This window comes from Pseudomonas sp. EU05-FHT14B02 (assembly GCF_058791055.1).
In genome coordinates this window covers 263,393-318,911 of the sequence record NZ_JBYTDD010000003.1, presented here as the reverse complement: position 1 = coordinate 318,911, position 55,519 = coordinate 263,393, and the positions used below count along the sequence as shown (strand labels likewise).

The 55,519-nt window shown below is 59.1% G+C and carries 55 protein-coding genes and 1 tRNA gene (1 of these 56 only partly in view); 24 read left to right on the top strand and 32 right to left on the bottom strand.

Translation table 11 applies throughout. The annotated features are described in order from the left end of the window. On the top strand, positions 1 to 925 hold the 3' portion of the coding sequence (fabB, locus tag AC3WTM_RS05230) for a beta-ketoacyl-ACP synthase I (RefSeq protein ID WP_102669938.1). Its footprint begins 296 nt before the window's first position; the window shows 925 of its 1,221 coding nt (coding positions 297-1,221); its start codon lies off the left edge, out of view; its stop codon occupies positions 923 to 925. Between the two features lie 385 nt (positions 926 to 1,310). After that, the gene (locus AC3WTM_RS05225; protein ID WP_057713661.1) at positions 1,311 to 1,499 is read left to right on the top strand and encodes a hypothetical protein; all 189 of its coding nucleotides are present in this window, start codon (positions 1,311 to 1,313) and stop codon (positions 1,497 to 1,499) included. A gap of 68 nt (positions 1,500 to 1,567) precedes the next feature. Here the strand turns inward: AC3WTM_RS05225 and AC3WTM_RS05220 are convergent, their stop codons facing one another. The 8 genes from AC3WTM_RS05220 to AC3WTM_RS05185 form a co-directional block, all read right to left on the bottom strand. Then, positions 1,568 to 2,515 carry a hypothetical protein gene (locus AC3WTM_RS05220; RefSeq protein WP_102669939.1) on the bottom strand — a complete coding sequence of 316 codons (948 nt, stop codon included), beginning with the start codon at positions 2,513 to 2,515 and terminating at the stop codon, positions 1,568 to 1,570. A gap of 158 nt (positions 2,516 to 2,673) precedes the next feature. After that, positions 2,674 to 3,216 carry a DUF2058 domain-containing protein gene (locus tag AC3WTM_RS05215; RefSeq protein WP_007988773.1) on the bottom strand — a complete coding sequence of 181 codons (543 nt, stop codon included), beginning with the start codon at positions 3,214 to 3,216 and terminating at the stop codon, positions 2,674 to 2,676. Positions 3,217 to 3,244: 28 nt separating this feature from the next. Next, the gene (gene mazG, locus AC3WTM_RS05210) at positions 3,245 to 4,078 is read right to left on the bottom strand and encodes a nucleoside triphosphate pyrophosphohydrolase (protein WP_102669940.1); all 834 of its coding nucleotides are present in this window, start codon (positions 4,076 to 4,078) and stop codon (positions 3,245 to 3,247) included. Positions 4,079 to 4,215: 137 nt separating this feature from the next. Next, positions 4,216 to 6,459 (bottom strand): GTP diphosphokinase, encoded by a 2,244-nt coding sequence (relA, locus tag AC3WTM_RS05205; protein ID WP_102669941.1) that lies wholly within the window; start codon positions 6,457 to 6,459, stop codon positions 4,216 to 4,218. Positions 6,460 to 6,580: 121 nt separating this feature from the next. Continuing rightward, on the bottom strand, positions 6,581 to 7,933 hold the full coding sequence (gene rlmD, locus AC3WTM_RS05200) for a 23S rRNA (uracil(1939)-C(5))-methyltransferase RlmD (protein WP_102669942.1): 1,353 nt from the start codon (positions 7,931 to 7,933) through the stop codon (positions 6,581 to 6,583). Next, positions 7,933 to 8,835 carry a cysteine synthase CysM gene (cysM, locus tag AC3WTM_RS05195; protein ID WP_102669943.1) on the bottom strand — a complete coding sequence of 301 codons (903 nt, stop codon included), beginning with the start codon at positions 8,833 to 8,835 and terminating at the stop codon, positions 7,933 to 7,935. Before cysM ends, rlmD begins: the two co-directional genes overlap by 1 nt. Before the next feature lie 168 nt (positions 8,836 to 9,003). After that, positions 9,004 to 10,425 carry a sensor histidine kinase gene (locus AC3WTM_RS05190; protein WP_102669944.1) on the bottom strand — a complete coding sequence of 474 codons (1,422 nt, stop codon included), beginning with the start codon at positions 10,423 to 10,425 and terminating at the stop codon, positions 9,004 to 9,006. Further along, positions 10,415 to 11,134, bottom strand: a complete 720-nt coding sequence (locus AC3WTM_RS05185) for a response regulator transcription factor (protein ID WP_102669945.1) — start codon at positions 11,132 to 11,134, stop codon at positions 10,415 to 10,417. Before AC3WTM_RS05185 ends, AC3WTM_RS05190 begins: the two co-directional genes overlap by 11 nt. A 215-nt stretch (positions 11,135 to 11,349) precedes the next feature. Here AC3WTM_RS05185 and AC3WTM_RS05180 point away from each other — a divergent pair, with 215 nt between their 5' ends. From AC3WTM_RS05180 to AC3WTM_RS05165, 4 genes are all read left to right on the top strand, one after another. Next, positions 11,350 to 14,103, top strand: coding sequence for a response regulator (locus AC3WTM_RS05180; RefSeq protein ID WP_102669946.1), 2,754 nt, complete (start codon positions 11,350 to 11,352; stop codon positions 14,101 to 14,103). Between the two features lie 95 nt (positions 14,104 to 14,198). Continuing rightward, positions 14,199 to 15,191 carry a 2-hydroxyacid dehydrogenase gene (locus AC3WTM_RS05175; RefSeq protein WP_102669947.1) on the top strand — a complete coding sequence of 331 codons (993 nt, stop codon included), beginning with the start codon at positions 14,199 to 14,201 and terminating at the stop codon, positions 15,189 to 15,191. A gap of 77 nt (positions 15,192 to 15,268) precedes the next feature. After that, entirely contained in the window at positions 15,269 to 15,703 is a 435-nt protein-coding gene (locus AC3WTM_RS05170; RefSeq protein ID WP_056728017.1) for a hypothetical protein, read from the top strand. Further along, entirely contained in the window at positions 15,703 to 16,107 is a 405-nt protein-coding gene (locus AC3WTM_RS05165) for an META domain-containing protein (RefSeq protein ID WP_102669948.1), read from the top strand. Before AC3WTM_RS05170 ends, AC3WTM_RS05165 begins: the two co-directional genes overlap by 1 nt. A gap of 89 nt (positions 16,108 to 16,196) precedes the next feature. On the opposite strand, the gene AC3WTM_RS05160 is transcribed toward AC3WTM_RS05165, so the two are convergent. After that, positions 16,197 to 16,664 carry a TlpA disulfide reductase family protein gene (locus tag AC3WTM_RS05160; protein WP_102669949.1) on the bottom strand — a complete coding sequence of 156 codons (468 nt, stop codon included), beginning with the start codon at positions 16,662 to 16,664 and terminating at the stop codon, positions 16,197 to 16,199. 114 nt (positions 16,665 to 16,778) lie between these two features. On the opposite strand from AC3WTM_RS05160, the gene arsC reads away from it, so the two are divergent. The 3 genes from arsC to AC3WTM_RS05145 are packed head-to-tail and all read left to right on the top strand — an operon-like array spanning position 16,779 to position 18,152. Beyond that, complete coding sequence (arsC, locus tag AC3WTM_RS05155; protein ID WP_102669950.1) at positions 16,779 to 17,132, top strand: arsenate reductase (glutaredoxin); 354 nt, start codon at positions 16,779 to 16,781, stop codon at positions 17,130 to 17,132. Further along, positions 17,129 to 17,725, top strand: a complete 597-nt coding sequence (gene wrbA / locus AC3WTM_RS05150; RefSeq protein WP_057713647.1) for an NAD(P)H:quinone oxidoreductase — start codon at positions 17,129 to 17,131, stop codon at positions 17,723 to 17,725. Before arsC ends, wrbA begins: the two co-directional genes overlap by 4 nt. A 1-nt stretch (position 17,726) precedes the next feature. Continuing rightward, positions 17,727 to 18,152, top strand: coding sequence for a DUF2069 domain-containing protein (locus AC3WTM_RS05145; protein ID WP_102669951.1), 426 nt, complete (start codon positions 17,727 to 17,729; stop codon positions 18,150 to 18,152). Positions 18,153 to 18,241: 89 nt separating this feature from the next. On the opposite strand, the gene AC3WTM_RS05140 is transcribed toward AC3WTM_RS05145, so the two are convergent. Further along, positions 18,242 to 18,916, bottom strand: coding sequence for a DNA-3-methyladenine glycosylase I (locus tag AC3WTM_RS05140; RefSeq protein WP_102669952.1), 675 nt, complete (start codon positions 18,914 to 18,916; stop codon positions 18,242 to 18,244). 123 nt (positions 18,917 to 19,039) lie between these two features. Then, a complete protein-coding gene (gene ttcA / locus AC3WTM_RS05135; RefSeq protein WP_008051493.1) occupies positions 19,040 to 19,864 on the bottom strand; it encodes a tRNA 2-thiocytidine(32) synthetase TtcA in 825 nt (274 codons plus the stop codon). Between the two features lie 282 nt (positions 19,865 to 20,146). Here ttcA and AC3WTM_RS05130 point away from each other — a divergent pair, with 282 nt between their 5' ends. Then, positions 20,147 to 20,749, top strand: coding sequence for a Yip1 family protein (locus tag AC3WTM_RS05130; RefSeq protein ID WP_007988750.1), 603 nt, complete (start codon positions 20,147 to 20,149; stop codon positions 20,747 to 20,749). A gap of 157 nt (positions 20,750 to 20,906) precedes the next feature. Then, positions 20,907 to 21,401 carry a SprT family zinc-dependent metalloprotease gene (locus AC3WTM_RS05125; RefSeq protein ID WP_057713644.1) on the top strand — a complete coding sequence of 165 codons (495 nt, stop codon included), beginning with the start codon at positions 20,907 to 20,909 and terminating at the stop codon, positions 21,399 to 21,401. Between the two features lie 116 nt (positions 21,402 to 21,517). On the opposite strand, the gene AC3WTM_RS05120 is transcribed toward AC3WTM_RS05125, so the two are convergent. Then, positions 21,518 to 22,699, bottom strand: coding sequence for a CaiB/BaiF CoA transferase family protein (locus AC3WTM_RS05120; RefSeq protein ID WP_102669953.1), 1,182 nt, complete (start codon positions 22,697 to 22,699; stop codon positions 21,518 to 21,520). Positions 22,700 to 22,843: 144 nt separating this feature from the next. Continuing rightward, positions 22,844 to 24,178: a dicarboxylate/amino acid:cation symporter gene (locus tag AC3WTM_RS05115; protein WP_102669954.1), complete on the bottom strand. Its 1,335-nt coding sequence runs from the start codon at positions 24,176 to 24,178 to the stop codon at positions 22,844 to 22,846. A 338-nt stretch (positions 24,179 to 24,516) separates the two neighbouring features. On the opposite strand from AC3WTM_RS05115, the gene AC3WTM_RS05110 reads away from it, so the two are divergent. Next, a complete protein-coding gene (locus AC3WTM_RS05110; RefSeq protein ID WP_102669955.1) occupies positions 24,517 to 25,515 on the top strand; it encodes an AraC family transcriptional regulator in 999 nt (332 codons plus the stop codon). Between the two features lie 83 nt (positions 25,516 to 25,598). Here AC3WTM_RS05110 and AC3WTM_RS05105 read toward each other — a convergent pair whose 3' ends face one another. From AC3WTM_RS05105 to AC3WTM_RS05090, 4 genes are all read right to left on the bottom strand, one after another. Next, on the bottom strand, positions 25,599 to 26,354 hold the full coding sequence (locus AC3WTM_RS05105) for a polysaccharide deacetylase family protein (protein WP_102669956.1): 756 nt from the start codon (positions 26,352 to 26,354) through the stop codon (positions 25,599 to 25,601). A 196-nt stretch (positions 26,355 to 26,550) separates the two neighbouring features. Further along, positions 26,551 to 27,897 carry an ATP-binding protein gene (locus tag AC3WTM_RS05100; RefSeq protein ID WP_102669957.1) on the bottom strand — a complete coding sequence of 449 codons (1,347 nt, stop codon included), beginning with the start codon at positions 27,895 to 27,897 and terminating at the stop codon, positions 26,551 to 26,553. Beyond that, entirely contained in the window at positions 27,894 to 28,571 is a 678-nt protein-coding gene (locus AC3WTM_RS05095; RefSeq protein WP_102669958.1) for a response regulator transcription factor, read from the bottom strand. Before AC3WTM_RS05095 ends, AC3WTM_RS05100 begins: the two co-directional genes overlap by 4 nt. Positions 28,572 to 28,691: 120 nt before the next feature. Continuing rightward, the gene (locus AC3WTM_RS05090) at positions 28,692 to 29,294 is read right to left on the bottom strand and encodes a hypothetical protein (protein WP_102669959.1); all 603 of its coding nucleotides are present in this window, start codon (positions 29,292 to 29,294) and stop codon (positions 28,692 to 28,694) included. Between the two features lie 233 nt (positions 29,295 to 29,527). Between AC3WTM_RS05090 and AC3WTM_RS05085 the strand changes: the two genes are divergently transcribed. Beyond that, positions 29,528 to 30,253 (top strand): 4'-phosphopantetheinyl transferase family protein, encoded by a 726-nt coding sequence (locus AC3WTM_RS05085; protein ID WP_207238418.1) that lies wholly within the window; start codon positions 29,528 to 29,530, stop codon positions 30,251 to 30,253. A 108-nt stretch (positions 30,254 to 30,361) separates the two neighbouring features. Here the strand turns inward: AC3WTM_RS05085 and AC3WTM_RS05080 are convergent, their stop codons facing one another. Beyond that, a complete protein-coding gene (locus AC3WTM_RS05080) occupies positions 30,362 to 31,972 on the bottom strand; it encodes an ATP-binding protein (RefSeq protein WP_102669961.1) in 1,611 nt (536 codons plus the stop codon). Beyond that, positions 31,969 to 32,691 carry a response regulator gene (locus AC3WTM_RS05075; RefSeq protein WP_102669962.1) on the bottom strand — a complete coding sequence of 241 codons (723 nt, stop codon included), beginning with the start codon at positions 32,689 to 32,691 and terminating at the stop codon, positions 31,969 to 31,971. The genes AC3WTM_RS05080 and AC3WTM_RS05075 overlap by 4 nt, the downstream gene beginning before the upstream one ends. A gap of 738 nt (positions 32,692 to 33,429) precedes the next feature. Between AC3WTM_RS05075 and AC3WTM_RS05070 the strand changes: the two genes are divergently transcribed. Beyond that, the gene (locus tag AC3WTM_RS05070) at positions 33,430 to 36,324 is read left to right on the top strand and encodes a ribonucleoside-diphosphate reductase subunit alpha (protein ID WP_102669963.1); all 2,895 of its coding nucleotides are present in this window, start codon (positions 33,430 to 33,432) and stop codon (positions 36,322 to 36,324) included. A 265-nt stretch (positions 36,325 to 36,589) separates the two neighbouring features. Here AC3WTM_RS05070 and flgE read toward each other — a convergent pair whose 3' ends face one another. The 6 genes from flgE to AC3WTM_RS05040 form a co-directional block, all read right to left on the bottom strand. Beyond that, a complete protein-coding gene (gene flgE / locus AC3WTM_RS05065) occupies positions 36,590 to 37,921 on the bottom strand; it encodes a flagellar hook protein FlgE (RefSeq protein WP_102669964.1) in 1,332 nt (443 codons plus the stop codon). Positions 37,922 to 37,952: 31 nt separating this feature from the next. Further along, a complete protein-coding gene (gene flgD / locus AC3WTM_RS05060) occupies positions 37,953 to 38,675 on the bottom strand; it encodes a flagellar hook assembly protein FlgD (protein WP_102669965.1) in 723 nt (240 codons plus the stop codon). 15 nt (positions 38,676 to 38,690) lie between these two features. After that, complete coding sequence (flgC, locus tag AC3WTM_RS05055; protein ID WP_102669966.1) at positions 38,691 to 39,134, bottom strand: flagellar basal body rod protein FlgC; 444 nt, start codon at positions 39,132 to 39,134, stop codon at positions 38,691 to 38,693. A gap of 3 nt (positions 39,135 to 39,137) precedes the next feature. Beyond that, a complete protein-coding gene (gene flgB, locus AC3WTM_RS05050) occupies positions 39,138 to 39,545 on the bottom strand; it encodes a flagellar basal body rod protein FlgB (RefSeq protein ID WP_102669967.1) in 408 nt (135 codons plus the stop codon). Positions 39,546 to 39,909: 364 nt separating this feature from the next. Next, on the bottom strand, positions 39,910 to 40,737 hold the full coding sequence (gene cheR / locus AC3WTM_RS05045) for a protein-glutamate O-methyltransferase CheR (protein WP_007994597.1): 828 nt from the start codon (positions 40,735 to 40,737) through the stop codon (positions 39,910 to 39,912). Between the two features lie 45 nt (positions 40,738 to 40,782). Further along, complete coding sequence (locus AC3WTM_RS05040) at positions 40,783 to 41,715, bottom strand: chemotaxis protein CheV (protein ID WP_007980130.1); 933 nt, start codon at positions 41,713 to 41,715, stop codon at positions 40,783 to 40,785. Between the two features lie 82 nt (positions 41,716 to 41,797). On the opposite strand from AC3WTM_RS05040, the gene flgA reads away from it, so the two are divergent. From flgA to AC3WTM_RS05020, 4 genes are all read left to right on the top strand, one after another. After that, complete coding sequence (flgA, locus tag AC3WTM_RS05035) at positions 41,798 to 42,556, top strand: flagellar basal body P-ring formation chaperone FlgA (RefSeq protein ID WP_102669969.1); 759 nt, start codon at positions 41,798 to 41,800, stop codon at positions 42,554 to 42,556. Between the two features lie 167 nt (positions 42,557 to 42,723). After that, positions 42,724 to 43,050: a flagellar biosynthesis anti-sigma factor FlgM gene (flgM, locus tag AC3WTM_RS05030; RefSeq protein WP_057713629.1), complete on the top strand. Its 327-nt coding sequence runs from the start codon at positions 42,724 to 42,726 to the stop codon at positions 43,048 to 43,050. Between the two features lie 48 nt (positions 43,051 to 43,098). After that, on the top strand, positions 43,099 to 43,566 hold the full coding sequence (locus tag AC3WTM_RS05025; RefSeq protein ID WP_102669970.1) for a flagella synthesis protein FlgN: 468 nt from the start codon (positions 43,099 to 43,101) through the stop codon (positions 43,564 to 43,566). Between the two features lie 92 nt (positions 43,567 to 43,658). Then, on the top strand, positions 43,659 to 44,405 hold the full coding sequence (locus AC3WTM_RS05020) for a flagellar brake protein (protein WP_102669971.1): 747 nt from the start codon (positions 43,659 to 43,661) through the stop codon (positions 44,403 to 44,405). Positions 44,406 to 44,471: 66 nt separating this feature from the next. Here the strand turns inward: AC3WTM_RS05020 and AC3WTM_RS05015 are convergent, their stop codons facing one another. The 4 genes from AC3WTM_RS05015 to AC3WTM_RS05000 all read right to left on the bottom strand — a co-directional run bounded on the left by AC3WTM_RS05015 (position 44,472) and on the right by AC3WTM_RS05000 (position 49,658). Then, positions 44,472 to 45,848 carry an MFS transporter gene (locus tag AC3WTM_RS05015; RefSeq protein WP_102669972.1) on the bottom strand — a complete coding sequence of 459 codons (1,377 nt, stop codon included), beginning with the start codon at positions 45,846 to 45,848 and terminating at the stop codon, positions 44,472 to 44,474. 70 nt (positions 45,849 to 45,918) lie between these two features. Then, positions 45,919 to 47,163 (bottom strand): glutamine synthetase family protein, encoded by a 1,245-nt coding sequence (locus tag AC3WTM_RS05010; protein ID WP_173677938.1) that lies wholly within the window; start codon positions 47,161 to 47,163, stop codon positions 45,919 to 45,921. A gap of 201 nt (positions 47,164 to 47,364) precedes the next feature. After that, complete coding sequence (locus AC3WTM_RS05005; RefSeq protein WP_102669974.1) at positions 47,365 to 48,057, bottom strand: sensor histidine kinase; 693 nt, start codon at positions 48,055 to 48,057, stop codon at positions 47,365 to 47,367. After that, entirely contained in the window at positions 48,054 to 49,658 is a 1,605-nt protein-coding gene (locus tag AC3WTM_RS05000; RefSeq protein ID WP_102669975.1) for a tetratricopeptide repeat-containing response regulator, read from the bottom strand. The genes AC3WTM_RS05005 and AC3WTM_RS05000 overlap by 4 nt, the downstream gene beginning before the upstream one ends. Positions 49,659 to 50,271: 613 nt before the next feature. On the opposite strand from AC3WTM_RS05000, the gene AC3WTM_RS04995 reads away from it, so the two are divergent. Together AC3WTM_RS04995 and AC3WTM_RS04990 are read left to right on the top strand one after the other, a co-directional pair. Next, positions 50,272 to 50,538, top strand: coding sequence for a hypothetical protein (locus AC3WTM_RS04995; protein ID WP_102669976.1), 267 nt, complete (start codon positions 50,272 to 50,274; stop codon positions 50,536 to 50,538). After that, positions 50,535 to 51,248 carry a response regulator transcription factor gene (locus tag AC3WTM_RS04990; protein ID WP_102669977.1) on the top strand — a complete coding sequence of 238 codons (714 nt, stop codon included), beginning with the start codon at positions 50,535 to 50,537 and terminating at the stop codon, positions 51,246 to 51,248. Before AC3WTM_RS04995 ends, AC3WTM_RS04990 begins: the two co-directional genes overlap by 4 nt. A 320-nt stretch (positions 51,249 to 51,568) precedes the next feature. On the opposite strand, the gene AC3WTM_RS04985 is transcribed toward AC3WTM_RS04990, so the two are convergent. Then, positions 51,569 to 51,645 (bottom strand) — tRNA-Arg (locus AC3WTM_RS04985). A gap of 290 nt (positions 51,646 to 51,935) precedes the next feature. Here AC3WTM_RS04985 and AC3WTM_RS04980 point away from each other — a divergent pair. Both AC3WTM_RS04980 and AC3WTM_RS04975 read left to right on the top strand, forming a co-directional pair. Further along, on the top strand, positions 51,936 to 52,169 hold the full coding sequence (locus AC3WTM_RS04980) for a hypothetical protein (RefSeq protein WP_102669979.1): 234 nt from the start codon (positions 51,936 to 51,938) through the stop codon (positions 52,167 to 52,169). Between the two features lie 23 nt (positions 52,170 to 52,192). Continuing rightward, positions 52,193 to 52,372, top strand: a complete 180-nt coding sequence (locus AC3WTM_RS04975; RefSeq protein WP_102669980.1) for a PA3371 family protein — start codon at positions 52,193 to 52,195, stop codon at positions 52,370 to 52,372. A 136-nt stretch (positions 52,373 to 52,508) separates the two neighbouring features. Here the strand turns inward: AC3WTM_RS04975 and AC3WTM_RS04970 are convergent, their stop codons facing one another. After that, positions 52,509 to 52,676 carry a hypothetical protein gene (locus AC3WTM_RS04970; protein ID WP_173677936.1) on the bottom strand — a complete coding sequence of 56 codons (168 nt, stop codon included), beginning with the start codon at positions 52,674 to 52,676 and terminating at the stop codon, positions 52,509 to 52,511. A gap of 110 nt (positions 52,677 to 52,786) precedes the next feature. On the opposite strand from AC3WTM_RS04970, the gene AC3WTM_RS04965 reads away from it, so the two are divergent. Further along, a complete protein-coding gene (locus AC3WTM_RS04965) occupies positions 52,787 to 53,113 on the top strand; it encodes an Arc family DNA-binding protein (RefSeq protein WP_008066583.1) in 327 nt (108 codons plus the stop codon). A 101-nt stretch (positions 53,114 to 53,214) separates the two neighbouring features. On the opposite strand, the gene mgtE is transcribed toward AC3WTM_RS04965, so the two are convergent. After that, positions 53,215 to 54,657 carry a magnesium transporter gene (gene mgtE, locus AC3WTM_RS04960; protein WP_007971042.1) on the bottom strand — a complete coding sequence of 481 codons (1,443 nt, stop codon included), beginning with the start codon at positions 54,655 to 54,657 and terminating at the stop codon, positions 53,215 to 53,217. Positions 54,658 to 54,978: 321 nt separating this feature from the next. Between mgtE and AC3WTM_RS04955 the strand changes: the two genes are divergently transcribed. Further along, entirely contained in the window at positions 54,979 to 55,497 is a 519-nt protein-coding gene (locus AC3WTM_RS04955; RefSeq protein WP_102669981.1) for a cell envelope protein SmpA, read from the top strand. Positions 55,498 to 55,519 lie beyond the last annotated feature (22 nt).

Sequence of the window (55,519 nt, the reverse complement as noted above, 5' to 3'; positions counted from 1 at the left end):
CCTGATCGCCGGTTCCGGTGGCGCATCGACCTTGAACCAGATGGAAGCGCTGGACATCCTGCGCGAGAAAGGCGTCAAGCGCGTCGGCCCATACCGCGTAACGCGGACCATGAGCAGCACCGTTTCCGCTTGCCTGGCCACTCCGTTCAAGATCAAGGGCCTGAACTACTCCATCGCTTCTGCCTGCGCCACCAGTGCTCACTGCATCGGTACCGCCATGGAACAGATCCAGATGGGCAAGCAGGACATCGTCTTCGCCGGCGGCGGTGAAGAAGAGCACTGGAGCCAGTCGTTCCTGTTCGACGCCATGGGCGCTCTGTCCAGCAAGCGCAACGACACCCCGGAAAAAGCTTCCCGCGCCTATGACGCTGACCGTGATGGTTTCGTTATCGCTGGCGGTGGCGGCATGGTCGTGGTTGAAGAGCTGGAACACGCTCTGGCCCGCGGCGCGAAGATCTACGCGGAAATCGTTGGCTACGGCGCGACCTCCGACGGTTACGACATGGTTGCCCCGAGCGGCGAAGGCGCGATCCGCTGCATGCAGCAGGCGCTGTCCACCGTCAACACCCCGATCGACTACCTGAACACCCACGGCACTTCGACCCCGGTCGGCGACGTCGCGGAAATGAAAGGCGTGCGTGAAGTGTTCGGCGACAAGGCTCCGGCCATCAGCTCCACCAAGAGCCTGTCGGGTCACTCCCTGGGCGCTGCCGGCGTTCACGAAGCGATCTACTGCATGCTGATGATGGAAGGCAACTTCATTGCCGGCTCCGCCAACATCGACGAGCTGGATCCTGAAGTGGCCGACCTGCCGGTACTGACCAAGACCCGCGAAAACGCCACCATCAACACCGTGATGAGCAACAGCTTCGGCTTCGGTGGCACCAACGCCACTTTGGTACTGAAGCGCTGGGAAGGTAAGTAATTTCCCGCTGCTGAGTCGCACATGAAAACGCCCCGACTGGTTCGGGGCGTTTTTTTTGCCTCAAAGAATTCGACACCACAACCATTGTGGGAGCGAGCTTGCTCGCGATGAGGGAGTCTGCTGTCTGACCCACCGCCATCGCGAGCAAGTTCGCTCCCACAGTTTCAGTGCTCGACACTGGATTTGTGGTGCCTTCAACATGAAACGTTTGTCATGAAACTTAACGCCCTGCGACTGAATGCCGCGGATTCCGAGGGCTGCAGGACTGTTTCCATTTTTGCAAAAAACCGTTACCAAACTCAGTCATTTACCTAGCAAGCTAACAAAACATATAACAGAGACCTGCACACGCCTTGCTGCAGATAACAGAGATTGGAGCTAGCAGATGACTGTAAAAGTAACTGAACGCGACGATTCACATAAATCCCACGAGGGTGTAGCCGCCGGTATCCGAATCTGGGACGTGCATCAGCAAGACCTGCTGGTCGGGATGTTCCACTCCGAGATCGACGCGCAAAACTACAGGGCCGAACTGGAAATGCTCGAGCGCAACCGCGAGCTCGCAACCGGTTGAAGACAGACTCCACCACCGTGGTGGCCTGCCCCTATCCGCACGGGCAGGCTGCAACCGAAGCACGCGGCTCAGGCAATCTGAATGGCCGCTAAATGAAGGGAGTCGTCGATCACCACCGAAGGAACAACACCGACGATCCAGCCCGCCTCAAGCTTCACCACCTCGCACTCACCATCGCCCATGCCGTCATTGCGGACGGCAAACTGAAGCGAAGATAGATGACGTTTGCCGTAATCGAAGTCCATGCCACAGGCAATCAGAAAATCGATTTTTGCCCCCGCCAGTTCAACCTCCTTGTCCCGTTCACCGTCTTTCAACACCGCATAATCGAGGCACAAGTTGATGCCGAATGGGCAACCCACTACAAGACTATTAATAAATATTCCTTCGTAGCCACCAAAGTAACTGTGCTCGGCCTGTACACTACTGACCTTCTTTACCCGTACCACAACCTCATCGAACAACTTGAAAAACCAGTACCCGTCTTCCGAGCCTACATGTCTTCCAAAATCGATTCCTGACACATAACGCTTCGGCCACATCGACATCAGCGGCATGTCGACCTCATATTCCTTATTGGAAATTGTGAGCACATAATTAATGACATCGTAATAGCTCGATTCCCCCTCTCCCACCTTGATCAGCGTCGCACAACTTCCCGCCAATAAAACGATCTTGCCGTAGCGCGCCACTGGCAGATCACTCATCAACAGCGTCACACACTCGGTCACCTTCGTCAGATAAGCAGAGTTCAGTTCGTGAAGCTCCTGCTCATTACGGACTTCGTGCCAGGGAATGTTCCAGAAAAACTCAGGCAGGGTTACAAAAACGCACGCGGGCCTGCCGTGATCGTCGCGAGCAGCTTTCGCAGAGATCTTGATCTTTCGGCGCACCAGCTCCGCTCGTGCGACAAGCTCGTCGTCCAGATAATCGTGAATGGATTGATCGGGTCGTCGCGGCTGTGAAAGCTGCGATTTAAAAGTGGGTTGGCGTAACGAGGCGATACTTACCAGCATTGACAATATCCTTATTCATTTAATTTCATTCCATTAGTTCTCTCCCCTGAGAATACTTCGGGCAAAAGAAAACCCGAGAGATCGTATCGACGCGATCTTTCGGGTTCAATTCATTAATCCAGCAATGTACTAACAAACATGTAATGGAAGAGGAGCGATTACCACATCAGATCATCAGGGATCTTGTAGGCCGCATACGGATCGTCCTCGACGCTGACTTCTTCGGTCTGCACATTCAGCTGCACGATGCGTTGCGGGTCGCGCTCCTGAATCTTTAATGCCGCCTCGCGCGGAATCACTTCGTAGCCGCCAGCGTGATGCACGATGGCCAGCGAACCGCTGCTGAGCTTGTTGCGCATGAGGGTGTTGACGCTGATGCGCTTGACCTTTTTGTCGTCGACAAAGTTGTAGTAGTCCTCGGTCGTCAATTTCGGCAGGCGCGAGACTTCGATCAATTGCTTGACCTGCGCGGCACGCGCCTTGGCCTCAGCCTTTTCCTGCTGCTGGCGGTTGAGCTCCTGGTCGCGCTTGACCTTCTCGGCCATGGCTTCCTGTGCCGCGCGCTGCTGGGAGTCATCCAGCTCGATCTGGCCTTTGTGGGCCAGGCGTTGCTGCTTCTGCTTGTCTTTGCTGACCTGCTTGGCCTGCTTCTGGTTGACCAGCCCTGCTTTGAGCAACTGGTCGCGAAGGGAAATGCTCATGGTGCTTATTACTCACTTAGGCCACTGCTCAACCGCAGCTGGGCAAATTCTTTTCCTGACGTTTGGCTTCGCCCCACAAGGCGTCCAACTCTTCGAGGGTGCAATCTTCCATGGGACGGCGGGTATCGCGCAATGCCTGTTCGATAAAACGAAAGCGTCTTTCAAACTTGCCGTTGGCACCCCGCAGTGCCGTTTCTGGATCGACCTTGAGATGCCGCGCCAGATTCACCACGGAAAACAGCAGGTCACCAATCTCTTCGGCCACGGCCTCGGGATCATTTTCCGACATGGCTTCGAGGACTTCATCGAGCTCTTCACGCACTTTGTCGAGCACCGGCAAGGCGTCCGGCCAATCAAACCCGACCTGCCCCGCGCGCTTTTGCAGTTTCGCCGAACGTGACAACGCCGGCAGTGCAGCGGGGACGTCATCAAGCAATGACAGCTGTTCGGGCGCGCAGGACTTCTCTGCGCGCTCCTCGGCCTTGATCTCCTCCCAGCGCTGCTTGACCTGCTCTTCACTGAGGCGCGGGACATCCAGCGGCGCATAGAGGTCGCCCGTAGGGAACACATGGGGGTGACGACGGATCAGCTTGCGGGTGATGCTGTCGACCACACCTTCAAACTCGAAGCGCCCTTCTTCCCGGGCCAACTGGCTGTAATACACCACCTGGAACAACAAGTCGCCGAGCTCCCCCTGCAGGTGATCGAAGTCACCGCGCTCAATGGCGTCGGCGACTTCGTAGGCTTCTTCCAGAGTGTGGGGGACGATGGTGGCGTAAGTTTGCTTGATGTCCCACGGGCAACCGTACTGCGGGTCGCGCAGGCGGTTCATGAGGTGCAGCAGGTCTTCAAGTGAATACATCAATCTCTCTCACTGCAAAGTCCCTTGTGGGAGCGAGCTTGCTCGCGATAGCGGACAGTCAGACAACACCTGTGTTGAATGTTGAACCGTCATCGCGAGCAAGCTCGCTCCCACAGTGGATCGGCGCTGAACATGCATCAAGGTGTCCGGTTACGCCGGGTTTCGATGATATTCGGCAACTGGGAAATCCGCCCCAGCAACCGCCCCAATGCGTCCAGCCCTGGAATCTCGATCGTCAGGGACATCAACGCTGTGTTGTCCTCCTTGTTCGAGCGGGTGTTGACCGCCAGCACGTTGATCCGCTCGTTGAGCAGCACCTGGGAAACGTCACGCAGCAGTCCCGAACGGTCGTAGGCGCGGATGATGATGTCCACCGGATAGGTGAGCACCGGCACCGGCCCCCAACTGACCTGGATGATTCGCTCAGGCTCGCGCCCGGCCAGCTGCAGCACCGAGGCGCAGTCCTGGCGGTGAATGCTCACGCCGCGGCCCTGGGTGATGTAGCCGACGATCGCATCGCCCGGCAATGGCTGGCAGCAGCCGGCCATCTGGGTCATCAGATTGCCAACGCCCTGGATCTGGATATCGCCGCGCTTGCCCGGCTTGTAACCGGTGGCCTTGCGCGGAATCAGTTCCAGCTGTTCGTTGCCACGCTCCGGCTCGACCAGTTGCTGCGCCAGGTTGACCAGTTGCGCCAGGCGCAAATCCCCGGCGCCGAGGGCGGCGAACAGGTCTTCGGCGGTTTTCATGTTGGCCTTGTCGGCCAGCTTGTCGAAATCCACCGCCGGCAGGCCGAGGCGATTGAGTTCGCGCTCGAGCAAGGTTTTACCGGCCGCGACGTTCTGGTCGCGAGCCTGCAACTTGAACCAGTGAACGATCTTCGCCCGTGCCCGCGACGTAGTGACATAACCCAGGTTCGGGTTCAGCCAGTCACGGCTCGGGGTGCCGTGCTTGCTGGTGATGATCTCGACCTGTTCACCGGTTTGCAGGCTGTAGTTGAGCGGTACGATGCGTCCGTTGATCTTGGCGCCACGGCAGTTGTGACCGATTTCGGTGTGTACGCGGTAGGCAAAGTCCAGCGGGGTCGCGCCCTTGGGCAAGTCGATGGCGTGACCGTCCGGGGTGAAGATGTAGACCCGATCCGGCTCGATATCGACCCGCAGCTGTTCCGCCAGGCCACCGATGTCGCCCAGTTCTTCGTGCCATTCGAGCACCTGGCGTAGCCAGGAGATCTTCTCCTCGTAGTGATTGGAGCCGGACTTGACGTCGGTGCCCTTGTAGCGCCAGTGCGCGCACACGCCGAGTTCGGCTTCTTCGTGCATCGCGTGGGTGCGGATCTGCACTTCCAGCACCTTGCCCTCGGGCCCGATCACCGCGGTGTGCAGCGAGCGATAGCCGTTTTCCTTGGGGTTGGCAATGTAATCGTCGAACTCTTTCGGGATGTGTCGCCACAGGGTGTGGACGATACCGAGCGCGGTGTAGCAGTCGCGCATTTCCGGCACCAGCACGCGAACGGCACGCACGTCGTAGATCTGGCTGAACTCCAGACCCTTGCGCTGCATTTTGCGCCAGATCGAATAGATGTGTTTGGCGCGGCCGCTGATGTCGGCATCGACGCCGGTGGCCTGCAGTTCGTTTTTCAGCTGGCTCATCACTTCGCTGATAAAGCGCTCGCGATCCAGTCGCCGCTCGTGGAGTAACTTGGCAATCTGCTTGTACTGGTCCGGTTCAAGGTAACGGAAGGACAAGTCTTCCAGTTCCCACTTGATATGACCGATACCCAGGCGATGGGCCAAGGGCGCGTAGATGTCGAAGACTTCACGGGCCACGCGGTTGCGCTTTTCGTCGTCGGCGGTTTTCACCGCACGGATCGCGCACGTGCGTTCGGCCAGCTTGATCAGGGCGACGCGAACGTCGTCAACCATGGCCACCAGCATCTTGCGCAGGTTTTCCACCTGGCCCTGGGTGCCCAGCACCAGGGATTTACGCGGACTCAGGCTGTCGCTGATCGCGGCCATGCGCTGCACGCCGTCGATGAGCTTGGATACCACCGGACCGAAGCGCTGGCTGACGGCCGGCAACTTGATCTGGCCTTCGCGCACGCCTCGATACAGGATCGCGGCGACCAAAGAGTCCTGGTCGAGTTTGAGATCGGCGAGGATCTCGGCGATCTCAAGCCCTGTACGGAAAGTCGAGTTACCTTCCGACCACAGATTCTGTGCCGCATTGGCTTGTTGTTCGGCCTCGCGAGCGTACTCGCAGGCCTCTTTCAAGGCTTCGCGATCCAGTGCCAGATCGACACTGACCGCATGATCGAGCCAAGCCTCGAGATTGATACTGCCGTCGGTGTTGATCGGCTGGTGTGCTCTCACCTGTACCATCTTGCTTACCTTCCCTACGACGCAGATTCAATGCGTCAAATCGCTGACCTTCGTTGCCGGTGCGCCCACGTCGGGCTGGGGCGCGGCTGCACGGGCGGACCAGTCGGACCAGACGAGCATCCTAGCTCGCTTCAAATAACGCCATGGCCTCGACATGTGCCGTTTGAGGAAACATATCGAGAATCCCGGCACGTTTTAACCGGTAGCCCTGCTTGATCAATTCGACCGTGTCGCGCGCCAGAGTTGCAGGGTTGCACGACACATACACCAAACGTTCGGCGCCCAGGCTCCTGAGCTTGCGCACAACCTCGAAAGCACCGTCACGCGGTGGGTCCAAGAGTACCGCACAAAAGCCTTCGGCGGCCCATTCGGCGTCCGTCAAAGGCTGGGATAAATCGGCCTGAAAAAACTTCGCGTTATGCAGATTATTGCTGGCCGCATTCGCCGCGGCGCGATCGACCATCACCTGCACGCCTTCGACCGCCACCACTTCACGAGCAGCCTTGGCCAGCGGCAAGGCAAAGTTGCCCAGACCACAGAACAGGTCGAGTACGCGCTCATCCGCTGTCGGCTTCAGCCAGTCCAGCGCCTGGGCGACCATTGCTTCGTTGACGGCGGCGTTTACCTGAATGAAATCCCCGGGACGATACGCCAGCTCCAGGTCCCACTGTTCAAGACGATAGCCCAACGACTGATCAGCCTCGACCGGTTGCGGTTCCCCATCTCCATGCAGCCACAACTGGGCTTCATGGAACGCGCAGAATTCCTTGAGGATCGTCAGGTCGGCATCGGACAACGGCGCCATGTGCCGCAGCAACACCGCCAGCGTCGAGCCGCTGAACAACTCCACATGCCCGAGTGCCTGGGGTTTGCTCAAGCGCCGCAGCATCTCCGGCAAGCGGGCCATGATCGGTTGCAAGGGCTGTACCAGCACCGGGCAGTTATCGATGCCCACGATGTCCTGGCTGCCAGCGGCACGGAAACCGACTTCGAGTTTTTTTGCCTTCATGTCCCAGCGCACCGCAACGCGGGCGCGACGGCGGTAAGCGAACTCCGCACCACTCAATGGTGCTGCCCACTCATCGGGTTCGACGTCCGCGACTCTCGACAACTGCTCGGCGAGCATGCGCTGTTTCAGGGCAAGCTGTTCGTTGTGGGGCAGATGCTGCACGCTGCAACCACCACAGCGGCCGGCATGGGCGCACGGTGCAGGGCGGCGTAATTCGCTGGCCGTGAATACCCGTTCGGTGCGCGCCTCAACCACTTTGCCGTGGGCACCGAGGACGCGTGCCTCGATCTCTTCACCGGCCAATGCGCCGATGACGAACCAGGTACGACCTTCGAAAAACGCGATACCGCGACCGTCATTGGCCAGGCGCTCGATGGTCAGGCGCTGCTTTTTGCCGGTCGGGATTTGCGGGGCCTTGCTGCCGCCGGTGGGCTGGAAACGCAGGCCTCTTTCATGTTTGGCCATCAGTTGGGCGCGTCGAAAATGCCGGTCGACAAGTAACGGTCGCCACGGTCGCATATGATCGCAACGATCACCGCGTTTTCAACTTCTTTGGACAGACGCAGCATTGCCGCCACGGCACCGCCCGAGGACACGCCACAGAAAATGCCTTCTTCGCGGGCCAGACGACGGGTCACGTCTTCGGCTTCGCTTTGCGCCATGTCGACGATCCGGTCCACGCGGTCAGCCTGGTAGATCTTCGGCAGGTATTCCTGAGGCCAGCGGCGGATCCCCGGGATCGCCGAGCCTTCCATCGGTTGCAGGCCGATGATCTGCACGTGGTCGTTTTGCTCCTTAAGGTAGCGCGACACCCCCATGATGGTGCCGGTGGTGCCCATGGAACTGACGAAATGGGTGATGGTGCCCTGGGTCTGACGCCAGATTTCCGGGCCGGTGGTGGTGTAGTGCGCCTCGGGGTTGTCACCGTTGGCGAACTGATCCAGTACCTTGCCGCGGCCTTCGGCTTCCATCTTTTGCGCGAGGTCACGGGCGCCTTCCATACCCTGCTCCTGGCTGACCAGAATCAGCTCGGCGCCATAAGCTGTCATGGCTGCCTTGCGCTCGGCGCTGGAGTTGTCGGGCATGATCAGGATCATCTTGTAACCCTTGATCGCAGCGGCCATGGCCAGGGCGATCCCGGTGTTGCCCGAGGTCGCCTCGATCAGCGTATCGCCGGCGTGGATCTGCCCGCGCAGCTCGGCGCGGGTGATCATCGACAGCGCCGGACGGTCCTTGACCGAACCCGCCGGGTTGTTCCCTTCGAGCTTGAGCAAAAGGGTATTGCTGGTGGCGCCGGGCAGGCGCTGCAAACGGACCAGCGGAGTGTTGCCGACGCAATCGGCGATGGTTGGGTACTGCAAGGTCATGGCGTATTCGCAATCCAGACTGCGGGGGCGACTATCATACCGGCAAACGTTCCCAGCCCATATCACGCAAAGTGTGGTGCTTATGGCTTATGGGAATAAGCAGATATGTTGCGGTGAACATGAGGGCCTCATCGCGAGCAAGTTCGCTCCCACAGGGTGCCTGGGTGATCACAGGTTTCGCGGTTCAAACACGGTCAGTGTGGAAGCGGGCTTGCCCGCGATGGCGTCGGCACTGGCACTATCAACATCCGCTAACAACCGCATGTTCAGGCGCAACCCGGTTCCGGTGTTCTGTGCCCACAACTGTCCGCCCTGACGCCGCACCGCGTTTCGGGCGATGCTCAAGCCCAACCCAAATCCACCATCCCCCGGCCGCGAACCGTCGAGTCGGGTGAACGGCAGGAAGATCCGCTCCAGATCAGCTTCCGCCACGCCGCCGCCCTGATCCTCCAGCCATAGATGCCAGTAATCTCCGTCACGCCGACCGCCGAGCAGGACAACCCCACCATCAGGTGAATGCCGAATCGCGTTGCGCAGAATGTTTTCCAATGCCTGGGCCAGGGTGTTGAGATGGCCGCGAACCCAGCAGGATGAATCCACCGTGCATTGCAACTGAGTATCGGGCCAACCACTTTCATAGCAGGCGTTCTCCGTGAGCATTTCCCACAGGGCCTGGATCTGGATCGCTTCGTCAGGCAATCGGGTGCGCTCGGTATCGAGCCACGCCAGTTGCAACGTGTCTTCCACCAGGCGCTGCATACCATCGACTTCACGGCCGATGCGTTCGCGCAATGGCTCCAGCCCCTGCTCGCTTTCACTGGCCACCCGCAGGCGGCTCAAGGGCGTGCGCAATTCGTGGGACAAGTCACGCAGCAGTTGCTGCTGCAAGGCCACAGTGCTTTGCAGACGCTCGGACATGTGATCGAACGCCCTGCCCAACTCACCCAATTCATCGGAACGATTGGTGGTGCGGCTCGACAGGCGCACATTCAGTTGGTCGGCACGCCAGGCATTGGCCTGTTCACGCAGGCTGTTGAGCGGCACCACCAACAAACGATACAGCCCGACGCACAACAGCAAAGTGAACAATCCCGGAATCACGCCGTTGGTGATCACCCGCCAGAACACCCGGTAACGCCCGGGTACGAAGCGCTTGGGCAACTCGATCACCAGACTGCCGACGGAGGGGTCACCAGGAAACGGTATGCGCATCCACGGCCGGCCTTTCTTGTGGATGGGCCAATCAAGGCCGCGCAAAAAAGTAAGGCGTTCGACTTCCTTGTCCGTCAGCGATTGGTTGCTCAAGGACTGCAAATCACCGCCGATGACACCGACCCAGCTTTTTTCCCGCTGATGCATGCCTTGCAGCCAGTCATCGATACCGGCGCTCTGACGCTGCTGCCATGCCTGCTCGGCTTCGGCGGCATAACCGGACAGGGTGCCGCGGGCCTCATCGGAGAGGAACTGGTTACGCTGCTCCATATAACGGCCCCAGGACCAACTCAGCCAGATCATCAGCAGACAGAAAGCAACCAATAGACAGGCCAGCTTCCAGAACAACGAATGCCTGCCCGGCAAGTTACATGTCATCGGCGGCGCTCAGGATGTAGCCCTTGCCCCAAACCGTACGCACTTCGCGCTCGGTATATCCAATGGCCTTGAGCTTGCGGCGGATCTGGCTGATGTGCATGTCCAGGCTGCGGTCATGGGCCGCGTAACCGCGCTGCAGCACCTGCTGATAAAGGAAGGCTTTGCTCAGTACTTCGTCGGCGCTGCGGTGCAGCGTCTCCAGCAACCGATACTCGCTGCGGGTAAGGCCGCCGGCCTGTTCGCCATAAAAGACCTCGAAGCTTTCATCGTCGAAACGCAGGCTGTCCATCGACGGGGCCGGCACGGCGGGTGCCGGTCGACGGTCGAGTGCCACCCGCCGCAGAATGGCTTCGATGCGCACCCGCAACTCCACCATGCTGAAGGGCTTTGGCAGGTAATCATCAGCCCCCAGGCGAAAGCCGCTGACGCGATCGGCCTCGGCACCGAGGGCCGACATCAGCAACACCGGGGTGGAATGGCTCTGGCGCAATTGGGTCAGTACCGCCAGGCCGTCCATGCCCGGCAGCAGAATATCCATCAACACCACGTCGAATGGTTGCCGGCGGGCAATGTCCAGGCCTTCCTGACCGTTCTGGCACCAGGTCACCTGGAAGCCGCTGCGGTCCAGATGCTCATGAACGTAGGCTCCGAGCACAAGGTCGTCTTCGATGGACAGGATTCGGGGAAGGCCGGCAGTGATGGGAGTCATGACTATCTGCAAATAATTCTCAGTTGAAAGATTATTCAAGATTGCCTCGCCAGGAGCAACCCACCGTTTGTCCGTATTGCCAATGAGTCGTCCGGGCCGACGAATGACGGCACCATTTTTACGAAGATTGCCCGCGAGCAAATCGCTACACTGCGCAAGTGGTGCATGGCAGATGCATGTGCAGGCCTATAAATAGCGGGATGCAGGAGAGATGCGTGCTCAAGAAACTGGGAATCAAAGGCCGCGTGCTGTTGCTGACCCTGTTGCCAACCAGCCTGATGGCGTTGGTGCTGGGGGGATATTTTACCTGGATGCAACAGGCTGACCTGCAAACCCAACTCATGCAGCGCGGCGAAATGATCGCCGAACAGTTGGCTCCACTGACGGCACCAGCCATGGGCCATCAGGACAACGAACTGCTCGAACGCATCGCCACCCAGGCCCTGGAACAAACCGACGTGCGGGCCGTGACCTTCCTGAGTCCAGACCGCACGCTGTTGGCCCACGCCGGCCCGACCATGCTCAACCAATCACCCTCCGGCAGTGGCACGCAGATGCTGCGCCGCAGTGGCAACGATGCGACCCGCTATCTGCTGCCGGTATTCGGCAAACACCGCAACCTGGCCGGGGACGTGATTCCCGAAGAAGCCGACCGCCTGCTGGGCTGGGTCGAACTTGAACTGTCCCATAACAGCATGCTGTTGCGCGGTTACCGCAGCCTGTTCGCCAGTCTGATGTTGATCGCGGCGGGGCTGATAGGTGCGGCTCTGTTGGCCCTGCGCATGGGTCGCACGATCAATCGGCCATTGAGCCAGATCAAGCAAGCCGTGGCTCAACTCAAGGACGGTCATCTGGAAACCCGCCTGCCGCCACTCGGCAGCCAGGAACTGGACGAGTTGGCCTCAGGCATCAACCGCATGGCTGGCACCCTGCAAAATGCGCAGGAAGAATTGCAGCACAGCATCGACCAGGCCACCGAAGACGTGCGCCAGAATCTGGAAACCATCGAGATCCAGAACATCGAACTGGACCTGGCGCGCAAGGAAGCCCTGGAAGCGAGCCGGATCAAGTCCGAATTCCTGGCCAACATGAGCCATGAAATCCGCACGCCGCTCAATGGCATTCTCGGCTTCACCCACCTGCTGCAAAAAAGCGAGCTCACCCCGCGCCAGCTCGACTACCTGGACACCATCGAAAAATCCGCCGACAGCCTGCTGGGCATCATCAACGAGATTCTCGACTTTTCGAAAATCGAGGCCGGCAAGCTGGTGCTCGACCATATTCCATTCAACCTGCGCGACCTGCTACAGGACACCCTGACCATCCTCGCCCCGGCTGCCCACGCCAAGCAGCTGGAACTGGTGAGCCTGGTGTACCGGGACACGCCGCTGTCGCTGGTGGGCGACCCACTGCGACTCAAGCAGATCCTGACGAACCTGGTGAGCAACGCGATCAAGTTCACCCGCGAAGGCACCATCGTCGCCCGCGCCATGCTCGAAGAGGAACACGAAGACACCGTGCAGTTGCGCATCAGCATTCAGGACACCGGCATCGGTCTGTCGAATCAGGACGTACGCGCCCTGTTCCAGGCGTTCAGCCAGGCCGACAACTCGCTGTCGCGGCAACCGGGCGGTACTGGCCTGGGCCTGGTGATTTCCAAGCGCCTGATCGAACAGATGGGCGGTGAGATCGGCGTCGACAGCACGCCGGGGGAAGGGTCTGAATTCTGGATCAGCCTGAGCCTGCCAAAAACCCGCGACGATGCCGAAGACCTGCCCTCGGCACCCTTGCTCGGGCGACGGGTGGCGGTATTGGAAAACCACGAGCTGGCACGGCAGGCGTTGCAGCATCAACTGGAAGACTGCGGCCTCAGCACCACACCGTTCAATACCCTGGAAAGCCTGACCAATGGCGTCACCGCCGCCCACCAGACCGATCAGGCGATCGACCTCGCCGTGCTCGGCATCACCAGTAACGACATGCCGCCGGAACGCCTCAACCAGCACATCTGGGACCTCGAGCATCTTGGCTGCAAAGTGCTGGTGCTGTGCCCGACCACGGAACTGACGCTGTTCCATCTTTCCGTGCCCAACCCCCACAGCCAGCTCCAGGCTAAACCGGCCTGCACCCGCAAGCTGCGACGCTCCCTGTCTGACCTGGTCAACCCGCGGTCTATGCGCAGCGAGCCGGGCGAACCGGTATCCAGCCGTGCCCCGAAGGTGCTTTGCGTCGACGACAATCCGGCCAACCTGATGCTGGTGCAAACCCTGCTCGAAGACATGGGCGCCAAGGTACTTGCGGTGGAAAGCGGTTATGCCGCCGTCAAGGCGGTGCAGAACGAGACATTCGATCTGGTGTTGATGGACGTGCAGATGCCCGGCATGGACGGTCGCCAGAGCACCGAGGCGATCCGCCAGTGGGAAAGCGAACGCCATTGCACGCCCCTGCCGATCGTGGCCCTCACTGCCCACGCCATGGCCAACGAAAAACGCGCGCTGCTGCAAAGTGGCATGGACGACTACCTGACCAAACCGATCAGCGAACGACAATTGGCGCAAGTGGTGCTGAAGTGGAGCGGCCTGGCGCTGCGCAATCACAGCCCGGAGCGCTCCGGCGATGGGCATGCTGGCACCCATGACCTGTTGGTGCTCGACCACGAGGAAGGATTGCGCCTGGCTGCCGGCAAGGCCGATCTGGCCGCGGACATGCTGGCGATGCTGCTGGCGTCACTGGAGGCTGACCGCGAAGCCATCCGACTGGCTCGGCAAAGCAATGAACACAACGCCCTGGTCGAACGGGTCCATCGCCTGCATGGCGCAACGCGTTACTGCGGCGTACCGCAATTGCGTGCGGCCTGCCAACGCAGCGAAACCCTGCTCAAGCAACAGGACCCGAAAGCCAGCGTGGCGCTGGACGAGCTCGACCGGGCGATCAATCGCCTGGCAGCCCAGGCGCGCATGAATGCTTGATGCAGCGCAATCGCGCGGGTCTGCCGGCGAGCTAATCTGACGACTGCCGAATGCCGGCTTGCTCAACCGTGCAGGCCACCTTCAAGGAGCACCGCATGCGTACGATTCTTTTCAGCAGCCAGAACTACGACCGCGACAGTTTTCTTGCGGCCGGGCAACCGGCCGGCATCGAGCTGCAATTTCAGACTGCGCGCCTGAGCCTCGACACGGTAGCGCTCGCCCAAGGGTATGAAGCGGTCTGCGCGTTCATCAATGATGACCTTGGCGCTGCGGTACTCGAACGCCTGGCCGCTGGAGGCACACGCCTGATCGCCCTGCGCTCGGCCGGTTACAACCATGTCGACTTGCCGACAGCAAAACGTCTGGGACTGGCCATCGTTCGTGTCCCGGCCTATTCGCCTCACGCTGTTGCCGAACATGCTGTAGCGCTGATCCTCGCACTCAACCGCCGCTTGCCCCGCGCCTACAACCGCACTCGCGAAGGGGATTTCAGACTACAAGGGCTGACCGGTTTCGATCTGGTGGGCAAGACCGTCGGCGTGGTCGGAACCGGTCAGATTGGCGCCACCTTCGCCAAAATCATGAGCGGATTTGGCTGCCAGTTGCTGGCCTATGACCCCTACCCCAACCCGCAGGTCGAAGCCCTCGGTGCGCGGTACCTGAGCCTGCCGCAATTGCTGGCCGAATCGCAGATCATCAGCCTGCACTGCCCGCTCAACGAGCAGAGCAAGCACTTGATCAACCGCGAGTCCCTGGCGCACATGCAACCGGGCGCGATGTTGATCAATACCGGGCGCGGCGCTCTGGTGGACACCCCGGCACTGATCGATGCCCTGAAAGACGGTCGCTTGGGTTACCTGGGACTGGATGTGTATGAGGAGGAAGCGCAGTTGTTCTTCGAGGACCGCTCCGACCTGCCGCTGCAAGACGATGTGCTGGCACGGCTGCTGACCTTCCCCAACGTGATCGTCACCGCACACCAGGCCTTCCTGACCCGCGAAGCGCTGGACGCGATTGCCGCCACAACATTACACAACATTGCAGCCTGGACGGCGGACACCCCGGAAAACCTGGTGACGGGAGACTGAAACGGATCGAAGGTCATCTACCTGCGCGATGCGGCGTACAAGCCCGTGCTAGCATATCGCGCATATTTGGAGGACCCATGGTCGAACACGATTTCCGCTACAGCCTGATGAACCCGCAACACACCCTCACTGAATGCCGCGCCCTGGTGCCGGGACGCTATCAAGTCACCGGCAACGGTGGTTCGATTCGCAACAATGACGTGCTGGTTGTGACCCTCAAGGGTGCCAAGGACTTGTCCATGCGCCTGACCGTCGAAACGGTTCGCCACCTGATCAACCCGCCCGGCCAATGGGTCGCGGTAGCCAGTGGTCCGGTGTTCGGCGAACTGGCCATCCACACCTGGCAAGTGAACTGTGACAGCTGTGCCAAAGAGCTGAGCTTCGAGTTTGCCGTCGATGCCAAGCTGGGCAACAAGGCCGAAAAGCCTGCCGCCACTGCGCGGATTGCCGAGTTGGGCTGGACCAGCGTTGGCGAGAAACACCTGTGCCCGAAATGCCAGGAGCCTGCGTGATGAAAGGCCTCGCCCTGACCGCCATGGTCGGTGCCGGCCTGCTGGGCTGCGCCGCCGAGCCGGTGCAACTGCAACAGAACCGCAGCTACATTCTGGAGTGGATCGGCGAGCGGCCGTTGATGGACTACAGCCACCTGACCGTCACCCTCGGCGAAGACGGCCGTGCCTACGGCAATGGCGGCTGCAACCACTGGTTCGCGCCGTACGCCCTCGATGGCGACAAACTGACCTTCGGCAAAATCGGCAGCACCCGAAAATTGTGCGCGCCGGCACTGATGGAACAGGAAAAACGCTTCCTTCAGGCGCTGGAAAACGTCCAGCGCTGGGACGTATCCCCAATCGAGCAGATACGCTTCTGGCCAGCCGAAGGCAAGCCGTTGCGTTGGTGGCTCGAGGAGGGTTGATCACCCTTTCAGCATGGTTAAACCTGTGGCGAGGGGGCTTGCCCCTTCGCCACAAAAAGCCCCTGACCACAATGAAAGCGATCATCCGATCAATTCTTCGCCTGCAACGCCTCAAGCTTCGCCATTACCCCCGCCGCCGTCTGTTCACCCATCAACTGCTCACGCACCTTGCCCTTGTTATCGATGATGTAGGTCACCGGCAATACTTCGCTGAGCGGTAGCTCGAACAGTTCGGAAGGGTCCTGGGCCAGCACGGTGAACTTGATCCCAAGTTTCTCGCTCGCGCCCTTCAGCTCTTGCCCCTGGACATTGTCGAAGTTGACCCCGAACACACCGATTTTCTTGTCCTTGAGCTGCTCGGCCAAGGCATTCAACTCCGGTATCTCGGTACGGCAAGGCCCGCACCATTCTGCCCAGTAGTTGAGGACCAGCCATTTGCCGTCCAGTCGGTCGGCGGCGATCTTGTGGCCGTCCTGGTCGATGCCATAGTCATTACCGCAGCCCCCCAGCATCAACGCCCCGATGATCGCCAATGCTGCTGCCAGTCGCCTTGTCATGTCGTGTTCCTTGTCAAAAATTGAATGCACCTGCGACCCATCGCCTCTTACGGTTCTGGATTGCGCGCTGCACAGTTAGAATAGCCGCCACCTTACGCAAGATGCGACCCGCTCATGACCGATCTGACGCTTTATCACAATCCGCGCTGCTCGAAATCCCGCGGTGCGCTCGAACTGCTTGAAGCCCGTGGCCTGACCCCGACCGTGGTCCGCTACCTGGAAACCCCGCTGGACGCCGCGCAGATCCAGAGCCTGCTGGGCAAACTCGGGATCAGCGCCCGGCAACTGCTGCGCACCGGCGAGGACGAGTACAAGACCCTTGACCTGGCCGACAGCAGCCTGAGCGAAGCGCAATTGATCTCTGCCATCGCCGCCCACCCGAAACTGATGGAACGACCGATTCTCGAAGTCGGCAACAAGGCCATCATCGGCCGCCCACCGGAGCAGATCCTGGAACTGTTGCCATGAGTGCACCGTACATTCTGGTTCTGTACTACAGCCGCAGCGGCTCGACCAACGAAATGGCCCGGCAGATCGCCCGTGGTGTCGAACAGGCCGGGCTTGAGGCCCGCCTGCGCACGGTGCCGGCGATTTCCAGCGAGTGCGAAGCCGTTTCGCCGGAGATTCCCGACGAAGGCGCGCTGTATGCCAGCCTCGACGACCTGAAGAACTGTGCCGGCCTGGCACTCGGCAGTCCGACCCGCTTCGGCAACATGGCGGCACCACTGAAGTATTTCCTCGACGGCACCAGCAACCTGTGGCTGACCGGCGCCCTGGTGGGAAAACCGGCGGGTGTGTTCACCTCCACCGCGAGCCTGCACGGCGGCCAGGAGACCACGCTGCTGTCGATGATGCTGCCGTTGCTGCACCACGGCATGCTGATCACCGGCCTGCCCTACAGCGAGTCGGCACTGCTGGAAACCCAGGGCGGCGGTACGCCATACGGCGCCAGCCACCACGCCGGCGCCGACGGCAAAAGCGGTCTGGACGCCCATGAAGTGGCGTTGTGCCGCGCGCTGGGTCTGCGCCTGGCCAAGACCGCACAGAAACTGGAGAGCTGAGGTGGCCAAGAAGCCGAAGATCCTGCCCGCCCTCGAATGGCTCGAACCACGCGTCAAGGCGATGCGCGCCATCAGCCTGCTGTGCTTTTTCGGCCTGGTGGGACTGCTGTGTGTTTACTACCTGGCGATTGCCGATCTGCATGGGGCACGCCCCTGGGTGATCCTGTTGATCGAACTGGTGCCACTGCTGATTCTGGCACCGGGGATGATCGTCGGCAGCCCTCGCGGGCATTCGTGGATGTGCTTTGTGGTGAACCTGTACTTCATCAAGGGCGCATTGGCTGCCTATGACCCGAACCGGCAAGTCTTCGGATTGCTGGAGATGGGCGCGAGTCTGGCGGTGTTTTGCTCGGCGCTGTTGTATGTGCGGTGGCGGTATCAGTTGAATCGCAAGCTGGCTGGCGAGGGCGAGATTTCTATCGCCTGACCTGACGCCTTCGCGAGCAAGCCCGCTCCCACATTTGAAATGCGATCAAATGTGGGAGCGGGCTTGCTCGCGAATGGAGCGACGCGGTCTTAATGGTTGACGGTATAAGCCAGCATCATCGAAATCTGGCTCATCGGCCGCCCGCCACTTTCCTCATGCCACTGATTGAACACGTCCTGCACCAACGCCAGGTCGCGCAGACTGCTCGGCACCTTGTCGATGATGTCCTGCGCATTCAGCGCCGCCACCACGTCATAACTCGGTACAAAGGTGTCCTTGCCGATCATCCGCAGGAAGCGCGGGGCTGACAGCCCGCCCAATTGATGTCCACGTTTTTTCAGGAAGGTCCAGAGCCCGACGATATCGGTCACCGGCCAGTCGGCGATGAGCGCGCCGAAGCTACCCTTTTCATGGGCCACGTCCAGTATGAACTGCGCATTGCGCGGCACACTCTTGAGCTTGCCCAGATGACGGATGATCCGTGTGTCCTGCATCAGACGCTCAAGGTGCTCGGCGCTCATCAGCACGACTTTTTCCGGGTCGAACTTGAAGAACACTTCTTCGAAGGCCGGCCACTTGGCATCCACCAGGCTGTGCTTGAGCCCGGCGCGAAACACCCGTAGCGCCATCGTCGAGAGGTAGCGATCGTCGCTGATCTTGCGCAGTTGCGCGGAGGTCTTGGGAACGGGCAGATGGGCTTCCAGTTCGGCCGCCGAACCGAAGCGGTTCAAGCAGTACTCATTCAGCCACTTGTAGTCGCGCATGCCCTCTCCTGAGGTAAACGAAAAACCTGTGGGAGCGGGCTTGCTCGCGAAGACGTAGTGTCAGCCAACATCAATGCTGAAGACACACCGCTTTCGCGAGCAAGCCCGCTCCCACAGTTTGAGTTAGAGGTTGACCACGTTGACGAACCGCGATGCGGCGCTTTCGTCGATCTTGAGGCTGGTGAAGTCGAACAGATTGCGGTCCGCCAGTTGGGACGGGATCACGTTCTGCAGGCTACGGAAAATGCTCTCGGTACGGCCCGGGGTCTTGCGTTCCCAGTCCAGCAGCATTTCCTTGACCACCTGACGCTGCAGGTTCTCCTGGGAACCGCAGAGGTTGCACGGAATGATCGGGAATTGCTTGAAGTCCGAGTAGGCCTGGATGTCTTTTTCGTTGCAATAGGCCAGCGGACGGATCACCACATTACGACCATCGTCGGCACGCAGTTTCGGCGGCATCGCCTTGAGCGAACCGTTGAAGAACATGTTCAGGAAGAACGTTTCGACGATGTCGTCGCGATGGTGACCGAGGGCCATCTTGGTCGCGCCGATTTCATCGGCGAAGGTGTAGAGCGTGCCGCGACGCAGGCGCGAGCACAGCGAGCAGGTGGTCTTGCCTTCCGGGATCAGTTCCTTGACCACCGAGTAAGTGTCTTTCTCGACGATGTGGTACTCGATCCCCAGTTCCTTGAGGTAGGCCGGCAGCACGTGCTCCGGGAAACCCGGCTGCTTCTGGTCCATGTTCACGGCCACGATCTCGAACTTGATCGGCGCGACCTTCTGCAAGTGCATCAGCACATCGAGCATGGTGTAGCTGTCCTTGCCACCGGACAGGCAGACCATGACCTTGTCACCGTCTTCAATCATGTTGAAATCGGCAACTGCCTCACCGGCCAGTCGGCGAAGGCGCTTTTGCAGTTTGTTCTGGTTGACCGTGAGAGTGCCCATGACGCGAAATCCGTGAGGTGTGACGAAAGGCCGGCATTTTACGCAAAAACGCCTCAGGGGCGAAGTGCCTCGCCAAAAGGGCTGTTCGCCACAGACCCTGCGGCGATTAACAACTGCGTTTACAGCGCGATTTGCTCTAAAGCCCTTACTCCCTCTGGGGAAACTCCTCCCTATACTGCGACATAAGGTCACATACAAATTCAGACCTATGACTTGCTTGGCCGCATTGGCCCGTAGGCGCTCCACTGGGGGGCGACGGTAAAAACAAGAGGAGTGACTGGCATGATCCATCACGTAGTGGGGCTCTTCACCCACCCTGACCAAGAATGGAAAGAAATCCGTGGCGACCAGGAGGAAAGCATCAGCCACATGTACCTGACCCATACGCTGATCCTGGCGGCGATCCCCGCCGTGTCTGCCTTTATTGGCACCACACAGGTCGGCTGGGTCATCGGCAATCGACCTCCCGTAATGCTGACCGTAGAAAGCGCGATATGGATGACGGTCATGTCGTACCTTGCAATGCTCGGTGGTGTAGCCGTAATGGGCGCCTTCATCCACTGGATGGCCCGCACCTATGACGCCAACCCAAGCCTGGCCCGCTGTATTGCGTTTGCCACCTACACCGCTACACCGCTGTTCATCGGCGGTCTCGCCGCCTTGTACCCGCACCTGTGGCTGGGGATGATCGTCGGTACCGCAGCGATCTGCTACACGGTGTACTTGCTGTATGTGGGCTTGCCGACATTCATGAACATTCCATCTGACGAGGGCTTCCTGTTTTCAAGTTCGGTGCTCGCCGTAGGCCTGGTGGTGCTGGTCGCCATCATGGCGTTCACAGTAATTGTCTGGGGACTCGGCGTGGGCCCGGTCTACACCAGTTAGCCGCTCATCACTGAAAATCAGAACTGCCGACAAAGGCCGCCGCAAGGCGGTCTTTTCGTTCTTCAGCAACGAGAACGCACACGACCATTCGGCAACCTGGTGATTCGCAAGGTCCGAGGGTTGCGGCATACTCGACCGCTCTGGAGACCCATCAAGCATGCCCGAGCAACTCAATACCCGCGTCGAAGACTGCTTCCAACTAGCCGAATCCTTTTTCAAACGACCTTTCAAGCGCCCCGTGGTGAGCCTCAAACTGCGCGGGCAAAAAGCCGGTGTCGCGCATTTGCACGAGAACCTGCTGCGCTTCAACCCGCAGCTGTACCGGGAAAACACCGAAGACTTCCTCAAGCAGACCGTGGCCCATGAAGTCGCGCACCTGATCGCCCACCAACTTTTCGGCGACCGCATCCAGCCCCATGGTGAAGAGTGGCAACTGATCATGCGCGGCGTGTACGAACTGCCGCCCAACCGCTGCCACACCTATGACGTCAAACGCCGCAGCGTGACCCGCTACATCTACAAGTGCCCGTGCGTCGACAGCGACTTCCCGTTTTCGGCACAGCGCCACAGCCTGGTTCGGCAGGGACGGCGGTATTTGTGTCGGCGGTGCCGCAATACGTTGGTGTTCAGTGGCGAGATGCGGGTCGAGTAGTTGGATTTTCGGTGTTTGTGCTGCCGCCATCGCGAGCAAGCTCCCACAGGGAATCTGTGGCGTGACACAAACCCAGTGTGGGAGCAAGCTTGCTCGCGATGGCGGCCTGACAGGCACTAAAGAATCACCTTGGCCCGCCGCAACTGCTCGATCCGCTCAGCACTGAACCCCAACTCTCCCAACACCTGATCCGTATGCTGCCCCAGCGCCGCGCCAATATGCCTGGGCTCAGGCAAACCTTGCGAAAACTTCAGCGGACAAGCCATCTGCGCCTGGGTCGAGCCATCGCCACGAGGTACGTCGGTCACCAACTCCCGCGCCTGCAACTGCGGATGACACAGCGCTTCTCCCAGGCTCAACACTGGCTCGACACACGCATCCAGCTCTGCGAACAGCGCGCGCAACTCGGCAAAGTCATGCTTTTCGAATTCGACCTTCAGCGCGTCCTTAAGCTGTTGCTGATGCGCCAGTTGCGGTGACAGGCCGAGGCCGGCCAGCTCCTCCAGCCCCAACGCCGCGCACAACTGCTTCATGAATGCCGGTTCCAGACTGCCCACCGATAGCCAGCGCCCATCCCTGGAGCGGTAGTAATCGTAGAAGCTGCCGCCATTGAGCACCTGGTTTTCCGGTCCCGGCTCGACGCCGCAGGCCAGATACCCGGCACCGGCCATCGCATTCAGGCTGAACGCGCAGTCGGTCATGCTGACATCCAGATGCTGGCCCTGCCCGGTTTGCTGTCGGGCGATGACTGCCGCCAGCAAGCCAATCACCCCGTGCAGCGAACCACCGGCGACATCCGCCACCTGCATGCCCAACGGCAACGGCCCAGTGTCGGCTCGGCCGGTGTAACTCGCCAGCCCGGACAGGGCCAGGTAGTTGATGTCATGACCAGCGCGGTCCTTGTAGGGGCCCGTCTGGCCATAGCCGGTGATCGACACATAAATCAGTCTCGGATTGATCGCCTTCAGGGCTTCGTAACCCAGGCCCAGACGCTCCATGACACCGGGGCGGAACTGCTCGAGCACAATGTCGTAGTCCTGCAGCAACGACCGGATCACCTCCAGCGCCTCAGGTTGTTTGAGGTCCAGGGCGAGGCTGCGCTTGTTGCGATTGAGATAGGCATGACTGGCTGACACGCCTTGATCGTGGGGCGGCAACACCCGCAGCAAATCCATGCGGGTCGGCGATTCGATGCGCAGCACTTCGGCGCCCATGTCCGCCAGCAGCAACGAGGCGAACGGCCCCGGTAGCAGTGTCGAGAAATCCAGAACCTTGAGTGATGCCAGTGGACCGAGCATGAGCGTTCTCCCTTGACGATGTCCACAGCCTAGGCAGCCGATCGCTTTGCAGCAATCACCTTATACGCCACGTGCAGTGACCGTTACGCTCAAATACCGGGCATGAAAAAACCCGCCGAAGCGGGTTTTTCATCAGGACCAGGCTTACTTGGCGGTAGCCGGGGCTACCTCTTCGACGTGGCCCAAAACATCGTCTTTAGGCTCGTCGGCAATGCCACGACCGCCAGAAGCCAGTTCGGCTTGCAGCACGTCGGTGTCCAGTTCCTTGACCCACTTGGCCACAACGATGGTGGCAACGGCGTTACCAACCAGGTTGGTCAGGGCACGGGCTTCGGACATGAAGCGGTCGATACCGAGGATCAGCGCCAAGCCGGCAACCGGCAGGTGGCCCACGGCGGACAGGGTGGCAGCCAGTACGATGAAACCGCTACCGGTCACGCCCGCAGCGCCCTTGGACGACAGCAGCAACACCACCAGCAGGGTGATCTGGTGCGTGATGTCCATGGGAGTATCGGTTGCCTGGGCAATGAACACTGCAGCCATGGTCAGGTAGATGGCGGTACCGTCGAGGTTGAACGAGTAACCGGTCGGGATCACCAGACCCACGACAGATTTCTGCGCGCCCAGACGCTCCATCTTGATCAGCATGCGTGGCAACACCGATTCCGAAGAAGAAGTACCGAGCACGATCAGCAGTTCTTCACGGATGTAGCGGATCACTTTCAAAACGCTGAAGCCGTGCATGCGGGCGATGGAGCCCAGCACGATCAGGATGAACAGCAGGCAAGTGATGTAGAAGCAAACCATCAACTGACCCAATTGCACCAGCGAGCCGACACCGTAGGCACCGATGGTGAAAGCCATGGCACCGAAGGCACCGATTGGCGCGAGCTTCATGATCATGTTGATGATGTTGAACATCACATGAGCGAAGCGATCGATGAAGTCCAGCAGCGGCTTGCCGTAGGCACCCAGGCGATGCAAGGCGAAACCGAAGATCACCGAGAACATCAGCACTTGCAGGATGTCGCCGGTGGCGAAGGCGCCGACGATGGTGCTCGGGATCACGTTCAGCAGGAAGCCGACGACGCTTTGGTCAGCACCGGCCGCCACATAAGCGGCAACCTTTGAGGCATCGAGGGTGGCAACGTCGATATGCATGCCATTGCCCGGCTGCACGATGTTGACCACGACCAGACCGACCAGCAGGGCGATGGTCGAAACGATCTCGAAGTACAGCAGCGCGTAGCCGCCTGTCTTGCCGACCGATTTCATGTTCTGCATGCCGGCGATACCGCTGACAACGGTACAGAAGATGATCGGGGCGATGATCATTTTGATCAGTTTGATGAACCCGTCACCCAGTGGTTTAACAGCCACACCGAGCTGTGGATAGTAGTGACCAAGCGCGATACCGATGACAATTGCAACGATCACCTGGAAATACAGGGATTTGTACAGTGGCTGACGAGTCGTCATTGCAAAGTTCCTCAAGGGTGCCCGGTGACAACATCCAGCTGTTGCCCGCAACACCGCGATTGCGAACCCTCCTGCACTGGAGGGATTTGTTTTTTCGAGCTGCGCAACGGCAGGCATCTGCTCGTTGTATCGCAAGGCCCGTGCCACCTTCCGTAAAATCCCTGCAAGCCTTTTTATATATGGGGTTGCAGCGAATTCCCTGTCACCGAATGGGTACAAAAATGTGGCGGATTTCCGCCCATGCAATGAAAGTCGTCCTGCAATTTGGCGGATATCCGCCCTGTTCACGCCCGCGGTGCGCAGCTAACATCCGTCGATCAACGGTCAGATCTGCTGCCATGCGCGAACGTACCATCGCCAGTCACTTCGCCCGCGCCGCCCTGGGTGGTGCGCGTCGGCACGGCTACGACTATTCGGGCTTGCTACAGCAACTGGGAATCAGCCCCGAGTTGCTGGACGAACCCCGGGCACGCATCGCTCCGGAGCAATTCACCCAACTGATCCAGGCGTTATGGCTGGCACTGGACGACGAATACCTCGGGTTCGGGCAAGCCCCAAGCAGGCCGGGCAGCTTCGCTATGATGTGCCATGCCGTGATTCACTGCCGCAGCCTGGATAAGGCACTCCATCGCGGCTTGTTGTTTTATAGCCTGTTCCCCGGGGCGCCGCGTTTGACCCTGAGCCGTGAAGATGAATGGGTGCGCCTGAGTCTGGACGACTCGCAGCTCTGGGACCCGGATCATTTCCTCAGCGAAAGCCTGCTGGTGATCTGGCACCGTTTCGGCAGCTGGTTGATCGGCCAGCGCATTCGCCTGGAACAGGCCACATTCAGCTACCCCCGGCCGGAACACGGCGCCGAGTACGATCTGCTGTTTTCCTGTCCGCTTGAGTTTTCAAGGCCCCAGAGCAGCCTGTTGTTTCACAGTCGCTACCTGGCCATGCCGTTGTTGCAGGATGAACGCACCCTCAAGCACTTCCTCGAACGCTCCCCCGCCGACCTGCTCTCGCGTCCGGACGATGGCGACAGCTTGAGCAGCCGCCTGCGTCGCTTGCTCAGTCGCGACAGTTCACACTGGCCCGACCTGGAAGCCGTGGCCGCCCACCTGCACATCAGCCCGCAGACCTTGCGCCGGCATTTGCGGGAAGAGGGTTCGAGCTTTCAGGAATTAAAGGACCAGTTGCGCCGGGACATCGCGATTTATCACTTGAGCCGCGCAGACCTGTCGTTGCAACAGATCGCCGAGCAGTTGGGGTTTTCCGAGCCGTCGGCGTTTCACCGGGCGTTCAAGAAGTGGACGGGGCTGACGCCAGGGGCTTATCGGGCGCAGGAGAGCTGAATTTTCAGCACCCGCGTTACGCAGTGATCACTGGTGTCCTCCCGAACGTACCGGAAAATACCCCGCCCAGACTTGGCGAACGCTTACCCTAGAGGCGGGATGATCAGTGACAGGCCTGGGTAAATTTTATCTGGATGATCCAGCACCGACCTGTTCGCATTAAAGATCAGTAGGTATTTGGCAGCATCACCATAAAACTCTCTGGCAATTGTGGACAATGTATCGCCCCTTACCACCACATACATATTCGACTGACTGACCGGCGCAATCGCCAGTGTGGCCGGTGACTCGAAGTCCACATCGCCCAGCAGGTTTACTTGTCCGATGAACCGGCCAAGATTATTGGCCGTGGTCGCATGAATGTCGTGCATCAGCACAATGGAATTCTTTCTTTTCCTTATTTGCTCAACACCATGGGATACCCAGCCCCCCGGTTGGTAGTTGCTGCTCCAGTCCAGGGTATCCACGTTCCAGAGAACCTGCCGATACCCCAACTCGGCGACAGTGCGATCGACCATCGCGTCGTGAGCGCCATAAGGCGGTCTCATGATCAGATCCGGCTGCTGGTAGGGAGTCAGCGCCTGCTCCGTCATTTTGACTTGATCGATGATGGTGTCTTTGTCCTGGCCGACCAGCCTTAGATGATCGTAAGTGTGATTGCCGATCCGGTGCCCTTCGCCCAGGATGCGCTTGATACGCTCGCCATGTCTGGCAACAAGATTGCCAACAATAAAAAACGTTGCCTTGATATCAAACAGCGCCAGTGTTTCCAGCACGGTTTCGGTCTGTGCTTGCCGAGGACCGTCGTCAAACGTCAGCCAAACTTTCTTCCTTTCCATCTTTATCTCCTTTGGTGGCTTGTAACGCTTCAGCCCCTATCCCCTCATGCAATCAACACAGACTCTGCGTGTGCATGTCGTTAATAAGGCGAGGCTTATTACTTGCCACCAAACGGCTGAACGCCAACAAAATATTGTTGCCGGTCGTTTAACGCTTGATACCTGTAGCCCGAAAAGACTGCTATCAAATACCCGTTCACACCGCCGGAAAATAAATCCGGAACGCCGCTCCGCCCATCGGTGAATCCCCCAGGGTCAACTTGGCGCTGTAGCTTTCGATGATGTCCTTGACCACCGCCAGGCCGATACCCTGCCCCGGGTGCTGGCGATCCAGCCGTTCTCCACGCTCGAGAATCCGTGCGCGCTGATCCTGTGGTACGCCAGGGCCGTCGTCCTCGACACACAACTGCGTGCCGCTGTGGGTTTCACGCACACTGATGCGTATTTCGCCCAGGCACAGGCGATAGGCGTTTTCCAGCAGATTGCCCATCATTTCCAGCAGAGCCCCCTGCTCGATCGGTACGTAACATGGGTCGGGCAAATCGAACGCGACGTGTACGCGCTTGTCGCGGTAAACCTTGTCCAGCGTGTCGCACAAGCTTTTCAGTACCGGCCGCAAATGCACCTGATGACGTACCAGGCCGCTTTTGCGCAGGCTGGCGCGTTGCAACTGGTAGCTGATCTGCTGGCTCATGCGTTCGATCTGGGCTTGCAGCACCCAGGCCTGATCGCGATCCTCGGGACGCTGGGCCATGTCTTCACTGACGCCTTGCAGTACCGCCAAGGGCGTTTTCAGGCTATGAGCCAGGTCATCGAGGGAATCACGATAGCGACTGCGCTGCTCACGCTCACTATGCAGCAAACGGTTGAGGGAACCGGTCAGGCGCAGCAATTCCCGGGGATGTTCCTCACTGAGGCTTTCGCGGGTGCCACCTTCGATCTGATCCAGTTCCTGGCTCAAGCGCCGCAATGCCTGCAAGCCCCAGGTCAGGCCGATCCACAGCAACGCCAGCAGCACCAGCAGTGCCGCGCCAAAACCCAGATAGAGATTTTCCCGCAGGCCTTCGAGGGTCAGTTCGTACTCGCGAACCGGCTGCAACGCCACGATACTGAAGGCTGCACTTTTGCCGCCGAGCAACTTGACCTCGACGTCGTAGACGAAGAACTCCTGGCCATTGGCTTCTCGGATCCGCGCAAACTCGCTGCCACGTCCGTCGTAGCGCGGCTTATAGTTGATGCGTTCTTCCTGGGTCGCCTTCGAACGCCAGACCAGATGCCCTTCACGGTCATAGATATAGCCGAGCAATCGGCTGTCGGTGAGGTTGAAGCGCTCGTCGGGCAATTGCGCTGGCATCTGCAGGCTGTTGTTCTCCACCCGGGCGGCCGAGATCAGCGTGGTCACGTCAGATGCCAGACGCTGCTCGATGGAGTCCTGCAGCGCCAGGCTGAACGCACCCTGCATTGCAGGCAACAACGCCAGCATGAACAATACCGCCAACAGCGTGGCGGCGAGCATCAAGCGTACGCGCAGCGAACGGATCAAGTGCAACGCTCGTTGAACAGGTAGCCCAAGCCGCGCACGGTGTCGATCGGTTTGAACCCGCCCGGCCCCTCCAGTTTGCGGCGCAGACGGCCGACCAGCACCTCGATCACATTCGGATCACGCTCGTCGTCATCCGGGTAGAGCTGTTCCATCAAGCGATCCTTGGGCACCACTTGCTGATGGTGACGCATCAGGTATTCGAGAATGCGGTACTCATACGCGGTCAGTGCCAGCGGCTGTTCGTCGAGGGACGCCTGCTTGCGGTTCAGATCCAGCAGTAACGGGCCAGCGACGATAGTCGACTGGGTGAAACCGCTGGAGCGTCGCAGCAAAGCATTCAGGCGTGCCTCCAGTTCTTCGAACTGAAACGGCTTGACCACATAATCATCGGCGCCGGCGGCCAGGCCTTCGACCTTGTCCTGCCAGTTACCACGCGCGGTGAGGATCAGGATCGGGAAGGTTTTGCCACTTGAGCGCAACTGCCGGATCAGGTCGAGCCCGCTCATGCCCGGCAGACCGAGATCGATCACTGCCAGGTCAAAGTTGAACTGCGCTGTCTGGTACAGTGCCTCCTCGGCGTTGGCCACGGACTCGACCACATGGCCGCTCTCCGTCAGGCGGGTTTGCAGGTGATGACGCAGCAGCGCTTCGTCTTCGACGACCAGCAATTTCATATTGCTCTCCCGGGCAAATCAACATCTCCAGAGGCGAAACGTCGCACCTCAAGAGCTAACATGGCAACGCCGGATCAGTCACTCGGGCTGATCCGGCGCAGGCCGTTCACGAAACGCTTGTCAGAAAGCGTAGTTGGCGGACAGGTAAGTTTGGGCGCTACTGGTCAGGTCCAGCGAACCCTGCTTGCTGCCGCCGCGTTCACTCATCTCGGTGCTGGCGTTGCTGCGCAGGTAACGGTAACCCAGTTCAATCGAGGTGTTTTGCGAAACCTGTTGCAGCACACCCACCTGGCCACCGATGGCGTAGCCGATATCACTGTCGTGGCTAAAGCCTGGCGACTCCTGAGTCATTTTGGTCAGGCCGGCCGTGGCGCCACCGAACAGCCTGGTGCTAGCGCCCACTGGGTAGAACAGATCGTAGCTGCCCAGGAGGTTTTCCTGACGCAGTTTAATGCCGTTGTGCGAGCCCGACACATTGTCGTAAGTGGCGTAGTAGCGGCCCTTGGTGTTTTGCTGGCCCAGACGAACACCCCAGGTGGTGTCCTTGCCGATTACGCCATCGGCGTTCGGGTGATTGAGGTTGTCGTTCAGGGCGTGGGATTTTTTAACCTTGTCGCTGGTCTGTCCAAGAGTAAGACTGGCGAAGTTGTCGTCGGACGCGAAAGCCGCGGTGCTTGCGCTCAGAACCGTGAATGCCAGAAGCAGTTTTTTGAATCCAGTCATTGGGGAGTTACCTCATGTGCCGATTGTTTTTTGGGTACGAGGCAAGGTTACGCACCGCGCCCTGAACTCCCCCTGAACGCACCCTGAACCTGGGCTGAACCGACCCGCCCCGAATATTTCGACACGTTTCAGCAGCAGATCCGACCATGTAATGGACAAGGCCGGCGCCGACTACCAACTCGTCAGCAGCTTTGCACTACCCAGCCTCAAGCCAACCCGGCAAAATGCCAGATATGAATTCAACCCCCGCCCTGCCCGTCTGCTGCACACCCCTCGATGACCATTGGCCGCTGCCGTTTGTGCTGCCCGATACGGTCCTGCTGAGTACTCATTTCGATAGCGCCCGACTGGGCAACGATGACTTTCAGCGCAGCGCTGTCGAAGCGCCGGCGAGCATCCAGCGCTCGGTGGCCAAACGGCAGGCGGAATTTCTCGCCGGGCGAGTGTGTGCCCGGGCCGCGTTACAGCGACTGGAAGGCTTGAGTTTCATTCCGGCCGTCGGTGAAGACCGGGCACCGGTCTGGCCTGCTCATATCACCGGCTCGATCACCCACAGCACTGGCCGGGCCGCAGCGATCGTGGCGAAAAAAAGCCATTGGCGCGGCCTGGGCATGGACCTGGAGAACCTGCTCAATGCCGAACGGGCCGAACGCCTGGCCGGGGAAATCCTCAATCCGCCGGAGCTACAGCGCATGGCGGCCGGTGATAACAATCAACGGGCGTTGCTGGTCACCCTGACGTTCTCGGTCAAGGAAAGCCTGTTCAAGGCGCTCTATCCGATCGTTCAGCAACGCTTTTATTTCGAACACGCCGAAGTGCTGGAGTGGCGTGAATCGGGTGAGGTGCGGTTGCGACTGCTCACTGATCTGTCCAGCGAATGGCGCAATGGCACCGAGCTGGATGCGCAGTTCGGAGTCAAGGACGGGCAGTTGCTGAGTCTGGTCAGCATCAAGGCCTGAAGTATTTGGTGCCTGTCAGGCCGCCATCGCGAGCAAGCTCGTTCCCACAGGGGATCCAGTGTGGGAGCGAACGTGCTCGCGATGGGGCCGCAACAGACACCACAAGGCTTAACGCTTCTCCTGATTGCGCGGCCAGCTCAGACTGAAGCACGCCCCGCCCAGGCTCTTGCTCTTGCCGATCAACGCCCGCCCGTCATGCCAATGGATGATGCGTCGCACAATGGACAGGCCTAACCCATGGCCTCCAGACGCGCGGGTACGGCTGTCGTCGAGACGCAGGAACGGCGTAAAGATCTTTTCCCACGCCGACTCCGGCACACCCGGCCCGTCATCCTCGATATCCACTCGGCATCGCTGCTGCCCCACTTGATAGCTGATGGTTACCCGTGATTGCGCGTGGCGCATGGCATTAGTCACCAGGTTCTGAATCGCCCGATGCAGATAGCGCGGTTCAGCCTCGACCCAGGCGTCGTCGTTATCGGCAGCCGATAGACACAAACCCCGTTGCACCGTGACGTCGGCGCGCAACGGCGCCAGTTCTTCGATCACCTGATCGACCAAGGCATCCAGATCGATCCGCTGAAAGTTCAGTGCCGGCGAGCCCTGCTCCAACCGCGCGTAAGTCAGCATCTCGTCCACAAGCCGGTCGAGGTCCTCGATATCGTGGTCCATGCCCTGGCAGTATTTTTCCAGGGCTTGCGGTGTGGTAGCCGAGCCGATCATCTCCAGGCCAAAGCGCAGGCGTGCCACCGGCGTGCGCAATTCGTGGGACACCGCACGCACCAGTTCGCGCTGGATAGCCAGCAACTGTTGCAAGTGTTCGGCCATGCCGTTGAACGCCGAGGCCAGCCGTCCCACCGAGTCCGCGCCGCGCGCCGGCACACGGGTTTCCAGGCTGCCTTTGGCAATGCGCGTTGCGGCGGCTTCCAGACCACGCAAGCGTCGCTCCAGTTGACGCACCAACAGATAGACGATCAAACCGATCAGCGTCAGGCCCAGCGCGGCGATCAATACCAACCACTCCGGCGGATAAGGATTCATCTGATACAAAGGGCCGATTTCCAAGACCCACGGCGTGCCCACCATGCCGGCAAATACCCGGATTGAATCCCCCCCCTTGCCCAGCGCCATCACCGTATCGCCCTCGGATACCCGACGACTCTGGTCTTCATCCATGTCCGCCTCGTCAACCGTGACCAGGCGCAGATCGAAGCCGAAGCCCTTGCTTTCCTTCAATTGCGCCAGGCGCAAGGGCTGGTCGGCGACCGGGGTGCGCACCAGTTCATCGGTCAACAGGTAGATGGTCGCCCGGGCCAGTTGCTCGCTGATCTGCTGCACCTCCCCGGTGAGCATCAACTGTTCCTTGTCGCTGACCAGCTTGTAGACCTTCGCTGCGTGCGGCCCGGTCTGTTCCACCAGTGCCTGACCGCGCAAAACACGGGTGCGCTGGGTCAGGTCGAGGTCGGTCTCGGCAAAGGTTTTCAGCGCCAGCGGAATCCCCAGCAGCCGCTCCCACACCAACAAGGCCCGATGTCGCTCGGTCTGGTTCATTGGTTGCAGGTTGTCGGCCATCAGCGAGAACGTGCCGTGGGCCAGGCGCTCGCGGTATTGCTCACTGCGCACCTCATTTAGCAGGTGCAACGCCAGCACACCGAGCACCGCCACCAGAATCAGCGCGGCGCACATGCCGCCATAGATACGCAGGAAGATCGAGTTCACAGGGACAGATCTACGCAAGCCTCGGGAACGAACAGATAGCCTTTGCTGCGCACGGTCTTGATCAGCCGTGGATGCTCCGGATCATCGCCGATCTTCGGGCGGATACGCGAGATGCGCACATCAATGGAGCGGTCCTGACCGTCATAGCCAATGCCCCGCAGCGCGGTGAAGATCTCTTCCCGGGAGAGGATACGCCCGGCATTGGCCACCAGTAGCCAGAGCAGGTCGAATTCGGCGCTGGTCAGCTCGATGCCGTTGCCCTGCAGCCAGGCTTCGCGCAAGGCGTTATCGACGATCAGCGGGCCGAACTGTAGACGCCGCTGTTTTTCCGGGGCGACTTCGGGCGTTTCGCTACGGCGCAGCAGCGCCTGGATGCGCGCCAGCAGCAGGCGCGGGCGTACCGGTTTGCAGACGTAGTCGTCAGCCCCCAGGTCCAGGCCGAGAATCTGGTCAGTGTCATCGGTGCGGGCAGTGAGCATCAGGATCGGACCGTCATACCGGGCGCGGACCTTGCGGCAAATGCTCAGGCCATCTTCACCGGGGAGCATCAGGTCGAGGATCACCAGGTCCGGTTGTTCCTTGATGATGCGATTCGCAGCGAGCGCACCATTGCCTTCGATCGATACACGCAGGCCATTGGCTTCCAGGTAATCGCGGGTCAGTTCGGCCAGTCGCTGGTCGTCCTCCACAATCAATACCTGCCAGGCTTCTTGCTCCACGGGTGACCTCTGCTTGCCAAAAACACTAATAAGGAAGGATCCGCCCCTCTTTTTGTAATGATTCGGGGGGAAAAATATGTATACACACTGGGCCGATTGTATAAACGCCGCCCGTCGAGAACACAAGCGGGTAAATGCGTTCGGACAACAAGGTTTTTTGTGATAGGGTTCGCGCCCTTAAAAATCCGCCCGAGCGTTTTCGATGGTTGAAAATCGCTGAAAAAAGGTCCGGTCCAGCAGCGTCGCGGCCTACACGCCAGTTACCTCTTTCACACACAATTTACGCACAGGTTTATCCACAGGCAGTACGTTGCAATCGCCCCCCAAAACGCATTATCTTGTACCCCGGCGCTAAAAAACCCCTAGATGTAGGGTTTTGCGCAAAAAACCAAACACAAACCAGACACCAATTTCAAGCGCTTTTATTGCCTCTGTCCGGTTGAACCATACGTATTTTTGAAAGACCAAACCGCGCGTGCGGATGGCTACTGTATTTCGGCCCCGAGTGGTGAAAACGGTACGGGTGTTGCAGTCCCAACTGTCACCCTCAAAGGACTCCGGTCTCAGGCCCAAGGCGTGAGACCAAAGACTTCGGCATGGAAGCGGCGCCCTATAGCCCCCTTCCTACTGTCCCGAAGTTGTTATGCCCGGCGCTCGCCGGTTGTAGTGCTTCAGGACGGAACGGTGGGCACCGTGATGGTGCCCAAACAAACATAGAGAATGTGGAGACACCCCCCCATGCAAACCGACACAACTCGCGAGAACCCGCAGGGCACCTTGCCGCAGGCCGCTGATTCGAATTCGGATCTGTCCGCCACCGCGCCAGGCCAACTGCGTGTGATCAAGCGTAACGGCACTGTCGTTCCCTACACCGATGACAAAATCACCGTCGCCATCACCAAAGCGTTTCTCGCAGTTGAAGGCGGCACCGCCGCTGCCTCGTCGCGAATCCACGACACCGTTGCCCGCCTGACCGAACAGGTCACCGCGACCTTCAAGCGTCGCATGCCATCGGGCGGCACCATCCACATCGAGGAAATCCAGGACCAGGTCGAACTGGCCCTGATGCGTGCCGGCGAGCAGAAAGTTGCCCGCGACTACGTAATCTACCGCGACGGTCGTTCGAAAGAACGCGCTGCCCACGCACCGGCCGAGGAAGCGGTCAACGCTCACCCGTCGATCCGCATCACCCGCGCCGATGGCAGCCTGGCGCCACTGGACATGGGTCGCCTGAACACCATCGTCACCGAAGCGTGCGAAGGCCTGGAAGAAGTCGACGGCGACCTGATCCAGCGCGAAACCCTGAAGAACCTGTACGACGGCGTGGCCCTGACCGACGTCAACACCGCCCTGGTAATGACTGCCCGTACCCTGGTTGAACGCGAGCCAAACTACTCGTTCGTGACCGCGCGCCTGCTGATGGACACCCTGCGTGCCGAAGGCCTGGGCTTCCTCGGTGTGGCCGAGAGCGCCACTCACCACGAGATGGTCGACCTGTACGCCAAAGCGCTGCCGGCCTACATCGCCAAGGGTATCGAATACGAACTGCTGAACCCTGAGCTGGCCAATTTCGACCTGGAAAAACTCGGCAAGGCGATCAACCACGAGCGCGACCAGCAGTTCACCTACCTGGGCCTGCAAACCCTGTACGACCGTTACTTCATCCACAAGGACGGTGTCCGTTTCGAACTGCCGCAGGTGTTCTTCATGCGCGTGGCCATGGGCCTGGCGATCGAAGAGAAAGACCGCGAAGCCCGTGCCATCGAGTTCTACAACCTGTTGTCGTCCTTCGACTACATGTCGTCGACCCCGACCCTGTTCAACGCCGGCACCCTGCGTCCACAGCTGTCGAGCTGCTACCTGACCACCGTGCCGGATGACCTGTCGGGCATCTACCACGCGATCCACGACAACGCCATGCTGTCCAAATTCGCCGGCGGCCTGGGCAACGACTGGACGCCAGTCCGTGCACTGGGTTCGTACATCAAGGGCACCAACGGCAAGTCCCAGGGCGTTGTACCGTTCCTCAAAGTAGTGAACGACACCGCCGTCGCCGTTAACCAGGGTGGCAAGCGCAAAGGCGCTGTATGTGCCTACCTGGAAACCTGGCACATGGACATCGAAGAGTTCATCGAACTGCGTAAGAACACCGGTGATGACCGTCGTCGTACCCACGACATGAACACCGCCAACTGGATCCCTGACCTGTTCATGAAGCGTGTCTTCGATGACGGCAAGTGGACCCTGTTCTCGCCATCCGAAGTGCCGGATCTGCACGATCTGACCGGCAAGGCCTTCGAAGAGCGTTATGAGTACTACGAAGCCCTGACCGAGTACCCGGGCAAGGTCAAGCTGTTCAAGACCATCCAGGCCAAAGACCTGTGGCGCAAGATGCTGTCCATGTTGTTCGAAACCGGCCACCCATGGTTGACCTTCAAGGACCCATGCAACCTGCGCAGCCCGCAGCAGCACGTGGGCGTGGTCCACAGCTCGAACCTGTGCACCGAGATCACCTTGAACACCAACAAGGACGAGATCGCCGTTTGCAACCTGGGCTCGATCAACCTGCCGAACCACATCGTCGACGGCAAGCTGGACACCGCCAAGCTGGAACGCACCGTGAACACCGCCGTGCGCATGCTCGATAACGTTATCGACATCAACTACTACTCGGTGCCGCAAGCGAAGAACTCCAACTTCAAACACCGTCCGGTAGGCCTGGGCATCATGGGCTTCCAGGATGCACTGTACCTGCAGCACATTCCTTACGGTTCCGACGCTGCCGTCGAGTTCGCCGACAAGTCGATGGAAGCGGTCAGCTACTACGCGATCCAGGCTTCCTGCGACCTGGCTGATGAGCGTGGCGCCTACGAGACCTTCCAGGGTTCGCTGTGGTCCAAAGGCATCCTGCCGCTGGATTCGCAACAAATCCTGATCGAAGCCCGTGGCCAGAAGTACATCGATGTCGACCTGAAGGAATCCCTGGACTGGGCACCGGTTCGCGCCCGTGTGCAGAAAGGTATCCGTAACTCCAACATCATGGCCATCGCACCTACCGCAACCATCGCCAACATTACTGGCGTATCGCAGTCGATCGAGCCGACCTACCAGAACCTGTATGTGAAGTCGAACCTGTCGGGCGAATTCACCGTGATCAACCCGTACCTGGTTCGCGACCTGAAGGCTCGCGGTCTGTGGGACTCGGTCATGATCAACGACCTGAAGTACTACGACGGTTCGGTGCAGCAGATCGAGCGCATCCCACAAGAACTCAAAGAGCTCTACGCGACTGCCTTCGAAGTGGACACCAAGTGGATCGTTGACGCCGCCAGCCGTCGTCAGAAGTGGATCGACCAGGCTCAGTCGCTGAACCTGTACATCGCTGGCGCTTCGGGCAAGAAACTGGACGTGACCTACCGCATGGCCTGGTACCGTGGCCTGAAAACCACTTACTACCTCCGTGCCCTGGCTGCGACCAGCACCGAGAAGTCGACTATCAACACCGGCAAGCTGAACGCGGTTTCCAGCGGCGGCAACCACGGTGACGACTCGGTTCTGGCGGCGCCTGCAGGTCCCGCTCCAGTGCCAAAGGCTTGCGCCATCGACGAGCCGGATTGCGAAGCTTGCCAATAAGCTGAGCCAGCAAGCACCCAAAGGTGCTTGCTCGAAACCCCCGATCAGCCTCTGGCGGGTCGGGGGTTTTCTTTTGCCTGCCTGTAGGAGCGAGCTTGCTCGCAATGGTCGTAAACGATAACGGGTTCATCCTGAATACACGCGTCGTTCTCAAGACCATCGCGAGCAATAGAGCGTCGACCGGCTGCTCCTACAGACTTTCGGCGAGCACAAAAAAGCCCCTCTTGCGAAGGGCTCCTTGTGCAGCACGTTCAGCCAACCGGCATCAAGTCATCTGAATGATGGTCTGCATGATCGTGCTCTGGGTGGAGATGGTCTTGGCATTCGCCTGGTAGTTGCTCTGCGCCTTGATCAGGTCGACCAGTTCGTTGGTCAGATTGACATTGGACTCTTCCAGGGAGTTGGAAACGATCGAACCCAGGGTGCCGGTCTCCGGCGCATCGTAGCCCGGGATACCCGACGCGTAGGTTTCTTTCCAGCTGGTGCCGCCTACTGGCTGCAGGCCTTGCTCGTTGGTGAAGCTGGCCAGGGAAATCTGGCCGATCGGCTTGGTCTGGTTGTTACTGAAGTTGGCCAGCAGCACACCGCTGCCGTCGATGGTCAGGTTGGTGATCTGGCCCGTGGCATAACCGTTCTGCGCCGGAATAGAGCGCGCAGTGTCAGCATTGAACTGGGTAGTGCTGGCCATGGCGATGGTCAACCCTGCTGGATCGGCTGCGGCACCGTTGGCTGTCCAGACGCCATTGGTGACACTGCCCGGGGTCCAGTTGGTGATTTTCAGGTCACTGCTGATCACCGAAGTCGGTGGCGTGGTTGGAGGCGTCACTGGTGTGCTGACCGAAGTCAGTTTGCCGGTGGAATCGAACGACATGGTCGAAGCAACCGGCGCGGTAACAGTAGGATCACTGCCATCCGGATTGCGGCCATCGATCAGTGTGTAGGTGTCCCACGTGTTCGCTCCAGTCTTGACCATGTATTGATCCATGGTGTGCTGGTTACCCTGTGTATCGTAGATCGGGGTACTGAACGACTTGGTAAAGGTCTCGGTCTTGGACGGATTGAACTTGTTCGCCGCAACCGTCTGGTCGATCACTGCCGACGTCGAGTTCAGGTTGATCGTCGACGACACGGTGCTGGTGGACTTCGGTGCCAGGTTGGACGTGTCGATCCGCAGGTCCGTCAGCACGCCGTTGACGATCTTGCCGTTGGAGTCCACCCCGTATCCTTGCAGGCGGGCAGTACCGTCGCTGTTGGTGACGTAGCCTTCCTTGTCGGTCTTGAACGTACCGGCACGGGTATAGGTCAGCGAGCCGTTGTTGCTCAGGACAAAGAAGCCGTTGCCCTGGATACCCATATCGAGCACGTTGCCGGTGTTGCTCACGTCACCCTGGCCGAACTGCTGGGAAACGTTGGCCAGGCGCACGCCGTTGCCGACGGTCTTGCTGCCGGTGCCCAGGCGGGTCGCCGAGTACACGTCTTCGAATTCTGCACGGGACGATTTGAAACCGGTGGTCGCGACGTTGGCGATGTTGTTACCGGTCACGTCCAGTTGTTTGTTGGCTGCATAGAGACCGCTAAGGCCGATATTAAAAGACATCATCCACTCCTTTATGCCGTGTTAGTCGGCTCTACATACCAATGGTTTGTACTTTGGACAGAGCAACACTGCCCAGCCCGGCCAGATTGAGCATCAACTCACCGCCGGTCTGGCTGATGGTCACGCTGTTGACGGTCGCTGGCAGGTTGGTGATCAACGCAACGGACTGACCATCGATCGTGGTCGTGGCGCCGAAGGTATAGGTGCCTGCAGGTACGGTCTCACCCGCATCGTTCTTGCCGTCCCAGATGAAGCTGGCGTTGCCGGCCTTCTGCGAACCGAGGTCGATGGTACGCACTGTCTTGCCGGCTGCGTCGGTGATCTTCAGGGTGGCAGACGCCACCGAAGACGGAACGACCACCGTGCCGCTGAGGCTCTTGGTGGTATCGACCACCGCCTTGTCGCCTGGAGCGATGACCGAACGCCCCACCAGCGACGACGCCTGCAAGGCCTGGGACGAGTTGTAGTTGTTGGCCAGGCCGGTCACCGTATCGTTGAGCGTGGTGATGCCTTCCAGGCTGCTGAATTGCGCCAGCTGGGCCACGAATTCACCGTTGTCCTGGGGTTCCAGCGGATTCTGGTTTTTCAACTGCGTAACCAGCAATTTCAGGAATGCATCCTTGCCCAGGGCCTTGTTGCCCGTGGCGCTGCCGGTTGCCGACGCGAGGCCGTCAGTCGTGGTGCTGGTCTTGATCGAGGAGTTGGCCAGGATATCGTTGAGGCTCAAACCACTGGTGGAATCGGTAACACTCATCTGAGTCGCCCCTTATCACTGACCGAGGGTCAGGACCTTCTGCATCATGGTTTTTGCGGTGTTCATCATTTCGGCGTTGGTCTGGAACGAACGGCTTGCGGAAATCATGTCAGCCATTTCCTCCACCACGTTGACGTTCGGATAGTAGACGTAACCCTTGGCATCGGCCGCCGGATGGTTCGGCTCGTAGCGCGCGTCAAGATTGCTCTGGTCTTCGACCACACCCAGCACCTGAACACCCTGACCGGCGGCGTCCTGGCTCTGGAACAGCGAATTGCTGCCGCCGCTCTGCCCGCCCTGGAACATGGTGGCGAATACCGGGTGACGCGCACGGTAGGTCTGGTCGATGCTCGACGAGACCGTTTCGGCGTTGGCGATGTTCGAAGCGACGGTGTTCAAACGCGTGGTCTGCGCACTCATGCCGCTACCGGCAATGTTGAAAACACTGGATAGAGACATGGCTTACTCTCCGCGCAGGGCTGACACCAGCCCTTTGAATTTGCTGTTGAGCAGGGTGAAGCTGGCCTGGAAGCCGATCGCGTTTTCCGCGTAGTTCGACTGCTCAAGCTGGGCGTCCACGGTGTTCTGGTCAATCGACGGTTGCATCGGCGTGCGATACAGCAACGACTCGTCGCCATTGCCCAGGCCTTCAGCCTCGATATGACGGCTGTTGGTCATGTTCAAGGCGAAAGTGCCGCTTTTGGTTTTCTCGTTCTGCTCGGCGAGCACTTTCGAGAAGTCCAGGTCCCGAGCCTTGTAGTTCGGGGTATCGGCATTGGCGATGTTGTTGGCCAGGACTTCGGCACGCTGGGCTCTGAAGCCCAGGGCCTGTTCGTGGATACCGAGCGTTTTATCGAAGCTGATGCTCATGTCGGGAAACCTTCGGGTGACCTGATTTTTCGTAGAATCAACTTAGCAAGCCCCATGCCAATTCAAAAAACCCCGAAAACCGGGGCCTTGCAGGCCATGGCAACACGGCAATGCCAGAAAAGCGGCAACGGTTTTCCGCCACATGCCGCTTTTCTGCCGCTGCCCCCGCTTACAGGGACACATCTATCTCCTGTGGGAGCGAGCTTGCTCGCGATTGCAGACTGACATTCAACGTCGAAGTCGACTGAACCACCGCCATCGCGAGCAAGCTCGCTCCCACAGGGGCCAGCAGCGTTTGCAAGAAATCGGCAGGCATAAAAAAGGGAGCCCATGAGGACTCCCGTTTTCAATGACGCCGGCAAATTCACTTCGCCTGGTAAATGATCCCCGGGCTGCACTGGACCATCTGGTAATGATCCGGCAAACCGTTCAGCGCTTCGGAAGCACCGAGGAACAGGTACCCCCCCGGCTTCAATGTACTGTGGATACGCAACAGGATGTCCTTCTTCACTTCAGCGGAGAAGTAGATCAACACATTGCGGCAAAACACGATGTCGAACTTGCCCAGGCTCGCGTAGCTGTCCAGCAGGTTGAAGGAACGGAATTCCACCCGGCTCTTGATCGGCGCCTTGATCGCCCAGCGCCCCGGCCCTTTCGGGTCAAAATAACGCTGCAGGCGCTCAGGCGACAGGCCGCGGCCGATGGCCAGGCTGTCGTACTCGCCGGTCTTGCAGTTGTTCAGCATGGTACCGGACAGGTCGGTGGCAACAATCTGTACACCCATCCTCAACTGGCCCAAGTTGACCCGCTCGAACTCGTCGATGGACATCGACAGTGAATACGGTTCCTGGCCCGACGAGCATGCTGCCGACCAGATGCGCAGGCGCTGACCGGGACTGGCCTTAATTGCTTCGGGCAGTACCTTGTTCTTCAAGACTTCAAACGGGTAGGTGTCACGAAACCACAAAGTTTCGTTAGTGGTCATGGCATCCACCACCTGCTCGCGCAAACCGCTGCGCGGCTGGGTCTGCATGCGCTGAACCAGTTCCCCCAAAGACTTGATGCCTTGCTGTTCCATCAGTTTGTTGAGACGGCTGGAGACCAGGTACTGCTTGTTTTCACCGAGCAAAATGCCACAGGCTTTTTCCAGGAACACCCGGAACTGTTCGAAATCCAAATTACCCGTAGACAATGATGCCGCCTCTTAAATCGTGTTGACTGCCAGGGGTGCGAACCCCTAGCTGATATCTGCTGCTTTGATCCGGTCGACTACCCGGGATGCCAGGTCATCAGGACGGAACTTGGCCAGGAAGTCATCGGCACCGACCTTCTTGACCATCGCCTGATTGAATACCCCCGACAATGAAGTATGCAGGATGATATGAAGCTTTTGCATGCGCGGGTCGTTGCGGATTTCCGCCGTCAGGGTGTACCCGTCCATCTCCGGCATCTCGATGTCGGAGATCATCATCAGGAACTCTTCTTCCGGCTTCTTGCCCTCGTCGACCAGTTTGCGCAGGTAGTCCAACGCTTGCCGACCGTCGTTCAACGCCACCACTTCGACGCCGACCGTTTGCAGGCAGCGCGTGACCTGCTTGCGCGCCACCGACGAGTCGTCGACCGTCAGCACGCGCAACGAAAGCGCCTTATGCTGGGTTTCGACATCCACCACACCCACGGAAATCGCTTCCGGCGTCGGCGCCACTTCCGCCAGCACCTTCTCGACGTCGATGATTTCGACCAACTGATTGTCGACCCGCGTCACCGCCGTCAGGTAGTGATCGCGCCCGGTGCCCTTGGGCGGCGGATGGATCTCTTCCCAGTTCATGTTGACGATGCGTTCCACCGAGCGGACCAGGAAACCCTGGGTCTTGGTGTTGTACTCCGTGATGATCACGAAAGGGTTGTTCTTGTCTTTCAACGCGCCGGAACCAGTCGCCATCGCCAGATCAAGGATCGGAATGGTCGCCCCCCGGATGTTCGCCACGCCGCACACGACAGGACTGGATTTGGGCATCAGCGTCAGTTTGGGGCATTGCAGCACCTCCCGAACCTTGAACACGTTGATCCCGTACAGTTGCTGGCCGTCGAGACGGAACAACAACAACTCAAGGCGATTCTGCCCCACCAGTTGCGTGCGCTGGTTTACCGAATCCATTACACCAGCCATGCCAGACTCCTACGCCAACGCCAAGTGTTGTTGCGACGCGCCTTCATCACTAAACGGCACGGCGCTTGCTTTTTTAATCGTTATGAACACAAAACCGACATTTTTTCGACGCCCGACCACACCCTACCGCAAATTGCTCGGCGTGCTGGCGGCTGTTTGCCTGTTCAACGCTGGCAGCCCTGCCCTTGCTGACGCGGTTACCTTGCCTGACATGCTTATCGGCGTCACTCAGGGCTTTCTTGAATTCACCGTAGAAGACTATCTGGCGACCAGTCAAACGGAGGGTCGCTACGAGATCCAGGTCAACCAGCTCGATCCGCGCATGCACATGCCCATGTGCGACAGGGAATTGACAGCAACACTCGAGAGTCCCAAGCCGCTGGGACGGGTTACGGTCAAGGTTCGCTGCGAGGGCGCTTCCCCCTGGACGGTGTTCGTACCCGCTCAAGTCCGCCTGTTTCGCGATGTCGTGACCAGCGCCCGGCCACTGCGCCGTGCCGCCATCGTCGAGCCTGGGGATGTGGTCCTGCGCGAGCGCGATATCAGCCTCATCAGCCAGGGCTACCTGACCGCCCTCGATCAGGCGATCGGGCAGCGGCTGACCCGACCAATGGTCGCCGACCAGGTGATTACCCTGGTGTATATCGAACAGGCCGAAGTCATCCGCAAGGGTGATCAGGTGGTGATAACCGCCCGCAGCGGTACCCTCAGCGTGCGCATGCCGGGCGAAGCCCTGTCAAACGGCAGCCTGAGCGAGCAGATCCGGGTGAAAAACCTCAACTCCCAACGAGTCATCAAGGCGCAGGTCATGGCGCCGGGGCAGGTGGAAGTGTCCATGTAATTCGCTCTGTTCATCAGGATGTGGCGCTTGCCGCAGCTGTTCCCTAGACTGTGCTCCATGCAGGGCATGCGCTGACGCGCGCAAGGTTCATTGATAAATGAGCCTAAAGTTTTCCAGGGAATGGCCGAAACCATGGCAAGCGTCCAAATTCCCAGAGGTTTTTTATCATGGTCATCGATTTCAGCCGTTTGAACAGCTCCTCGTCCCTGACGGGCAGTACACGTACCAGCGCCAGCAAGGAAAGTGCCGAGGCCGGCAAATCCGCGCCGCTGGAGTCCGCGGCCGAACAGGCCGGTACCGTAAAAAGCGGGGAATCGGTTCATCTCAGCGATGAGGCTCAACAGTTGCAGAAGGTCACTGAACAGCTGCGCGATCAGCCTGCCGTCGACAAAGCCCGCGTGGCCGAATTGAAAGCAGCGATTGCCGATGGCAGCTATAAAGTCGACAGCAACCGTGTAGCCAGCAAACTGCTCAACTTCGAAGCCCAGCGCTAGGCCACCGCCGGCGCCAGGCTTTTGGACGCTTAAAACCCAAGGCCAGCCATGCACGACACTCATTTACTGCAACTGATCACCGACGACTTTGCCCCAGCGCAACACCTGCTGGAGTTACTGCAGACCGAATCCCTCGCATTGCATGGCCGCGACATGCCATTGCTCGAGAACATCCTGGCGCAGAAACAGGCATTGGTCGTTTTGCTCGAACAACATGGCCGCAAGCGCAGTGAAATCCTTGCCAGCCTCAACCTGCCGACCAACCGTGGCGGTCTGGAGCAATTGGCCAGCCAGTCGAGCATTGGCGAGCAGCTGCTGGCGCAAAGTGACGTGCTGACCGATCTCCTGGCTCAGTGCAAGGCCATCAACGCCAACAACGGCCAGTCGATCCTCACTCAACAGGCCGCTACAGCCACCCAGCTGAAAATCCTCAACGGCGGTGAAACCCCGGCGCTTTACGATGCCAGCGGAACATTCTCCAAGCTTGCCAAGCCGCGCCCGCTCAGTCAGGCATGAGCCGGTCAATGCCCCCGCTCTATCAAGACGCGCAACATACTGGCAAACTGCTAGCCAGTCGTAGTCAAATTTTGTCTGGAGATTGATTAAACGTGTCCAATGCCTTATCCGTGGATGATGCTCCGCAGCCACCCAAGGTGCTCTCCACGCCCTTGGAAATCTCCAGCAACCTGCGCCAGTTGCTCGAAAGCCATGACCCGCTGATCATCACGTTCCACGAGCGCAGCCAGCGCTTCCAGAGCTACCTGGTGGATCTGGACCGTGACAGCAACATGATTGCCCTGGACGAAATGATTCCCCGTGACGGCGAGCGTTACCTGCTGGCGGGCGAGTCGTTCAGAGTCGAAGGCTTCCACGAAGGCGTACGCATTGCCTGGGAAAGCAACGGCCAGTTGAACATCGACGAGTCCGGTGGCAGCCGTTGCTATCGCGGCCCCATGCCCGATGAAGTGGTGTACCACCAGCGCCGCAATGCCTTCCGCGCCGCGCTGAAGCTGGCACAACTGGTCAACGTCAACCTCGATGGCGAAAAACTCAAGGCGCCAATCAGCGGCAAGCTGCTGGATATTTCCGCCACCGGGTGCAAACTGCGCTTCGACGGCGACATCACCGGCAGCCTGCAACTGGGTCAAGTTTACGACCGCTTCAACGCCGACCTGCCCTTCGGCAAGATGACCGCGCCGGTCGAGTTGCGTTATCTGCACTTCGAAGAAAGGATTTCCACCACCTTTGCCGGCGTTCGCTTCCACAACATGAGCGGGCTGGTGCAGCGTCAGGTCGAACGCTTCGTCTACCAGTTGCAACGCGAAGCGCGTCGCTTCGACAAAGACGACATCTGATAGCGCATCAACAAAAAACGGGCAGTCCCTTGCGGTGACTGCCCGTTTTTTTTTTGCGCCTCGGTTTTAAGGCCTGGCCTCGCTGAAGTTAGGATCCCGCCCCGTATCAGGGTCTTGCGGCGGCTGATCGGTTTCAGTTTCGGTGACAGGTTCTGATTCAGGCTCTGGCCCGGTACTCACCGGACTGTGCATCTGATCCTGCACTACCTGCTCGTCAACACGCGGGTCGAGGCAGGCCACCAGTGGCGAACTCGTCATATTGTCCGGCATGGCCACGTGATGCAGCGGTGCGTCGTCGACCTGATGCAGGTTGGTCACTGCTTTCGGGCGAATCCGCCATACCAGCACCAACGCAAAGAAACTGAAGAACGCATAGAGCATCTGGCTGCCGAACAGCTTCATCAGCACACCTGCCACCAGCGGCCCGATACTCGCACCCACGCCATAGGTGACCAGCAACATCGCCGTCAGGGACACCCTGCGATCGCCTTCGACGTGGTCATTGGAGAACGCCACCGCCAACGGATACAGGCAAAACTGCACCAGCGAACAGAGGAACCCGGCGATGAACAACACCTCCAGCGGCACCTGCGGCATGATCGCCAGCGGCAGTGCAGCCAGTGCTAGGCTGAACGCGAAACTGCGGATCAGCACGGCCCGATCGTAGCGGTCGGACAACCAGCCCAACGGCCACTGCACCAGCAGCCCGGCAAAAATGCAGCTACCCATGAACAGACCGACCTGCTCGGTGGACAACCCTTGCTGCGAGGCATACAGCGGCGCGAGACCGTAGAACGAACCGACGATCAGGCCCGCTCCGAGCACCGTGCTCAGTGACTGCGGCACGCGCTTGATAAAGAACCGTGGTTCCATCGGTGCCGGGTGCAAGGGTGCCGGGTGAATGCGCCGGGTCAGGGCCACGGGTACCAGGCATAGCGCGAAGCACAGGGCGACCAACATCAGCAATTCGAGCCCCAGCCCTGGGTGCATGACCAGAATCAACTGCCCCAGCACCAATCCCAGGTACGAAGCGATCATGTAGCCGCTGAAGACCATGCCGCGCTGATTGGCATCAGCCTGTTCATTGAGCCAGCTCTCGATCACCATGTACTGGCACATCATGCCGAGGCCGACGATCACCCGCAAAAACAGCCAGGCCGGCAACCAGTCCACCAGCCCATGGCCGAGCACCGCCGCGCCAACAATCCCGGCACACGCCGAATAGGCCCGGATATGCCCGACCCGGGCAATCAACCGGTGACCGATCTTGCCGCCCAGCACCAGGCCGAAATAGTTGGCAGCCATCAGCGCACCGACCCACAGACTGTCGACATGGTCGGCAGCCAGGCGCAACGCCAGGTATGTACTCAACAGGCCCGAGCCGATCAACATCATCAGCGAGGCGAAATACAATGCTCGAAAGGATTTCCAGATTTGGCGCATCGGCGTTCCGAGCGGCTCCTTGCAGTGAGAATCGGCTATCGCTAAACGATAGCCGGATGTCGACGGAACGTCAGGCCTGGGCTGCTAAAACACGTCTTTCCCAGGGAGTAATTTCATCATGGAAACTGGTCAGTTCCAGGGTCTTCGAAGCGATGTAGCCTTCGATGAATTCCGCGCCGAACAGTTCCTTGGCCAACTGGCTACGTTTCAGACGCTCAAGTGCCGCATGCAAGGTACACGGCAACGAAAGATTGTCCGGCACTTCGAACTCACCCTGGATCGGCGCGCTCGGCTCCAATGTTTTCTCGATGCCATGCAACCCCGCCGCCAGGCTTGCGGCAATCGCCAGATACGGGTTGGCATCGGCCCCCGGCAAGCGGTTCTCAACCCGACGGGCCACTGGCAAACTGGCCGGAATGCGCAGGCCGGCCGCCCGGTTGTCGTAGGACCAACAGGCATTATTCGGTGAGGCGTAAGGGTGGCACAAGCGCTGATAGGAGTTCACGTTCGGCGCAAACAACGCAGTGAAATCGGCCATGCACGTTTGCTGACCGGCAATGAAGTGACGGAAGGTGGCCGTCTCCTGCCCCGCCTCGTCGCTGAACACGTTACGCCCGGAATCGATCTCGACCACGCTCTGATGGATATGCATCGAACTGCCCGGTGTATGCGCCAACGGCTTGGCCATGCACACTACACTCAGGCTGTGCTTGAGAGCCACTTCCTTGAGCAGGTGCTTGAACAGTAATGTCTGGTCGGCCAGCAACAGCGGATCACCGTGCAGCAGATTGATCTCGAACTGGCTGACACCCATTTCGTGCATGAAAGTATCGCGAGGCAACCCCAACGCAGCCATGCACTCGTAGACTTCATTGAAGAACGGCCGCAAGCCGTTGTTGGAACTGACGCTGAACGCCGACTGACCATCTTCGCGGCGACCGTCCAGCCCCAGTGGCGGTTGAAAAGCCAGGGTCGGATCGGTATTGGGAGCGAAGACAAAAAACTCGAGCTCGGTCGCCACCACAGGCGCCAGGCCGCAGGCCGCGTAACGGGCAATCACCGCCTTGAGCTGACCACGGGTCGACAGGTTGGAGGTGGTGGTGGTGCCCAGTTCATCCGCATCGCAAATGGCCAAGGCCCGCGGTGGATGGCTCCAGGGCAAGCGATGGATTTGTGCAGGGTCCGGGATCAGTGCCAGGTCGCCATCGTCGCTGCCGTAAAACCGCGCCGGCGGATATCCGCCCATGATGCATTGCAGCAGCACGCCCCGCGCCATCTGCAAACGTCGACCGTCGAGAAACCCCTCGGAGGTCATCACTTTGCCCCGTGGTACGCCATTCAAATCCGGCGTGACACATTCAACTTGATCAATGCCCGTCAATCGCTGCGCGAGTGAACTCAGGCCAACGGTCGTCATGACGCTATCCTTGTTATTGTGCGGGCCGCGAACGGCGACCGTACAAAATAGGCTCCACGTGTTCGGAATTTCAAGCAGCGTCGAAAAAAATGCTGTCTGTCAGGGCAGGTAAAGGCGGAACAGTCCACCACCCAACGGCCCGCCATTGCTGATTTCGGTACGCCCACCCACACCGTTGCGTTGATGCAACGCAGCAATTCGTCCTGCAAAGTAGAGGCCCAACCCGGTGCTGCCGGTGCTTTGATTGATGCCCTGCACGTAATCGGCCTGACGCTCGATCATCTGCGCCGGATACCCTTCGCCATCGTCATTGATGGTCAACACCAGTTGCCCGGCTTCGTCGCTGACGCTGATCAACACCGCATGCCGTGCAAAGCGAATGGCGTTGTTGATGCAGTTGGCCAATACCGACGCGATCAACTCACGGTCGAAAAAACCCAGCGGGCTCAGCGGGTCCACTTCATAGGTGGCCATGATCCCGCGGCTGGCGAACACCTCCTGATGACAGGCCAGTTGCGCTTCGATGAAGTCGTCCAGCTCATGATAGGCCGGTTGCAGCGGCATCTGGTTGACGCCGAGCTTGTACAACCCCAACAACTGCACCAGCATGCCGTTGAGGTGGGCGAATTCGAAGTCGATCACGCCCTGCTCCGGCACCTGCCGCGCCGACTCCGGCAATCGCCTCAGCCACTGGCTGTGGGCCTGCATCAGCATGGCCAGCGAGTTCTTCATATCGTGCACGGTCGAGGCGATCACCGTGGAGAAGTCCAGTGCCTGTTCGTTGTCGTTCATTGACCAAACGCCTTGCTTTTCAGCTTCTGGTAGCGCGGATAGCGCGCGTCTGTGTCGGGCATCAGGCCGACCATTTTCAGGCAGCCCCGGCACTCCTCCAGCTCCGCCGAGGGAACGCTGGTATCGGTGCCATGCAACAACGACTGCGCCATGTTCAGGGCGATACTGATGTTCTTCGGTTGCATCGCCAAGGCCCTGCGGAATACCTGCCGGGCCTCTACCAGGTTGCCGGTCTTGTACACGCGCACGCCCTGACGGTTGAGTTCCGCGGCGGCGTTGCCGGAATTGAGGATGCTCGGATCGTCGGTCTGCTTGGCGATGTCCTTCATGACCATCGGATCGTCGCCGTAGATTTCCACGCAGTTTTTCAGCATCGCGGTACCGGCCTCTGTCTGCCCGAGCAGTTTCAGTTGCTTGGCTACCAGCAACGCCGCTTCGGCACTCATGAATTGTTCCATACCGTCCAGACGCAGCAAGGCTTGCTCGGTGAGCTTGTCGGCCGTCTCGGCGTCGTTGAGCAGCAGGCTGGTGGCCTTCATCAGGCGCGCGCGGATTTGCAGGCCCGGATCGGAAGGGTTTTCCTTGGCCACGGCACTCAATGTGGTGTTGATTTCCAGGCGGGTCCGCGTGTCCAGCCCCCTCTCGCTGCCCTTGCTGATCAATGCATGGGCCAGGCCGAGGTTGCTCTCGGCATCCTTGAACCGCGACTGGGCGCCCTGGCTCACAGCCTGACGATAGGCCTTGGCCGCCGTGTCGAAGTCCTCGTTGGTCATCGCCAGCTTACCGAGCATCGCCTGGCGACGCACCGCCAGCGGCGACAGGCGAATTGCCTCTTCCAGGACGCGCTGCGCCCCCTTGGTGTCCCCTTCGGCGACCAATACATCCGCCATGCCGTCATACAGCGACGGCATCATCGGAAAGACTTTCAGGGCTTTCTCATAAATGCCCTTGGCCTGCCCGACCTGACCGCGCTTGAACAGCAGCTTGCCCAGCCCCGCAAACGCCCATGGCAACGGGCGGTCGGCGATGATGCCATCGTAGAGGCGCTCCAGCGCTTCGTTCTGATTCAGATCGCGCAGGGCATCGGCGCGATAGCGCAGGCACAACGGCGAGTAACGAATATCTTGTTTGCACAGGGCGATACAGGCGTTGAGCACCTCCATCGGCTTGCCCCGGTCGAGGGCCTGCAGGATCGGCTTGAGCAGAGTCTTGCGCTGTTCCAGGCGCTCCAGGCGCTGGGCCAGGCTGGAACGGTTGAACGGTTTGGTCAGGTAGGCATCGGGCTCATGCTCCAATGCACTGAGCACCATGGCCTGGCTGGTTTCGGCAGTGACCATGACGAACACCGCTTCATGGCTGATCAGCTTTTCTTCCATCAGGTCTTCGAGCACCTGCTGGCCGTTCTTCTTGCCGTCACCCAGGTGAAAGTCCTGCAGAATGAAGTCGTAGGCCTTCTGCGAGCACATTTTCAGCGCCTGCTCACCGGTATCGGCAGTGTCCACTTCCTTGACGCCCAGTTCGCGCAACATCGACCTGACCGAACTGCGGAAGTCCGAGAAATCATCGACGATCAGAAAACGCTTTTGGTGATACGACAGCATCGAAGATTTCCAGGCAATTTAAGAAGAAGAACCCAAAGACAAATACACGGACGGACTCAGCTTCGCAGCCCCTTTTTTGGCGCGCAGATGATAACGGGTGGCACTAGGCTATCAAACACCTTCTCATAGACAGTGCACCCCATGGCGACCGCAAGAGACGAACAAGTCCCTGACTGCCCGTGTTATCGGCCAGCCATGGCATTCCCTTGAGAACCTTCCCCCAACGCCAATTCTGAATAGGTGTAGGCCCTACTGAAAACGAGACCTCGCGCACAAATAAAGTGCTGGTACAGGAACATCAGCGATACATGAACGCCCGCAAATGCCAGCGGCTGACCAATAGGCGTCGCCGATAAATTGACTACGCTGATATTAGTGCTCCCAAGTAAACACCACTCGTCGATTAATTGACGAACGCAATCAGAATCACACCTTGGCCATTGGCCACCCATGGCGAGCCTAATAGCTTGATTTTCGAGGTTTACTCCCTTCCTTGATTACATCGGTCAGGCCTGTCCGCACCGGACTTGTATCGAGGACTGACGGATGGACAGGTTGGCAGCGCTCCGGGCTGACCTAGAATCAGTTGAGAGGCGGGAGGGAGTACATCATCATGCGTAAACCACTGATAATTATTTGTATTGAACTTCTCTCCCGGGCTTTGCCTGCCCTCTGGAAAAGTTCGCCCCGCGTGCCAGTGCTGTTTATGGAAATGGCCCCCGGGTCGCTGGTTACCAATGCCTGGGCGGGCATCATCACGGCCTCCCGGCGTTCGAATCCTTCCTTCAATCGCTGCGCCCCCGTGAGCAAGTTGCTGACCCGGGAAGGCCAGCGAATGGAGGCCATCATCGGTTTTTCAAGGAGGTCAGGAAGATCATGACTGACCAAAACGAACCAATTGGCGTGATGTTGATCGATTGCCGCCCCCTCGTACTCAAGGGCCTTCACGACTTGATCAATGCCAGAATGCCCCAGATGGAAGTGACAGGACAGGCCACCACCTATACCCAGGCGCTGGATCTTGCCGACCAGCTGCGGCCCGATGTCATTTTTTTCAGTTTCTTTCCGGATGCGCTGAACCCTCTGGATGTCGTCGCAGGACTCACCCGTAGAGCCGAAATAAAACTGTTGCTGCTCAAGGGCCTGTACGAAGTCGTCCCCGTTGCCCAGGCGATAGAGGCTGGCGCTCGCGGCATCGTCCTGGCGGAAGATCCGACGGAATCGATCATCCAGGCCATCCTCAAGGTCCACCATAGCGACATCGCAATGGATAGAGCATGGGCTGGCGGCCTTTCAGGCTATGCCGCGTCCGGACATACACCCGTGAAATGCAATCTGGAACGGGCGAAACAGGCGCGGTTGACTCTGCGCGAGAGAGAACTGATTCGCGCCATCGTGGGCGAACCGTCCGCAAAATATGTAAGCATCGCCGGGAGCCTGGGGATCAGCGAGCACACCGTGCACAACCACCTCAGCAACATCTATCAAAAGCTAAATCTCATCAACCGCATCGACTTGTTGATGTATGCGCTCAAACACGGGCTCACCAACGAAGCACCGACCGAGTCCGCCTGGGTAGAGCTGGATTGAATTTCAAGTCGATAGAAGACGGTCTGTCCCTCACTTTTTCAGGGGCTAGGTCGTCACCGTTTCGCCGTCCTTGCCAGTGGCCTGGGACCGAGTGCCCATAATACTGAGGTCGTTCTCGGTAAATCCTGCCGCACCAACCCGTACCTGCTCCCCGCGCACTTCCAGACGGGATGGGAGATACAGTCTAGTTGGGAGAGGAGACGGGAAGGCGCGAAGGCAGAGTTGAAGTCTTCGATAAATCCAAGACGCCTGAATTTGCAGAACGTTATCTACAAGTCGTGAAAGGAAGCGTTGAAACAGGCGGGGGGAGCTGAAAAATATGGTGTCCCAGGGCAGGTTCGAACTGCCAACCTTCCCCTTAGGAGGGGGATGCTCTATCCAATTGAGCTACTGAGACACAGGTCGACCGCGACGATACGCAGTGCGATGGACGGCGTGCATGTTAACGGCCGGGCTGGCTTTTGTCATGTCGTCCGTAGGCTTTTTAAGTGTAGGCAGACGCCTCGGCCGGGCGCGGACTTGTTTACCATGCAAATTGCATCACTGCAAAAAGCCATCATTGCAAAATGCAATATGGTGCTTTACCAAAAATAACTTAATTCATTGTTTTTAAAGAATTTAATTATCGATAGACTCTGGCATGCGAGCTGCTTCTGCTGTTCTCACAGAACAACCGAGGCCCGCCCCATGAAGAGCGCCCTTTCACTCTTGCCTGCAATCGCACTGGTGGTTTTAGCGGGCGTTCATTTTGTTCCCCAGACCAGCGCTACGCAGGTTGCCCAACGTAAGCCGCATTACCTTCAGTTGCAGAAGGCGCCGCAGCTGGCAGTGACGAGCGACAGGCATAGCCTTGTCAGCCAGGAGATCGGCCAGGAAAACATCCTGGTGCCAGCTCCGTCTGCCGAACGTTTGGTATTTTGAATGATCTTTAGCAGGAGCACAGCATGTCCAGATCAGCCGCGAGTTTCTTCATCCTCGCCTTGTTGAGCGGCATTTTCCATCTGTCATTGACCCAGGACATGATCGTCACTCTCCCCCTGATCGCCTGTGGCGTATTCAGCGCGCTGTTCGTGCTCGCATTGATCGCCGGACGCAAGATCAAGTTTGATCCGGTACTGCGTTGATCCTGACATGGCAGACCCGCTGCAAGGGCCTGCCATCCATCTTGAATTCACCCCATCTATACGACCACTGCTAGTAAATCGGCAATTTGCCACTATCCTATAAAAGAGAAGGAACAGGGTTCGAGTTCACTTTTTCCTACCCACCGGAAACCTTTCGTCGGGTGGAGAAAGCAATAAGCGATACGGCCTGGTCGAACTTTTCAAACCAGTCCGCATTTCTGATAATTGGTGCTGGCAGAACGCCTTTATCCAGTTCAATATTTGTCACATAATTGGCGCCAAGGATCTGGCTGCTTTGAGGCATGATGCGCGCCTCTATCAATTCAGGTTGAACATTTGGTCAGAGCGCTTGTCCTACCAGACATCCTGCGGCCAATCCCGAAAACCGCTCCCCTGAACTAACCGGTTAAATATATGCGCCCATTGAAACAGGCAATTTATTCCAGCCGTACGGCTGACAAGTTCGTCGTACGTCTGCCAGACGGAATGCGTGAACGCATTGCCGAGGTGGCTCGCAATCATCATCGCAGCATGAACTCCGAAATCATTGCGCGCCTTGAGCAGAGTCTTATTCAGGAAGGTGCACTGGGAGAAGAGCTGAGCATGCGCCTGGACAGCCCGGAGCTTTCCTTGCACGAACGGGAGTTGCTACAGCGCTTCCGCCAGCTCTCCCATCGACAGCAGAACGCCCTGGTTTCGCTGATCGCCCATGACGCTGAAATGACCGCCGACGCCTCCTGATTCAGCCAGTAAGCCAAAGCCAGCCTGATCGCTGGCTTTTTTTTGCCTGAAATCCGGGCACAAAAAAACCCGCCAAAGACGGGTTTTCGATGAACGAGGCTTCAGAGCAGGAAGATTGTCGCCAACCCCAGGAAGATGAAGAAGCCGCCGCTGTCGGTCATGGCCGTGATCATCACGCTGGCCCCCATCGCCGGGTCGCGCCCCATCTTCGCCAGTGTCATTGGGATCAAAACCCCCATCAACGCCGCCAGTAACAAGTTGAGCGTCATCGCGGCGGTCATTACCACGCCCAAAGACCAACTGCCATAGAGCAGGTAGGCAACCACACCGATCACCCCACCCCAGATCACGCCGTTGATCAGCGCTACCGCCAACTCCTTGCGCATCAGGCGCGAGGTATTGCCAGTGCTCACCTGGTCCAGCGCCATGGCCCGAACAATCATGGTGATGGTCTGGTTACCCGAGTTACCACCGATCCCCGCCACGATCGGCATCAACGCCGCAAGCGCCACGAGCTTCTCGATCGAACCTTCAAACAATCCGATGACCCGAGAAGCCACGAACGCGGTAATCAGGTTGATCGCCAGCCAGGCCCAACGGTTACGCAGGGATTTCCAGACCGACGCAAAAATGTCTTCTTCTTCACGCAGACCCGCCATGTTGAGAACTTCGCTTTCGCTCTCTTCACGGATCAGGTCGACCATTTCATCGATAGTCAGACGGCCGATCAGCTTGCCGTTCTTGTCGACTACAGGTGCGGAGATCAAGTCATAACGCTCGAATGCCTGGGCGGCATCGTAGGCGTCTTCGTCCGGGTGGAAACTCACCGGATCGCTAGCCATCACCTCGGAAACCTGTTTGTCCGGATCGTTGACCAGCAAACGCTTGATCGGCAATACGCCCTTGAGCACGCCGTCGTAATCGACCACGAACAGCTTGTCGGTGTGGCCCGGCAACTCCTTGAGACGGCGCAGATAACGCAAGACCACTTCAAGGCTGACATCCTCACGGATGGTCACCATCTCGAAGTCCATCAGCGCACCGACCTGCTCCTCGTCATAGGACAGAGCCGAACGCACGCGCTCGCGCTGTTGCTGGTCGAGGGTCTCCATGAGCTCATGGACGACGTCTCGCGGCAGCTCGGAGGCCAGGTCAGCGAGTTCGTCGGCATCCATGTCCTTGGCAGCAGCCAGGAGCTCGTGATCGTCCATGTCGGCGATCAGTGATTCACGGACCGAATCGGATACTTCAAGAAGGATGTCGCCGTCGCGATCGGCCTTGACCAGTTGCCAGAGCGTCAGACGATCGTCCAGCGGTAAGGCTTCAAGGATGTAGGCGACGTCGGCGGAGTGCAGGTCATCGAGTTTGCGTTGCAACTCGACGAGGTTCTGCCGGTGGACCAGGTTCTCGACCCGGTCATGATGCGGGCCTTCCTGGCGGTGAGTCAGGTCTTCTACAACTCGCTGGCGCTGCAGCAACTCAACCACCTGAGCCAGGCGATCCTGCAAGCTTTCCTGCGTTTTCTTTACTTCAACTTCGGACATAGGCGAACTCCACTCCCAGCAGCGGGGCACGCCGGAAGGATCAATCAGTCAATTCATGATTGGTGAAACGGGGTACTGAGTAACTACTGGGTAAGTCCATGGAGGTATTCCACAAGCCCCGGCGGGGCTGACGGGCGCAATGATACACCGCCTGACGGTTTTAAACGTTAAAAAATCTCGGCTGAAACAAGCGCTTGCACAACAAACCTGAGCATCGGCCTGATCCATGAAAATGCGACGACGTATTCCGAAAAGAAAACACACCCCCCTTCGAAAATTGTAGCCGCTACCCTTGAAAAGGAACGTCACGGAGGACGCCTGATGCCATTAGCTGCAAATTTCTTTTTGGTTTTCACTCTGCTTAGCCCCCTGCCCTTGGCGGCCGCCACCACCGTGCAGCGCTGTGAGGCTGCCAATGGGCGCATTACCTTCACCACATTGGGTTGTGCCACGGGAGAGAATGTTTCACTTCAGGACGCCCGTGCCTTTACACCTGGCAGCACGATCGCGCTTATGCCGCCAGCCGAGCTCCGCGAAACATCAGGTATGAAAATCCGAAGCAGAGAGCCGACCGTGGTTGGTCAGGCGCAGGACAAGTGTGGAAACCTGATCAATGCCAGAGAGCGCCGGGAGGCAATCATCAATCAGCGAGTGATCGCCGGCATGAGCCAGCAAGACGTCGAAAGCGCCCTCGGCAAACCAGACAAGATCAGTATTCGAAATTCAGCCACGAGCTACCGCTACGACACTCTGCGAGGTCGCAGTGCACAGGTGGAGTTCGACGAGAGGGGATGCACGAAAGGAAAAGCCAAATCCCGGACGGCAAAAAGCCCGCATTAAATGCGGGCTTTCTGTTGTATGG

What these genes read in the sequence shown, in the direction of transcription:
- AC3WTM_RS04970 (WP_173677936.1), bottom strand. Translation starts at nt 52,676, where the DNA reads ATGCCTCAAAGCAGCCAGATCCTTGGCGCCAATTATGTGACAAATATT.
- AC3WTM_RS05040 (WP_007980130.1), bottom strand. Translation starts at nt 41,715, where the DNA reads ATGGCTGGTGTAATGGATTCGGTAAACCAGCGCACGCAACTGGTGGGG.
- AC3WTM_RS05125 (WP_057713644.1), top strand. Translation starts at nt 20,907, where the DNA reads ATGCCCGAGCAACTCAATACCCGCGTCGAAGACTGCTTCCAACTAGCC.
- AC3WTM_RS05185 (WP_102669945.1), bottom strand. Translation starts at nt 11,134, where the DNA reads ATGACTCCCATCACTGCCGGCCTTCCCCGAATCCTGTCCATCGAAGAC.
- AC3WTM_RS05000 (WP_102669975.1), bottom strand. Translation starts at nt 49,658, where the DNA reads ATGCTGTCGTATCACCAAAAGCGTTTTCTGATCGTCGATGATTTCTCG.
- arsC (WP_102669950.1), top strand. Translation starts at nt 16,779, where the DNA reads ATGACCGATCTGACGCTTTATCACAATCCGCGCTGCTCGAAATCCCGC.
- AC3WTM_RS05165 (WP_102669948.1), top strand. Translation starts at nt 15,703, where the DNA reads ATGAAAGGCCTCGCCCTGACCGCCATGGTCGGTGCCGGCCTGCTGGGC.
- AC3WTM_RS05170 (WP_056728017.1), top strand. Translation starts at nt 15,269, where the DNA reads ATGGTCGAACACGATTTCCGCTACAGCCTGATGAACCCGCAACACACC.
- AC3WTM_RS04980 (WP_102669979.1), top strand. Translation starts at nt 51,936, where the DNA reads ATGAAGAGCGCCCTTTCACTCTTGCCTGCAATCGCACTGGTGGTTTTA.
- flgB (WP_102669967.1), bottom strand. Translation starts at nt 39,545, where the DNA reads ATGAGCATCAGCTTCGATAAAACGCTCGGTATCCACGAACAGGCCCTG.
- AC3WTM_RS05215 (WP_007988773.1), bottom strand. Translation starts at nt 3,216, where the DNA reads ATGAGCATTTCCCTTCGCGACCAGTTGCTCAAAGCAGGGCTGGTCAAC.
- relA (WP_102669941.1), bottom strand. Translation starts at nt 6,459, where the DNA reads ATGGTACAGGTGAGAGCACACCAGCCGATCAACACCGACGGCAGTATC.
- AC3WTM_RS05225 (WP_057713661.1), top strand. Translation starts at nt 1,311, where the DNA reads ATGACTGTAAAAGTAACTGAACGCGACGATTCACATAAATCCCACGAG.
- mazG (WP_102669940.1), bottom strand. Translation starts at nt 4,078, where the DNA reads ATGTATTCACTTGAAGACCTGCTGCACCTCATGAACCGCCTGCGCGAC.
- flgD (WP_102669965.1), bottom strand. Translation starts at nt 38,675, where the DNA reads ATGAGTGTTACCGATTCCACCAGTGGTTTGAGCCTCAACGATATCCTG.
- AC3WTM_RS04995 (WP_102669976.1), top strand. Translation starts at nt 50,272, where the DNA reads ATGCGTAAACCACTGATAATTATTTGTATTGAACTTCTCTCCCGGGCT.
- AC3WTM_RS04955 (WP_102669981.1), top strand. Translation starts at nt 54,979, where the DNA reads ATGCCATTAGCTGCAAATTTCTTTTTGGTTTTCACTCTGCTTAGCCCC.
- AC3WTM_RS05115 (WP_102669954.1), bottom strand. Translation starts at nt 24,178, where the DNA reads ATGACGACTCGTCAGCCACTGTACAAATCCCTGTATTTCCAGGTGATC.
- AC3WTM_RS05130 (WP_007988750.1), top strand. Translation starts at nt 20,147, where the DNA reads ATGATCCATCACGTAGTGGGGCTCTTCACCCACCCTGACCAAGAATGG.
- AC3WTM_RS05070 (WP_102669963.1), top strand. Translation starts at nt 33,430, where the DNA reads ATGCAAACCGACACAACTCGCGAGAACCCGCAGGGCACCTTGCCGCAG.
- flgE (WP_102669964.1), bottom strand. Translation starts at nt 37,921, where the DNA reads ATGTCTTTTAATATCGGCCTTAGCGGTCTCTATGCAGCCAACAAACAA.
- wrbA (WP_057713647.1), top strand. Translation starts at nt 17,129, where the DNA reads ATGAGTGCACCGTACATTCTGGTTCTGTACTACAGCCGCAGCGGCTCG.
- AC3WTM_RS04965 (WP_008066583.1), top strand. Translation starts at nt 52,787, where the DNA reads ATGCGCCCATTGAAACAGGCAATTTATTCCAGCCGTACGGCTGACAAG.
- AC3WTM_RS05190 (WP_102669944.1), bottom strand. Translation starts at nt 10,425, where the DNA reads ATGACATGTAACTTGCCGGGCAGGCATTCGTTGTTCTGGAAGCTGGCC.
- flgC (WP_102669966.1), bottom strand. Translation starts at nt 39,134, where the DNA reads ATGTCTCTATCCAGTGTTTTCAACATTGCCGGTAGCGGCATGAGTGCG.
- AC3WTM_RS05160 (WP_102669949.1), bottom strand. Translation starts at nt 16,664, where the DNA reads ATGACAAGGCGACTGGCAGCAGCATTGGCGATCATCGGGGCGTTGATG.
- AC3WTM_RS04975 (WP_102669980.1), top strand. Translation starts at nt 52,193, where the DNA reads ATGTCCAGATCAGCCGCGAGTTTCTTCATCCTCGCCTTGTTGAGCGGC.
- AC3WTM_RS05105 (WP_102669956.1), bottom strand. Translation starts at nt 26,354, where the DNA reads ATGGAAAGGAAGAAAGTTTGGCTGACGTTTGACGACGGTCCTCGGCAA.
- AC3WTM_RS05090 (WP_102669959.1), bottom strand. Translation starts at nt 29,294, where the DNA reads ATGACTGGATTCAAAAAACTGCTTCTGGCATTCACGGTTCTGAGCGCA.
- flgA (WP_102669969.1), top strand. Translation starts at nt 41,798, where the DNA reads ATGAACACAAAACCGACATTTTTTCGACGCCCGACCACACCCTACCGC.
- AC3WTM_RS05140 (WP_102669952.1), bottom strand. Translation starts at nt 18,916, where the DNA reads ATGCGCGACTACAAGTGGCTGAATGAGTACTGCTTGAACCGCTTCGGT.
- AC3WTM_RS05220 (WP_102669939.1), bottom strand. Translation starts at nt 2,515, where the DNA reads ATGCTGGTAAGTATCGCCTCGTTACGCCAACCCACTTTTAAATCGCAG.
- AC3WTM_RS05110 (WP_102669955.1), top strand. Translation starts at nt 24,517, where the DNA reads ATGCGCGAACGTACCATCGCCAGTCACTTCGCCCGCGCCGCCCTGGGT.
- AC3WTM_RS05085 (WP_207238418.1), top strand. Translation starts at nt 29,528, where the DNA reads ATGAATTCAACCCCCGCCCTGCCCGTCTGCTGCACACCCCTCGATGAC.
- flgM (WP_057713629.1), top strand. Translation starts at nt 42,724, where the DNA reads ATGGTCATCGATTTCAGCCGTTTGAACAGCTCCTCGTCCCTGACGGGC.
- mgtE (WP_007971042.1), bottom strand. Translation starts at nt 54,657, where the DNA reads ATGTCCGAAGTTGAAGTAAAGAAAACGCAGGAAAGCTTGCAGGATCGC.
- AC3WTM_RS05010 (WP_173677938.1), bottom strand. Translation starts at nt 47,163, where the DNA reads ATGACCTCCGAGGGGTTTCTCGACGGTCGACGTTTGCAGATGGCGCGG.
- cysM (WP_102669943.1), bottom strand. Translation starts at nt 8,835, where the DNA reads ATGACCTTGCAGTACCCAACCATCGCCGATTGCGTCGGCAACACTCCG.
- rlmD (WP_102669942.1), bottom strand. Translation starts at nt 7,933, where the DNA reads ATGGCCAAACATGAAAGAGGCCTGCGTTTCCAGCCCACCGGCGGCAGC.
- ttcA (WP_008051493.1), bottom strand. Translation starts at nt 19,864, where the DNA reads ATGGGCACTCTCACGGTCAACCAGAACAAACTGCAAAAGCGCCTTCGC.
- AC3WTM_RS05120 (WP_102669953.1), bottom strand. Translation starts at nt 22,699, where the DNA reads ATGCTCGGTCCACTGGCATCACTCAAGGTTCTGGATTTCTCGACACTG.
- AC3WTM_RS05095 (WP_102669958.1), bottom strand. Translation starts at nt 28,571, where the DNA reads ATGAAATTGCTGGTCGTCGAAGACGAAGCGCTGCTGCGTCATCACCTG.
- AC3WTM_RS05175 (WP_102669947.1), top strand. Translation starts at nt 14,199, where the DNA reads ATGCGTACGATTCTTTTCAGCAGCCAGAACTACGACCGCGACAGTTTT.
- AC3WTM_RS04990 (WP_102669977.1), top strand. Translation starts at nt 50,535, where the DNA reads ATGACTGACCAAAACGAACCAATTGGCGTGATGTTGATCGATTGCCGC.
- AC3WTM_RS05005 (WP_102669974.1), bottom strand. Translation starts at nt 48,057, where the DNA reads ATGAACGACAACGAACAGGCACTGGACTTCTCCACGGTGATCGCCTCG.
- AC3WTM_RS05015 (WP_102669972.1), bottom strand. Translation starts at nt 45,848, where the DNA reads ATGCGCCAAATCTGGAAATCCTTTCGAGCATTGTATTTCGCCTCGCTG.
- AC3WTM_RS05025 (WP_102669970.1), top strand. Translation starts at nt 43,099, where the DNA reads ATGCACGACACTCATTTACTGCAACTGATCACCGACGACTTTGCCCCA.